This window comes from Nocardia sp. NPDC004654 (assembly GCF_040609595.1).
Classification (GTDB): Bacteria; Actinomycetota; Actinomycetes; order Mycobacteriales; family Mycobacteriaceae; genus Nocardia.
In genome coordinates this window covers 229,203-286,873 of sequence record NZ_JBEXKI010000003.1, presented here as the reverse complement: position 1 = coordinate 286,873, position 57,671 = coordinate 229,203, and the positions used below count along the sequence as shown (strand labels likewise).

Below are 57,671 nucleotides of genomic sequence, written 5' to 3'. Positions count from 1 at the left end.
TGCCACGTCGACCGGAGTCATGCCTGGCACGCCGCGCCCTTCGACCGTCTGCGCGCCGCAGCCGGAGGTCATGCTGGCGAGGACGACGAGAGCCGCGGCCGCGCAAGGCAGTGTCCGGAATCCCGAAGCGGGGCGCGGCACAGTTCTCCCTTCGATCGAATACCTGCGGCGGCAGTCGGTTTCACACGGAAATGTCGAGTCGGCGTGGCGTCGTCCACATCGGATGCGGTCCGCAGCCGCGATCACAAACTGTTGGCCAGCAACGCGTACTGCGCCGCGACCTTCTGACGCACGTCGGGCTCCTTGTCGCTGGTCACCACGCCGACGTAGCGCTTGTACGGCACGTAGCAGCGGTACTTGTACTCCCGCTCCGGGTCGCCTTTGCTGTTGAGCTGCAGGCATTTCGCGCCGGGGACGTCGTTGGGGGCGTTGGCCGGGTCGAACTGATCGCCCGCGGTCTCGATCAGGCCGGTGACGAGTTTTTGGGCGGCGTCGCTGTCACGGGTGCGGGTCACCGAACTGGCGTCCACGATGGCGATCTTGTCGACGCCGGTGTCCTGGATGAGGCGCTCGGTGACAGCCTGGTCGTCGGAGGAGTGGATGCCGTGGTTGCCGCTGTAGATGGCGAAGGAGACCGGATCGGGGGAGTGCCCGCCGCGGTCGGCGACGGCGACGCGGGCGAGTAGACCGTCCGGGTCGACCTTCAGGGTGTCGAGCTGGGCGACCGGGGTCGGCTGGAACTTGTCCAGCGCGGGCACCTGGGCGGCGAACGTCTTATCCGCCCAGTTCACCAGGTCGGTGCTGTCGGCGCGGGGCCGCTGCACGTACAGCGAGATGACGAATTCGCGATGGGCGAGGAAGGCGCCGATGCTGGGAACGCCTGGGCGCCAATGGAGGTAGGCGTCGGGATATTTGGTGGAGCCGAGCCTGCGGTTCTGATCGGAGACGCCGATGTCGGCGTCCTCGAGTTCGCGGGCGGCGAGCTTGGCGCTGGCCTCGTCCGGAAAGCGGAACACGACGTTGGTGATCGCGGTGGCGTCGGTGGCGGGTCGGGTCTGGCCGGGCGGATCGGCCTTGTCGGAACCGCTTGCGGCGAAGCCGGTCACCATCTTCCGGTTGTCCAGCACCGGCTTGGAGACGTTGGCGACGAAGTCGAGGGCCGCCTCGGTGTCGGTGAGCACGGTGCTGCCGCGGCCGAAGACGAGCGACGGATCGATCCGCACGGTCGGCACCACGGCTTCGGACATGCGCATACCCTCCAGCAGCGCGCCGTCGCCGTTCGAATCCTGGTCGTACGCATGCTTGTCCACCGGATAGGTGCCGACCTCCAGGTTCCGGACGTCGAGTTCACCGGGTAGCGCGGTGCCCGCCACGCTGCTGCAACCGGTCAACGCACCGGCTACCGCCACACACGCCGCCAAGATCGCGATGCGCGAAGTCCGAACCATGACAGGCCCCTCGTTCCTCCCGTACGTGCCCTTGAAGATAACCGACGAACGCCGGGCAGAGCGACCGATCAGACACCGATTGCAATACGCTGGGTGCCATGGCGACGCCCTTGGACCAGAGCACCGGTGGAGGCCGATACCGGTGAAGGATCGGCAGGTCGAGGTCGTCGCGGGAAACCACGCCGTCGCCCGGGTCGCGGGCGCGGTGCTGGTGGTCGCGCATCGGGGACGGGACAAACCGACCGAGGACTCGCCCGCCGTCATCGCGCTCGAATCGCTCGCGGAACTGGTCAGGGCGGCCATCGAACAACAGCCGGACGGCCCGGGCGCGCTGGTCGCGCGGCAAGCGACGCGCTGGCTCATGAAGCACGCCGAGCAGATCAGCCCGGGCGTGCCGATCGATTTCGGCATCCTTTCCGCGGCGGAGAACGGCGGGGTCGCGATCTTCTTGCACGGCGCGGTGACCGCGGTGCTCGCCGGGGACGGCAGGGACGAGCGGTACCGGGGCAGCGACGCGGCGTTCACCGTCGACCGGGTCGCGCCTGTTCCGGCGCGCGGTGTCGCGTTGTTCATCGATGACGCCAACGGCCGGATTCCGGAAATGCCGCACGAGCGCGGAATCGGCTGGCTGGTAGAGGGAATCGCGCAGGCCGGAGGAGCGGTCGTCTGGTCGGACGGCGCTCGCTCGCGCGCGGTCGCCCGGCCCGAGCCAGCCGAACACCGAGCGCCGCAGCACCGCACGCCCGTCGCGCCGCTGCCGACGGCGCGCATCGATCCGGAGCCGCGTCAGCAACCCCGGCCCGAACCGCATCGGGAGCCGCAACTCACGGCGACGCAGGCGTCGACCTCGATGCTGGACTCGGTTTCCGACCCGCACGAGGCCGACACCCAGGTCGGCGGCACCAACCCGGCCCCGCAGCCCGATCCCGATCTGCAACGCCGCCTCGAGGCCACCGCGAAGGCGACCGCGCTGACCGTGAAGGTGATGGGATTCAAGTGCGCGCGAGCCCATCCCAGCGATCCGCGCGCGGCGTTCTGCACCGTCTGCGGCATGCCGGTGGACCAGACCCAGGCGCTGATCGAGGTGGTCCGTCCGCCGCTGGGCATGCTGATCCTCGACGACGGCATGACCTACATGCTGGCCGCCGACGCGGTGCTCGGCCGCGACCCCGAACACTCCGAGGCCGCGCAGCGCGGTCTCATCCCGCTGAAGGTCGAGGACAACTCCGGCGGAATGTCCCGCGCGCACGCGGAGATTCGGCTGATCAACTGGGACGTGACCGTGGTGGACCGCGGCTCGACCAACGGCACCCGCACCCGGTTGCCCGGTTACCGCGACTGGGTCCGCCTCAATCCCAACCAGCCGATGATCCTGGTGCCCGGCACCGAGGTGATGATCGGCAACCGCGTGCTGCGTTTCGAACCGGCCGCGCCGCCGCCGTTCGGAGGCTGACGCCCAGTGCCGGTCCACCATGTTGGACACCCAATCCGGCCAAAGGTCACCGTCAGTCGCCCCACCGCGATCAAGGTCACCCTCGATCGGTCCACCCTGGGCAACCAGGTCGGGTGAACGAAGGTCAGTCGGTCTGGCGGGGTGAAGGTGGCCTTCGGTCGATTGGCGCCGACCATTCTGGACGCGGCACTACGAGTACCGCGACATGCAGGTGTTCTCGCCGTTGAGCACACCAGCGCGGAAGGCGTCGACCCTGGCGAACCCGCTCGGCACCGTCTTGCCCTGCGCGTCGCTGGCCGCGAGACCGTCGGTGAGCAGGCCCGACACCGCCTCGTCCAGGTCACCCGCGGCGAGGGAGATATCGCCCTGGGTGCGTTGGCGATTCGGGTCGGCGAGCTTGCCGGTGACCACGCCCGCCAGACACGCGGCGCGCAGCCCGGTCTTGGCGCCGACCAGCGATTGGCCGTGACTTTGCTGGACCGCGAGGGTATAGCGCGCGATGAAGACGACGTAGCCGTTGTAGTCGCCGGTGACTTTCAGCGGCAGCGGGTCGTCCTCATCGATATCGGCCGTGCCGCGTTTGGCCAGCTCGGGTATGTCGGTGGCGATGAGATTCTCGGCGGGACAGTAGGAGACGGGCGCGGTGGTGGTGCCGTCGCGGCAGTCGATCCGCGCGCCGTTGTAGTTGTAGGTCGGGCTGTCCTCGATGGGCAGGATCGCGGCGAGCGCCTTGGTGAGCTCGATCAGGCTTTCCTTGTCGATCGGGTATTCGCCGGTGCTGCCGCCCAGCGTCTGCGGCAGGCCGCCGCGGCGCTGGTTGATCTCGTCGATGTCGATGCCCTTGCACGCCTTCGGGCCGTCGGTGAATCCGATCTGCACCGCGGTGACCCGCTCGAAGGCCGAGCCGTGCACGCTTTCCGGATCGTCGGGGTCGGAGTCGCGGATCGCGACGGTCGCGGCGAGCACCGTGTTGAGACCGTCGGAGGTATTGATGGTGAAGTGCTTCGACTTGCCCTCCGCCACGTGACGGATGAACGCGCCCGCGAAGCAGTCGGCCTGCTGCTCCTTGACGATCACCGGATCCTTCGGATCGACGATCTTGGCCTGCGACTGCACGGCGTGCCCGTACTCGTGCGCGAGCACCATCACGACGGCCATCTTGCCGAAAGTTTCCGCCATGGTGGGCAACAGCACCGAGCGGTCCCAGCCGATGGAGTTGTCCAGTCGGCAGAAGGCGGCGTTCACCAGACGGTAGGTCGTCTCCTTGCAGAACTCGGGCGCGTTGTTGCGCGGCGCCTTGGCGCTCCAGGAGATGAGCCGATCGACGGGCGCGAACTCGCCGTCGAACTCCTTGCCGTACTCGGCGCCCCAGTAGGTCTGGATGTCGTCGATGGCGTTGAGCGCCAGGGTGTCGATCTCGCCGCCGTCGCCGCCGGACGCGGTGAGGTCGGTGTCGGGGACGCCGGGACGTGGTCCGCTCGGGCCGCTCGTGGTAGGGAGTCCGGCGACCCGGAACGGGTCGTCGTAGACCGAGACCGCACGGCCGTCCACCTCGCGAGTACAGCCCGCGAGCAGGGCCATCGCGCACAGCACAGCCGTAATGACAGCGGTCGCTTGGAGTTTCGGCAAAGCTCCCCCTAGTCGGCCGGTATATCGTTCTCATCGGTCGCCGGATCGGGACGATAGGCGCGTCGGGGGCACCGCCGATGTCCGGTTGATGGCATAGTATCCGCTGCATGTCTTTACCGGGGGCGCAGACCATCACCGTGCGCCATGATGGAACTGAACGGGTCTTCGATTCGAACCAGCAAATCACCATGGGCCGTGCGCCCGAGGTGACGCTGTTCGTCGACAGCCCGCTGGTGTCGCGAGTGCACGCGACGCTGACCTGGCAGGGGAGCGGCTGGGTTCTCACCGACAACGGCAGTACCAATGGCGTTTTCGTCGACGCGCGCCGACTGAGTCAGCCGGTGTCGATCGACCGCCCGACGCAGGTCAGGCTCGGTGACGCGATCAGCGGTCCGCTGCTGCATCTGCTGCCCGCCGCGGCGCCGGTCCGGCACGCGCGGGCACAGACGCCGCCGCCGTCTTCGCAACCGCAGCAGGCTGTTCGGCAACGGCCTAGCTATCAGCATCCGAACCGTCCGCCGGTCGGGCAGCAAGCGCATCAGCCCGCCCCGTCACATCAACCGACGCCTTCGCATCAACCAGTCGGGGCGCATCACCCGCCCTCGCAGCCGACGCCGCAGCAGCCCAACTTCAGCATGACGACCAAGGCCGACACCTCCGCGCTGCCGCCGCTGCGCGCCAGAGCGTCGACCTCGCCGATCGCCAGGGCCGACCGGATTCCGTCCGCCGGTCTCGCGATCGGCCGCACCACCGACAACCAGATCGTCGTCAACGATCCGCTGGCCTCCCGCAAGCACGCTCGCCTGATCGCGGCCAGCGAGGGCCTCACCATCGAGGATCTCGGCTCGGCGAACGGCACCTTCGTCAACGGCACTCGTCAAGAGCGCACTGTGCTGCGCGAGCGCGACATCGTCACCATCGGCAACGTCGACTTCGTCGTCCAGCAGGGCACTCTGGTGCATCGGCAGAAGCCGGTCGCCGAACAGGGTTTGCACGTGCACGGCGTCGGATTCACCGTCGAGGGCAACAAGCAGCTGCTCGTCGACGTGAACATGCAGGCGGGCCGCGGCACGCTGACCGCGCTCATCGGTCCGTCGGGCGCGGGCAAGTCGACACTGTCGAAGTTGATCGCGGGCACCACCCAACCGTCCGGCGGCGTGGTGACTTTCGAGGGACGCAACCTGCACGCCGAGTACGAGGCGCTGCGTTCCCGTATCGGCATGGTCCCGCAGGACGACGTGCTGCACCGTCAGCTCACGGTGCGCCAGGCGCTCGGCTACGCCGCCGAACTGCGGCTGCCGCCCGACACCACCAAGGCCGACCGCCAGCAGGTGATCGACGGTGTGCTGAAGGAACTTTCGCTCACCGAGCACGCCGACACCAGGGTCGACCGGCTCTCCGGCGGTCAGCGCAAGCGCGCCTCCGTGGCGCTCGAACTGCTCACCGGCCCGTCGCTGCTGATCTTGGACGAGCCGACCTCGGGTCTGGACCCGGCGCTGGACCGGCAGGTCATGGTGATGCTGCGCGAGCTGGCCGACGCCGGGCGTGTGGTCATCGTCGTCACCCACTCGGTGGCCTGCCTGGACATGTGCGATCAGGTGCTGCTGCTGGCTCCGGGCGGCAAGACCGCGTTCTGCGGACATCCGGCCGGGGTGGGCGGGGCCTTGGGCACCAGCGACTGGGCGGAGATCTTCGCCAATGTGGCAGCCAATCCGGACCAGGCCTTCGCCGCCTACCGATCCAGACAGGCGTTCGCTCCGCCGCCGCCACCGCCGCCGCGCTACGGACCCGCGGGCAGCCCGCCGCAGTCGAGTGGGTTCAAGCAGTTCTCGACGTTGGTGCGCAGGCAGATTCGGTTGATCTTCGCGGATCGCGGTTACCTGATCTTCCTGCTGCTGCTGCCGGTCATCCTCGGCGTGCTTTCACTCGTGGTGCCGGGCAAGAACGGTTTCGCGCCCGGCGGGCTGACAACCCTGCCCACCGGTGAGATCGTGCGCGTCGGCGGCGGCGAGACCCAGCAGCTGCTTGTCGTACTCATCCTCGGCGCCTGCTTCATGGGCGCCACGTTGACCGTCCGTGATCTGGTGGGCGAGCGGACGATCTTCTACCGCGAGCGGGCGGTCGGCCTGCTGCCCTCGGCGTATTTGATGGCGAAGATCGCGGTGTTCAGCGTCACCGCGTTCTTGCAGGCGGCGGTGCTGGTCGGCATCACCTTGGCGGGCAAGAACCCGCCGGGCCAGGGTTCGGTGTTCTCCTCGGGCAGCGTCGAGCTGTACATCGATATCGCGCTGACCGCGGTCTGCTGTGTGGTCTTCGGATTGCTGATCTCCAGCTTGGCGAAGTCGAACGAGCAGGTCATGCCGATGCTGGTCGTGATGATCATGGTGCAGCTCGTGATGGCGGGTGGACTCATCCCGGTCACCGACCGTGTGGTGCTGGAGCAGGTTTCATGGTTGTTCCCCTCGCGTTGGGGTTACGCCGCGGGCGCGTCGACCGTCGACATCCTCGAGATCTTCGCCAACGCCCAGCAAGACAACCTGTGGAAGCATTCGGCAGGCATTTGGTTCCTCGACGTGACGCTGTTGCTGGTCATCACCGGTGTTCTCGCGGTCATCACCTGGCAGCGGCTACGACTGAAGAAGTCCGCGCCGTGATCACCTACTCGAACCGCCACGACCTGGGGTCGGCTGGGATCGCGCGCATCTCGCTCGCGCAGCAGGCACACTTATGACTGTGACGGTGCGAGTAGGGGCAGTGCATCTCGGTTGGGATGTGGTGTCCGTGGCAGCGGGCGGCGGGCGAACTCCGATCCGGCCGGTGCAGGTGGAGGGTACGTACACGCCGCCGGCGTATCTGCTGGCCGATTCGTCCGGTCGGTTGCACACCGCCGGTGTCGACCGGCAGCGTCCCGACCTCGGGATGGCCATCGCCGACGTGCGCGACATCCTCGGTCACCCGCAGATCGTGGTGGCCGGGGCGACTTGGCCCGCGGAGATGGTCTTCCGCGCCAGGATGTACAACCCGCTCGCCGCCATCGGCAAGTACCTGCGCGGCAAGCCGGACGTGGTGGCGCTGCCCTTTCCGGACGGCTGGCCGGACGAGAAGGTCGAGGTCTACGCCGAGCTCGTCGAGACGCTCGACGTGGTGGTCGAACCGCTGCCGGAGAGTGTCGCGCTCTCGGGGTACGTGCGCGCGCTCGGTTTGGTGCGCGCGCCCGACAAGCGCAACCCGCGTGGTGTCGGCGCGACCGGCGTCTACTCCGACGGCCGCACGATGCTGGTCGTCGCGGTGCACGGTGACGACGAGCAGCCCACCGAATCGGTCGACGTGCCGGTCACCAGCGACGCCATGCGCGACGCGCGCTCGGCCGACAATGTGGTGATCGAGGTCATGGCCGCGGCCCGATCCATCGGCGCGGACACGTCGACGGTGCTGCTGAGCGGCAATGTCTGCTTCAACGAGGCGTTGCGGTTCGCATTCCAGAATCACCTGGGTCACCGGTTGCATGTCGCCGATCATCCGATGCACGCGTTGGTGCTGGGTGCCACTCACCTGCTGGTCACGGACAGTGCGGAGGAGGAGCCGGAGCAGGGCGGTCGGCATGTGGAGCCGCGGAGCGAGTATCCGCCGCATGCTCAGCATCCTGGGCAGTGGCAGGCCGATGCGGGTCAGCGGCCTGTCGAACCACCTGTGCAACCGGCTCAGCGGCCGGTCGAATCGGCGCAACGTCCACCGGAAACGGTTCAGCGGCCCGATCTCGGTCCGCAGGCTCCGTCGGGATCGCCCGTGGTCACCTACGGCCCCGGTTACCCGACGGTGCCGCCGAACGCCGAACCCGCGCCCAGCGAGGAGCCGACGACGCGCGTAACCCGCGAGGATCTGGCGCGTGGTCTTCCGCCGAACCTCGCGGAGTTGGGCAGCAGGTTCACCAGGCCGCCAGGCCAGCACGGCGACGATCAGCGGAACGCCGCCCTTGGTCACCGGGCTCCCGACTCGCTGCCGCCCGGTCCGCGGTCGCCTTATCCGCCGCCGAACCAGCAGGGTTCCTGGCAGGCGCCCTCGTCCGAGTTCGAGGACGACGACGAGGACGGCAAGGGCCGCAAAGGCAAGATCTGGGGCAAGATGAAAGGCAACCTGTTCGGCGCGCACGCCATCGCCGGCGCGGTAGCGCTGGCCGTGGTCGCCATGCCCGCCGAGGGTGACCGGATCGAGCTCACCGGCGCCGCCGAGCCGGCCCGTTCGGTGGTCGACGAGGTCGTCCCCGTGGCCTGCGGTCTGACGCCGCACGTCGCGCCGGGCGAGCGTAAGCAGGGAATCGCCTCTGTCCGGGAGCCCGCCGCGGTGGATTCGGAATGCGCGCCGCCGAGCATGGACACGCTGCGGTACGTGGTGCCCGGCCCGCCGGGCGCGATCGACCCGGGGGCCCCGGTCGAGATCTGACCGGATTCGGGGACCTCGATACCTTCCTGGTATCGTTCTGCGTTGGCGTGTGGGCGATCGGAGGATTCCCTGTGGATCACCGGTTCGCACACCGAGGCCCGGGTCTCAACCGGCCGCCGGGGTCACCTCGACCGCACGCTTTTGGCTGGCAACACCGACTACAGACAGGGAAGCACTGTGCCTACGTACAGCCCCAAGGCGGGTGACGTGACCCGTAAGTGGTACGTCATCGACGCCACTGACGTAGTGCTCGGCCGTCTTGCCGTCCAGGCAGCGAATCTGCTGCGTGGCAAGAACAAGCCGACCTACGCGCCGAACTTCGATGGTGGCGATTTCGTCATCATCATCAACGCGGACAAGATTGCCATCTCCGGCAACAAGCGCACCGACAAGCTCATCCACCACCACTCCGGGCACCCGGGCGGCCTCAAGTCGCGCACTGTCGGTCAGGTGTTGGAGACCCGTCCGGAGCGTCTCGTGGAGAAGGCCGTCAAGGGCATGATCCCGAAGAACAAGCTGGGCAACGCGATCGCGGGCAAGCTCAAGGTCTACGCGGGCCCGACCCATCCGCACGCCGCTCAGCAGCCCGTTCCGTTCGAGATCAAGCAGGTGGCCCAGTGACCGCTCCCGAGGAATTCAACGAGGACTTCGCCGAAGAGGCCGCCGTCGAGGTCGTGGAGGAGGACTACGGCTACGACGCCGAGCCCGCCGCCTACGCCCCGGTCGTCATCGATCGCCCGGTGCAGACCGTCGGCCGCCGCAAGGAAGCCGTCGTCCGCGTCCGGCTGCTGCCCGGCTCCGGCAACTTCGTGCTCAACGGCCGCACCATCGAGGACTACTTCCCGAACAAGGTGCACCAGCAGCTGGTCAAGTCGCCGCTGGTGACCGTCGAGCGCACCGAGTCCTTCGACGTGCACGCCCGCCTGGTCGGCGGCGGCCCGTCGGGTCAGGCAGGCGCCCTGCGTCTGGCCATCGCCCGCGCGCTGATCGAGGTCACCCCCGAGGACCGTCCCGCCCTCAAGCGTGCCGGCTTCCTGACCCGTGACCCGCGTGCCACCGAGCGCAAGAAGTACGGTCTGAAGAAGGCGCGTAAGGCGCCTCAGTACTCGAAGCGCTGATTTTGGCTTCGTCGATCACCGCCATCCGGCACCCTGGGGGTGCCGGGGGCGGTATGGTCGGCGCGGCAGCTGTACGAGAGCAGGCTTCCAGCACCGCTGGTCGCCTGCTCTCGCTGTATTGAGTCGCGGCGTTCGCGGGCCCTGCGGTTGCTCAGGCCGACGCCTGCGGGCCAACGCGCATGTCGCGAAACCACCGATGAGGGGCGAGGTATGGGACGTTTGTTCGGCACCGACGGTGTCCGCGGGCTTGCCAACGGATCGCTGAGTCCGGAACTGGCACTGCGAGTTTCCGGAGCGGCGGCGCAGGTGCTCGGCCGCGGCAAGAAGCGCGCGCTCGCGGTGGTAGGCCGCGACCCGAGGGCATCCGGCGAGATGCTGGAGGCCGCCGTGACCGCCGGACTGACCGCGGCTGGCGTGAACGTGCTCTCGGTGGGTGTGCTGCCGACGCCCGCCGTCGCCTACCTCACCGGTCTCTACGACGCGTGCCTCGGCGTGATGATCTCCGCCTCGCACAATCCCATGCCGGACAACGGAATCAAGATCTTCGCCGCGGGCGGTCACAAGCTCGACGACGCCGTCGAGGACCGGATCGAGGCACTGCTCGCCGAGGACGCCACGCAGCGTCCGACCGGTGCGGACATCGGTCGAGTGCTGAACGCCTCCGGCGCGCGCGACCACGGCCTGGTCATCCCGGATCAGTACAGCCTCGAAGGCACCCACGAGCGGTACGTCGAGCATCTGGTCGAGGGCACCGGGCAGGACCTGAGCGGACTCACCGTGGTGGTCGACTGCGCGCACGGCGCCGCGGCCGAGGTCGGTCCTGCCGCGTACCGCGAGGCGGGCGCGACGGTGATCGCCATCAACGCCGAACCCGACGGCCTCAACATCAACGACGGCTGCGGTTCGACCCACCTCGAGCAGGTGCAGCGCGCGGTGCGCGAGCACGGTGCCGACCTCGGACTCGCCCACGACGGCGACGCCGACCGCTGCCTCGCCGTGGACGCCGACGGCAACATCGTCGACGGTGACGCGATCCTCGCGATCCTCGCCCTGGCCATGAAGGACGCGGGCGAGCTCGCGAAGGACACGCTGGTCGCCACCGTCATGAGCAACCTCGGCCTGCACATCGCCATGCGCGAGGCCGGAATCGCCTTGCGTACCACCGCCGTCGGCGACCGCTACGTGCTGGAGGAACTACGCCGCGGCGGCTACAGCCTCGGCGGCGAGCAGTCCGGCCATGTGGTCTTCCCGAAGTTCGGCACGACCGGCGACGGCATCCTCACCGGCCTGCGCCTGATGGCGCGGATAGCCCAGACCGGCCGCACCCTCGCCGACCTCGCCAGCGTCCTCGAGACGGTGCCGCAGGTGCTGGTGAACGTGCCGGTGAACGACAAGGCTGCGGTCGCCGCCGCGCCGGAAGTGCGCGATGCCGTGTCGGAAGCCGAGCGTGTGCTGGGGGATTCCGGGCGAGTTCTGTTGCGTCCCAGCGGTACCGAGCAATTGGTTCGGGTGATGGTGGAGGCGACCGATTTGGTGCAGGCGAAGCAGCTTGCGGATGATCTGGCGAAGCGGGTTGCTTCGGTTTAGGTTCGGCTGGTTGGTTGGCTTGCATCGCTCGGCCTTCCAGTAGTGGCGTGGCGGCTGCTGGCTGGTGTACCGAGAGCTTCGCAGGCTGGTCACGTGCTTGGGGCTTGGCAGTGACAGCCGCAAGCTGGTCTCCTCAGGGCGGGTAAGACTCTGGCGCGGGCTAGGTTTCGTGGTTGCGTTGGGTGACGTGATCTCGGGGTTCGCTGATTCGAATTGGTCTGCCTGCCATGGTTTACCGTGAGCGGTGCTGGGCGCGTGGTGTCGGGAGAATGCCCGACCAACCCCGAGCCCGGACCCCACGAACAGCTGAGTCATACCACCGACCCTCGACGCGGTAGCAGTCCCTGCACGCACTGACCGGCGAGTTGTCCACAGGCGCAGAGTTGTCCACCGCCCAACCATTTCCCCAGGTCACCAAATCCAGCCTCCCACGCGGTCAGCCCAAAGTGGTCCCATGCGACCGGGACTGACGGAAGTTCGAGACAAGCAATTCGGCGCCTTCACCGCCTGGCAGGCCTTGTGCGAGTACACCCGCGCCGAAATGCGCACTCGCGTCGACCGCGGCGACTGGGTGCGCGTGTTCCACGGCGTCTACCGCGAATCCGCGACATCGCCGACCCCTCAACTGCGAGTAGAGGCCGCGCGACTATCGATCGGAGCCCAGTCGCTGGCCGCCGCGTACGAGACAGCCGCGGAGCTGCATGGATTCGCGGTGACCGAGAGCAGTGCAACCCATGTGCTCGGCGCCCACCGATCCCGAACCTCGCGCCTGGTGGTGCACAGCGATCGGACAGAGCCGGGGGACTTGGAACTGATCAACGGCATCGTGGCCACGAACGCGATCCGAACCGCCGTCGACGTCGCGCGTACCACCGACCGACTCGACACACTGGCGACGTTGGACTCCGCACTGCGCCTCGGACTCTCCCGTACGGCCTTGCTCGCGGAGAGCGAACGCCACCGGGGCCGCCGCGGCTACGTGCAGGCAGTGGAGCTGATCGAGATCGCGGACGGTCGCGCGGAGTCGCCGATGGAGTCGCGGACACGGCTGCGCTGTATCGACGCCGGACTGCCGCGCCCCGAGCCGCAGGTCCAGGTGTCTACCAGGAATGGGCTACGGCGACTCGATCTCGGGTGGCCCGAGTGGCGCATCGGCTTGGAGTACGACAGCGCCACAGGGCATTCCGGCGAAGCCGCGGCAGCACGCGACGACCTGCGGCACAACCGGCTCTCGGCGGACGGTTGGACCGTCTACTACGCGACCGCGACCGACGTGTACCTGCGACCGGAGAACTTCATCGAGCCCATCCGATGCGCGATGCGGGGGCGGTGAGCAATGGGTATCCAACTCCCCACAGCGCGGACAGGCCGGTCAGTCCTCGATGAGTTTGCCGTTGTCCATATGCCAACGCCGCGTCGCACGAACCGAATCCAGCATCCGTCGATCGTGTGTAACCAGCAGCATTGTGCCGGTGAAGGATTCGACGGCCTGCTCCAACTGCTCGATCGCGGGCAGGTCGAGGTGGTTCGTCGGCTCGTCCAGCACCAGCAGATTCACTCCGCGCGCCTGCAAAAGCGCCAGCGCCGCACGCGTGCGCTCGCCGGGCGAGAGCGTGTCACAAGCACGCAGCACGTGCGGCCCGCGCAGCCCGAACTTCGCCAGCAGCGTGCGCACCTCGGCATCCGGCCAGTCCGGCATCTGCGCGCCGAAAGTGTCCGCGAGGGAGGCGGTCCCACGGAAGAGTCCGCGCGCCTGATCGACCTCCCCGATCTCGACACCGGAGCCGAGCGTCGCGGTCCCGGAGTCGGGCTGGATCTTGCCGAGCAGCAGCGCGAGCAGCGTGGACTTGCCGGAACCGTTCGCACCGGTCAGCACGATCCGATCGGCCCAGTCGACCTGGGTCGTCACCGGCCCGAGGGTGAAATCGCCTCGGGTGACCGTCGCGTTGGAGACCGTGGCGACCACCGACCCGCTGCGCGGCGCCGCGGCGATGGACATTCGCAGCTCCCACTCCTTGCGCGGCTCATCGACGACATCCAGCCGCTCGATGCGGCGCTGCGTCTGGCGGGCTTTGGCCGCCTGCTTCTCGGTCGATTCCGCACGCATCTTGCGGCCTGCCTTGTCGGAATCCAGCTTCTTCGGGTCGCGGGCCTTGCGGCGGGCGTTGCGCACGCCGTGCTCGAGCCAGTTGCGCTGCATCTGCGCCCGCGCCTCCAGTCCCGCTTTGGTATCGGCGTACTCCTCGTACGCGTCCCTGGCGTGCTGCCGCGCGATCGCCCGTTCGGCGAGGTACGACTCGTAGCTGCCGTCGTAGACGCCCACCTGCTGCTGCGCCAGATCGAGTTCGACGATCCGGTTCACCGTGCGCGCCAGGAACTCTCGATCGTGGCTGATCACCATCAGCGGTACCCGCACGCCGGTGACGAACTGCTCGAGCCGAGCGAGTCCGTCCAGGTCCAGATCGTTGGTCGGCTCGTCGAGCAGCAGAATGTCGAAGCGGGACAACAGGACCGATGCCAGACCGGCACGGGCCGCCTGACCACCGGAAAGACCCGTCATCGGCGTGTCCAACCCCGTTGCGAGGCTCTCGGTGAGGCCGAGCTCGGCGGCGACCTCCTCCGCCCGCTGATCGAGATCCGCCCCGCCGAGCGCGAGCCAGCGTTCCAGCGCGGGCGTGTAGTCGTCCGCACCGCCCTCGGCCAGCCGTTCCGCGGCGGAGTCCATCGCATGCTGCGCCGCCGTGACCCCCGTGCGGCGGCCGAGGAACTCCAAGACCGTTTCGCCGGGGATCCGCTCCGGCTCCTGCGCGAGGTAGCCGACCGTCGCGTCCGGCGGGCTGAGCGTGATCGAGCCGGTGGGCGTCGCCCGGTCGGCGAGCATGCGCAGCAACGTCGACTTGCCCGCGCCGTTGACGCCGACCAAGCCGATCACGTCACCCGGAGCGAGCGTCAGGTCCAGATCGTCGAACAGGGTGCGTTCGCCGTGTCCGGCGGAGAGTCCGCGCGCATGCAAAGTGGTGCTCACAGGGAGAAGTCTGCCGTCTTCCCGTCGGCCCGCCGCACGCGGGCGCACTCGAAACTGCGCCGCCGGAGACCGGGCGAACCGGATCCGCGCCCGCGCTCGGGGTTTCACCCTGAGTCGTCGCGCGAAGAAATCAGGGTCCCGATGGGTCGACGGACCGATGTGCGCGAGCGCCCGCACGCGGAGAGTGGATGGCACAGCGATCGACACCAGAGAGGGAAATCCGATGACCGCACCCGCCCGCCGCCTCACCCGCACCTCCCACGACAAGTGGATCGCTGGAGTCTGCGGCGGCATCGCACAGTACTTCGGCTGGAACGCCGGCATCGTCCGGCTGCTGTTCGTCCTGTCCTGCCTGCTGCCCGGCCCGCAGTTCATCCTGTACCTCGTTCTGTGGCTGGTGATTCCGAAAAAGTGACCACCGCGACCGGGTCGGGGGCTGCGCCAGGGACTCGTGGATGACAGGATGGAGTGATTCCGCGCGCCTGCCGGAGTTCCGCACCATCGCACGAGTCCCGTCCGAGGAGGAGCCATGATCACGTCCGGCGAGTTCCCGGGCATGGATCTACCCGACATCGACGCGTCCACCCCCTTGGACGGCCTCGGGGCTGTCGAACTGAACCAGCCCACCCAGGACATCAACGCCGACGGCATCCTGGACTCGATCACCACACAGGGCGACGACGCCATGCAGGTCTGGACCGACTACGACCACGACGGCTTCGCCGACCACGTCACCGTCGTCGAAAAAGATGGCGACTACGCCGCCTGGGAGTTCCACCGCCACCCCGACGGCTCCTCCGAATGGGTCCGCACCGACCAGGGGAAGATCGGTTAGTTTCCGGTGGAACCGAAACCGCCTCGGCCGCGTCCAATTACGTGATCGAGTAGTTTGGCGATCGAACTGCCGTCATCCGCAAGTCCCCCGCGGATGATCGGCGGTGTCGGTGGTGTTGCGCATTCCTGCGCGGAAGGATGTTCGGTGGCGGGTTTCTCCAGGTGGACGTCGAGGTCCTCGGCAAGACAGTGCAGTCGTTACGCGGTGCGGAGCAAGTGCTCAACGACGCTGCTTTCGAACTGATGTTGACAGCGGATCACCCTCGGGCGGCGCCGAGGGCATCGAGCCTGCTGACGTGCGCCGAAAGCCGACTGACCGCCCTGCGTCCCACGGTCGCGGATCCGACCATGGGACCTGATCTCCTCTGCAGCCGGGAGGTCGAGGCGGAGCGCGGTGCAGTAGCGATGTCAGGCCCAGTGGCATTAGATTTTGCGTCTACATCCGCCCTGACGGAACCACGTGGGACGTACGTGCGTCCAAGGAGATGAGGCCAGCGTACGGTCGCCCGTGTCGATCCGCGCCTAGGTGGCCGGTGACAACGGAAGGGGGTCTCGATGACGACCGATGGCCAGGTAGGGGGCTCGACGAGACTCGACTCGATATACCTTGTGAACGGGGCGATTTCGTTGCTGGACCTGAGTTTCTGTCGGTGCAGTCCGCTATCGAATGCACCAGCTTGCCGACGCTGCTACGGCCGAACCGTGATAGGGCGGCGTGCTAGCTCACGCACGATCGAAGGGAAGTCGTTTTGACTACAACTCCACAGACAGCAACGGGCAGCGTTGTCGTTGATCCAGGCGCACTGCAAGCAATGGCGGGTAAGTTGCGACTGTCCGCAGCGACGATAGGTAACAACGTCAAGGCAGTAACGAAGAACGACTTCGGTCCCGATCAGGCTGGTCGGGAATACCGAACGCAGGGCACAGATATCCATGATGGCCTTGTGCGAGTTGCAAAATGGCTTGCCAACTGGCAGCAAGCGGCCGAGGGCACTGCGGATGCGATGGGTCAGAGTGCAGTAAGCTATATGATTACCGATGATGCGCGAGCCACCGAGTTGGCCAGGTTTACAAAATGATATCTTCTGATCTGGAAACGTTTACATCGGTTCGCGTGATTATCGTGGCGAAGGAGGCTGATACTCGTGGTTTACACGACCAGCGTTGACAGCTTCGACGTGAACAAGATCCTCGATGATGGTGCCAGTGGGCTCCTGTATTTCGAGAAATATCTTCAGTTGTGCCTGGAGGCCGTGAAAACGACTGGTCCGACGTATGAGGCAATGGCGGCGAAGTACGACATGCAACGCGGCATGGATCTCGAAGCGCTTCGCCGTGTATCGGCGGGACTCAAGGATGCCCTCGAAGCCGCAGATTCGGAATGGGAATTACAGAATTCCCAGTTGCAGATTCTTCCCTCCGTCTGGCAGGGAGGCGCAGCTAATGCGGCGATAACCATGATGGGCGACCAGGTGAAACGGGCCGACGAGGACCGCGGTCAGGTTCGCTTCGCTCTCAGTGCGATTGACGCGGCGGTTCTCAGCATCAGGTCGGTCATCGTGACGAAGGCGAAGACCGTCGACTCGTTTTGGGATGATGCGAACCAGGGGAGAATCGACGGGAAGACTCCGAGCGACGTATACGACATTGTCCAAGCCGCGAGAAGTGGTGCTAGTGAGGACTGGGGGACCAATCCATTCGACAGCGATCAGCGGATCGACCATCTCCGGCGAATCTTTCCCGGAGTATCCGATGACGACATGCCTCGCAAATGCTGGGAATGGGTACGCGAGATCTTCTACCCCGATGTCAAGAAGAAGGTCGATCTCTTCGACGGTGCGTGCAACAAGGCGCACCAGTCGATAGCGACGCTGTACGGAGCGATAACCACCGCCCTCGCGAAATTGGATGACGACCCGTATCCTCGCCCAGCCGTTCCGACGAGTCCGGGAAACAACCCTGGTCCGGCACCTGGCCCTAGCACGCCGGGGCCGAGCACACCGGGGCCGAGCACGCCAGGACCTTCCACTACGCCCGCCACGACGACTGACCCCTCTACTACGACAACGCCATTCACTACGTCGCTCGAGAGCCTTACTGGACTCGCCAGCACACTGACTTCATTGGCGAGCACCGCCGCGCAGTCGATCAGTGAAGGGCTCAGTGCGTTGGCCGAGCCGATCAAAGAGGGAATCGATGGTGCGCTCGGAAACATCCTGGAAGCGGAGGATGCCAAGGAGGAACCGCAGGACGCCGAGGAGGGCGACGGAAAGCCCGGCGACAAGGCAGCGGAATTCGATCTTGCTGGCAAGCATTTGAAGTTCGAGATGGGCTCCGACGGTCAGCTCAAACTTGTCGTGACGGATGACGACGGGACGCTGAAGGAGTTCACCGTGAAAATTGATGAGAACGGCGCCCCCGTCATCTCGATGAACGGGTCCGGACCAGAGGATGACCAGCGGTCGGGCGGCGAGGAAAGCGATCCCGACGCTGAGCCTTCGACAGGTGCGGTCGATGATCAAGCACATGCCCCCGATCCCGGATCGGCACCCGGAGAAGGACCAGGCCAGCCGGTGGTTGCGCCAGGAAAACCGCCAACTGGCAAGCGTGAAGAGGATGGTGAGCATCATCCTGGGATCGCACGGGTTGATCCACCAGAGGAGCCGTTCGATAGCGGGGCGCAATTGGCAGAGGCAGGTCCGCTGTGAGTCTGATCGACGATATCGAGCAGATCGCCGAACAGTACCGGCGTGAAATGCAGTCGACGCAGGATGAACTCGACGAATGGAACCGGAGTATCGAGGAGCGCGGTAGGGAACTCGTCGAACGGTGGGAGCGTGAAGCCGTCGACGTCGAAGAGAAGGAAGAGGCGGACGCCGAAGCCAGGGCTGAGCAGGAACGCCTCGCGGCGGAGGCGCGGGAGCAACGGGAGGCGATCGCGCGCTCGATTGCGGCACGCAAGGCCAAGGATGTAGTCACGCCGATCGATGAGGATGACGACCCCGAGTCCGAGTACTACCGGCGCAAGAGCTGGTTGATCTGAGCGAATAGGTAGAGGTGGACGGGTTTCCGCGCGTGCCGAGTTCCTGCGGCGGAAACCGTCCCGGGCGGTCCACATCGCCGTGTGGTTCCGATAGCATGGCGCGGCGGTGTGAGAATGACGAAGGGGGCGGCACGTGACCGACCTGCGGGCCGGTGAGGTGTTCGCCGGGTATGAGATCGAACGGGTGCTCGGCAAGGGCGGGATGGGCACCGTGTATCTCGCCAAACATCCGCGTCTTCCGAGGAAGACGGCGTTGAAACTGCTGAACTCGGAAATGTTCGGCGACAAGGAGATTCGGGCACGGTTCGAGCGCGAGGCGGATCTGATCGCACGGCTCGAGCATCCGAACATCGTCGCTGTATACGACCGCGGCGTCGAGGATCGCAATCTGTGGATCTCGATGCAATTCATCGCCGGAACCGATGTGGCGACGCTGGGTGCGATCGAACCGGCGCTTGCGGTTCGTGTCATCACCGAAGCCGCTGCGGCACTGGACTATGCGCATCGACAAGGGGTGCTGCATCGGGACATCAAGCCGGCGAACATCCTGCTCGGCGATCCCGAGCCTGGGCAACCGCCGCGGGTCTTCCTGGCGGACTTCGGCATTGCGAGGTTGCGCGACGAGCAGCATGGGTTGACTCAAACGGGGACCTTCACCGCAACGCTTGCCTTCGCTTCGCCGGAGCAGCTGACCGGAGCTCCGCTCGATCACCGGTGCGACCAATACTCATTGGCCTGCACGTTGTTCGCACTGTTGACGGGGACGGCGCCCTACGATTCGACCAATCCCGTCTCGGTGATTCGGTCGCATCTGTCGGATCCGCCGCCACCCATCAGCGCGCGGCGATACGGGCTGCCACCAGCGCTCGACACGGTGTTGGCGCAGGCGCTGGCGAAACGGCCCGAAGCCCGATACGCCAGCTGCGGTGAGTTCGCGGCAGCGGTCGCGCGTGTTTTGCAGACCGGTCGGCCTGTTACCGCTCCACATCAAGTCAGCGCACCAGTCGGGGGTGGGTGGCAACCGCCGAATCAGGCTCGCCTGCAGCCGATTGCACAAGGATTCCCGGCGGGCCAGGGCGGGATGCCACCGGCGAACCCGCCTTATCCGGCGCCGCCATTCTCGCCCGCTCCTCCGCATATCCCGACGCCGTACGGTCCGAACGCCGGGAGTCGTCCAGCCGGGACTGGTCGGCCATCCGGAAAACTGCTCGCGGCGCTGGGCGTCGGGCTCACGGTACTGCTGGTCGGGGTTGTTGGTGTCGTCGCGTTCGCCGCAAAGGCCAGCGACTCATCGCCTCGATCCTGGGCTGGCCTCACGACCGTTGCCTGGCCCGAGAAAGAACAAAAGATCGTCGCCGATTTTCCGAAGTTGCTCCCCGGCGGCAAAGGCACTACCGCGACGGGGTGGCGAGGCGTGTGGTGCACGTTCTCGGATGGCCTCGATCGCAGGGGTTTCCGGTGCCTCGGCGGAGATGCCGACGCCGCGGACCTCACTCTCTACGACTACAAGACTGCCGACGCGGTGCGCGAGAAGCTCGACTCGTTCGCCGCTGACGGTGAGGGGCCCGCGGCTGCTCAATGGTCACGGAAACCGCATGCCGGGTGTGCATCGGATCCTCTGGTTTTCCTGCCGCCGCCAGGGTCCATGTCGACCATCACCGAGGGCGACGTGTTCACTACTTTCCCGGACGACCCGCGGCTGTCCAGATACTTGATCGGTATCGACCGGACGGGCTACAACGCCCAGCAGCTCCTCGACCACTGGTGGGTGGACGCGCCGCTCTGCGGGTGAGGCGCCTACTTGCGCAGCAGCTGGGTGAGGGTGCCGACAGAGAGTTTTGGCCGTTCCTCTTCCTGCGGGGCGTTCGGGTCGACGAGTTGGGTGTGGGGGATGGCGGCTTCCGGGTCGGCGAAGGGCTTGTAGGTCTTGTCGCCGAGGACGTGGTAGTTGAGGTAGCCGACGAGGAGGGCGCGGGTGGTGCGCGATGTCTTGGCTTCGTGCTTGCCCGCGCCGAGGGCGGCGAGGGCGCGCCGGCCCTCGATGATGCCGTTGTGGGAGGCGCCGTCGACGGTGCGCAGGAGCGCTTCGCCGCCCCAGGCCGCGGTGAGGGGGAAGGCGTTGGAGCTGACGGAGGAGACGTCGGTGGCACCGGCAACGATGAGCGCGGGGATGTCGAGGTCGGGGGCGAGGGTCTCCGCGGAGGGGGCGGTCGGCGCGGGGTAGAGGGCGGCGAGCGCGGCGACCCGGCGCTGAGCGGCGGCGATGACGGCGGCCCCCGCTCCCATGCCGTGCCCGACCAGGGCGAGCTTGTCGGGGTGCACGCTGACCTCGCCGTCGCCGAGGCGCACGCCGGTGCAGATGTCGAGCGCGGTGAGCAAGTCGGTCGCCAGGCCGAGATGTGACGGAATCGGCCCGCGCTCGGTGTCGGGGGCGGCGACGACGTAACCCCAGGACGCGAGGTGTTGGAGCAGTTCACGGTAGTTGGCGACGCCGGTGAGCCAGCCGTGTCCGAAGGCGACGGCGGGCAGGCCGAGCCCGCTTTCGGGCGTATAGACCACCCCCGGCTGGCCCGCGATGGCCAGGTTCCCCCGCAGCACCCGGTGCGGGCCGCGGCTGGTCAGGGTGCTCAGTAGCGATTTCACAGACGCCGACACGACGTGAACGTTATCCGATAAGTACTCTGGTGAGCCATGTGCGGAATCGTTGGCTACGTCGGGTACCGGGACGCGCTCGGCGTCGTCGTTGACGCATTGCGCCGCATGGAATATCGCGGGTACGACTCCGCGGGCGTCGCAATCCTGGACGGAGCGGGCGCTCTCGCGGTCGAGCGCAAAGCGGGCAGGCTGGCCAATCTGGAGGCCGAGCTCGCCGAAACCGGGGTCGCCGGCTTCGCTGGCACCACCGGCATGGGACACACCCGGTGGGCGACGCACGGCGCGCCGACCGACCGCAACGCGCACCCGCACCGCGACATCTCCGGCAAGGTCGCGGTGGTGCACAACGGCATCATCGAGAATTTCGCGCCGTTGCGGCGCGAGCTGGAGAACGCGGGCGTCGAGCTGCTCAGCGACACCGACACCGAGGTCGCGGTGCACCTGGTGGCCCGCGCCTACGCCGACGGGCCGACCGCCGGTGACTTCCCGGCCAGCGCGCTGGCCGTGCTGCGCCGCCTGGAGGGCGCGTTCACGCTGGTCTTCACCCACGCCGACCACCCGGACGTGATCGTGGCGGCGCGCCGTAGCACCCCGCTGGTCGTCGGCGTCGGCAAGGGCGAGATGTTCATCGCCTCGGACGTCACCGCGTTCATCGAGCACACCCGCGAGGCGGTAGAGCTCGGTCAGGACCAGGCCGTGGTGATCACCGCGGACAGCTACAAGGTCACCGACTTCTCCGGCGCCGAGGACGGGGTGCGCACCCGCCCGTTCACCATCGACTGGGATCTGGCGGCCGCCGAGAAAGGCGGCCACGATTACTTCATGCTCAAGGAAATCGAGGAGCAGCCGACCGCGGTCGCCGACACCTTGATCGGGCACTTCACCACCGACGAGTCCGGCGGCCGGATCGTGCTCGACGAGCAGCGCCTCGCCGATCAGGAACTGCGCGAGTTCGACAAGGTCTTCGTGGTGGCGTGCGGCAGCTCGTATCACGCGGGTCTGCTGGCCAAGTACGCGATCGAGCATTGGACGCGCCTGCCCGTCGAGGTGGAGCTGGCCAGCGAGTTCCGCTACCGCGACCCGGTCCTGGACCGGTCGACGTTGGTCGTGGCGATCTCGCAGTCGGGTGAGACCGCCGACACGCTGGAGGCGGTGCGGCACGCCAAGGAGCAGAAGGCGCGCGTGCTCGCGATCTGCAACACCAACGGCGCGCAGATCCCGCGCGAGTCCGACGCGGTGCTCTACACCCGCACCGGACCCGAGATCGGCGTCGCCTCCACCAAGGCGTTCCTGGCGCAGGTGGCCGCGAACTACCTGGTGGGTCTGGCGCTGGCGCAGGCCCGCGGCACCAAGTACCCCGACGAGGTGGCGCGCGAATTCCGCGAGCTGGAGGCGATGCCGAAGCTGGTCGAGCGGGTGCTGGAGACGGCGCCGCAGGTGCGCGCGATCGCCAGGGAACTGGCGCACGTGCCGACCGTGCTGTTCCTCGGCCGCCACGTGGGATACCCGGTGGCGCTGGAGGGCGCGCTCAAGCTCAAGGAGCTCGCGTACATGCACGCCGAGGGCTTCGCGGCGGGCGAGCTCAAGCACGGCCCGATCGCGTTGATCGAGGACGGACTGCCGGTGATCGTGGTGATGCCCTCGCCGAAGGGCCGCGCGGTGCTGCACTCCAAGCTGCTCAGCAATATCCGCGAGATCCAGGCGCGCGGCGCGCGGACGATCGTGATCGCGGAGGAGGGCGACGACACGGTGCGCCCGTTCGCCGACGATCTCATCGAAATCCCGTCGGCCCCAACGCTTTTCCAGCCACTGCTCTCGACCGTCCCGCTACAGATCTTCGCCGCCGAGGTGGCGCAGGAGCGCGGTTACGACGTCGACAAGCCGCGGAACCTGGCGAAATCGGTGACGGTCGAGTAGGTCTCGAAAGTGCTGCTCGGCCAGGCCCGGACCCACTTACGACGCGGCGCTGTCCAGCGCGCTCAAGCAGGCGGCGGCCGAACCGGAACTTGCGCCGCTCGTCGCGGTCGTCGAGGCGTTGAACACGTCCGCGCGCGGTGCGCGAATGCGGGAGTACCGGCCGGTGTGACCGGACCTACTGGACGGTGACCGTGCCGCGCATCTCCGGGTGGAGGGTGCACAGGTAGCGGTAGGTGCCGGGCTGGGTGAAGGTGTAGCTCCACTCGCCGTTGTCGAAGATCGGGCTGTTGATGCCCATGGCCTTGTCTCCGATGCCCTGCACCGAGTGTGGCGCCTTGTCGGAGAACTTCCACCGGACGGTGTCGCCAACGCCGACCGTGACGTTCTCGGGCGAGAACTTCATGTCGTCCACGTCGACGGTGACGCTGGCGGCCTTGCGCTCGCCGGTCGGTGTCGCTGTGATCGACGTGGCCTGCGCGGTGCCGTTCCCCTCGGATGCGGACTCGTCGGAGCCGCAGCCGGCCAGCGACAGCGTCGCGGCCACCGCGAACGCGGTGACGATCGGAGCGGACTTGGCGCGGCTAACCATCGGCATGATGTTCGAGCTTAGTGGCAGAGCCGGAGGCCGGAGCGGTCGGGAACGCCTGTCCGGCGGGCAGGGCAGAACCGCCGGGACTGTGGCACGGCGGATTTCGGTGCGCGAGAAGGTAGTGTCCGGGCGGGTGGCCAGCCCGAAGCAACCAGTGGAGGCGCCGATGTCCGTTCTACGCGGCTATTTCACCGCCGACGAAGTGCGCGCGGCCGAGGCCGAACTGTTCACCAGGGTGCCCGAGGGGATCCCGATGCAGCGTGCGGCGCACGGCCTGGCGACGATCGTCGCGGGCGAGCTGCGCGCGCGGACCGGGGGCATCGCGGGGCGGGCGGTGACGCTGCTGGTCGGCTCCGGCGACAACGGCGGCGATGCCCTGTGGGCGGGTGCGAAATTGCGGCGACGGGGCGTGGAAGTGACGGCGGTGCTGCTCGATCCGGCCCGCGCGCACGCGAAAGGCCTTGCCGCGCTGCGTGCGTCGGGCGGGCGGGTACGCGAGGAAGTCGGCGCGCCCGATCTGGTGGTGGACGGCATCGTCGGTATCTCCGGGCGCGGTCCGCTGCGGCCGCGTGCCGCGGAAATCGTCGCGGGGGTGCGCGTTCCCATCGTGGCGGCGGATCTGCCGAGCGGCGTCGATCCGGATACCGGGGCGGTGGCGGGGCCCGCGGTGCGTGCTGCGGTGACGGTCGCGTTCGGTGCGTACAAGCCGGTGCACGCACTGGCGGCGCCGTGGTGCGGACGAATCGAATTGGTGCCCATCGGTTTAGAGCTTCCCGACCCTGAACTCGCCGCGCTCGAACCGGCGGAGATCGGTGCGCGGTGGCCGGTGCCGGAGTCGACCGACGACAAGTACACCCAGGGCGTCACCGGTATCTGCGCGGGCAGCGGGACCTATCCCGGTGCGGCCGTCTTGTGCACGGGCGGTGCGGTAGCGGCCACCTCGGGCATGGTGCGATACGCGGGTACCGGTGCATCGCAAGTGCTTACACATTTCCCGGAAGTGATTGCGGCGCAGAGCGTTTCCGACACCGGCCGGGTGCAGTCCTGGGTGTTCGGTCCAGGTGCGGGCACGGACGCGGACGCGCGCGAACGACTCGAGCAGATCCTCGCCACCGACCTGCCCACGGTGGTGGACGCCGACGGGCTGACCTTGCTCGCCGCCGCCCCCGACCTGGTGCGCGCCCGGACCGCGCCGACGGTGCTGACGCCGCACGCGGGGGAATTCGCTCGGCTGACCGGGCAGGAAGTGGGTCCGAACCGGGTCGGCGCGGTGCGCGAGCTCGCCGAGAAATGGCAGGTCACCGTGCTGCTCAAGGGTCGAGCAACCCTGGTTGCCGCCCCGGGCCGCCCGGTGCTCGTCAACGAGGCGGGCGGATCCTGGGCCGCCACGGCGGGCGCGGGCGACGTCCTCTCCGGTGTCATCGGCGCCCTTCTCGCCGCGGGCCGCGACCCCGCCTGGTCCGCCGCTGCCGCCGCCCGCGCCCACGCTTTGGCCGCCAACCTCGCCGCCCACGAGAACCACCCCACCGCCGCCCCCACCTCGGCGACTCCACTCCTCGGCCACCTTCGCGCGGCGATTCGCACGTTGCGTTCGTTGAGTGACTGAAGTTGTTCGAGACAGCGTCCTGTCATATGGCGGTTGAAACCGCCGCGGCAACCACCATTTCACTCCGTCTCGATTTCGCCCTGCCTCCTTGCGTCTCTTGGACGCAACCACAGCCGGTGGAGTGGGCTGGAAGCTGCGCCAACCCACCTGACTGCGGGAGGTAAGGGGTGCGGCACTCGTCGTGCCCAGCACCGCTTCGGGGAATCGACCAGCTCGCGCCGAATCGAACGGCCGCCGAACCCGGCGCCCGTCGGCCATGCATCTCGCTCATCCGTCCAGCTCGCGGGAACTCCGAACCGCTCGCCGATTGCCGGGGAGTGGCTGGCGGCGTTAGCCGGGTTGACGAGGGTCGACCCCATCGCCTTGGACGCCATCGTTTCACTTCGACAACCACTTCTACCCCACCTCAACGCCCACCGATCCCACGTCCGGTCCTCACCGATCACCCCTTGACAAACCGCGATGACCTGCGGAATCGGTACTCCCTGACAGTGCCGACACCTGGAATGGCAGGATCGGCTGTTGTGAGTGCGCAAGTGGAGACCGTCGTCGATCTCGATGCCATTGCCCACAATGTGCGGGTTCTGCGGGAGTACGCCGGGGACGCGGCGGTGATGGTGGTGGTGAAGGCCGACGGCTACAACCACGGCGCGGTGGAGGTCGCGCGGGCCGCGTTGGCGGCGGGGGCTCGGGAGCTCGGGACGACCACGATTCCGGAGGCGCTGGACTTGCGCGCGGCCGGGATCGACGCGCCGATTCTCTGCTGGCTCAACAACTCCGGCTCCGACTACGCCGCCGCGATCGCCGCCGACATCGAGATCGGCGTCTCCTCGCTCGCGCATCTGCGTTCGGTCGAGGCAGCGGCGCGGCGGATCGGCCAGACCGCGACGGTCACCCTCAAGGTCGACACCGGCTTGAACCGCAACGGCATCGCCCCGGACGAATACCCGAAGGTGCTCGCCGCACTGCGGGACTTGGTCGCGGAAGGCGTCGTGCGCTTCCGCGCGATCTTCTCGCACCTGGCGCACGCCGACGAGCCCGACCACCCGTTCCTCGACGTGCAGCGCGACCGGTTCATCGAGGCCATCGCCGACGCCGAGCGACACGGCCTGACGCCCGAGGTCACGCACCTGGCCAACTCCGCTGCCGCGGTCACCCGCCCCGACCTGGCCTTCGACATGGTGCGCCCCGGCATCGCGGTGTACGGCCTGAGCCCGGTCCCGGAGATGGGCGATTTCGGCCTGCGCCCCGCGATGACGTTCCAGGCCAGGGTCGCTCTGGTGAAACGGGTGGCGGCGGGCGAGGGCGTCTCGTACGGGCACCAGTGGATCGCGCCGCGCGACACCACCGTCGCCCTCGTCCCCGCCGGATACGCCGACGGCGTATTCCGTCCGCTGAGCGGCCGCTTCGACGTGTGGCTCGGCGGCGCGCGGCGCCCCAACGTCGGGCGCGTGTGCATGGATCAGTTCGTCGTCGACCTGGGCGACAACGCCGCGGGCGTGGCCGAGGGCGACACCGCGATCATGTTCGGCGCAGACCCTGACCAGCCCGTCGCCCAGGACTGGGCCGACGTGCTCGGCACGATCCACTACGAGATCGTCTGCTCGCCGCGCGGACGGGTGGCGCGGCGGCACATCGGAGCTTGCCCGTGCTGATGCCGTGTGCTGGACTCGTCGGCGTGCGTTCCGCCGACAGATGAGGGGTTCTCGATGCGAGCGCGACGACCGAAAGCACTGCGGGGCAACAACAATCACCCGAACATCTGGCGCGGCGGAATGGCGACCGCCGGCATGGTCGGCGCGCTCGCCGGTGCGCACGCGCTGCGCCGCGCGGGCGCACGGGTGCTCTGGCCCGCGCGTCGCGACGAATACCGCGACGAGAACTTCGCGCTCATTGCCGAAGACCGGGCGGGTGCGGTCGTCACCGAAGACGGTGTCCGGCTCGCCACCCGCGAGTGCGGTCCGGTCGACGCGCCGCTGACCGTCGTCTTCGTGCACGGCTTCTGCAACAGCATGGAGTCCTTCCACTTCCAGCGGCGTGATCTGGAAAAGCGCTGGGGCGCAGAGGTTCGACTCGTCTTCTTCGACCTGCGCGGGCACGGACGCTCCGGCACGCCGACCACCGAGAGCTGCACCGTCGCGCAGCTAGGTCGCGACGTCGCCGCGGTCATCGAGGCGACCGCGCCCACCGGACCGGTCGCGCTCGTCGGGCATTCGCTCGGCGGCATGGCCGTGCTCGCGGCGGCGGCGCAGTTCCGCGAGCTGTTCGCGCGACGGGTGGTCGCGATCGCACTGCTCTCCACCGCGGCGGCCGAGGTCACCGCGGCGGGCATCACCCAGCTGCTGCGCAATCCGGCGATCGACGGCTTCCGGCTCGCCGTGCACACCGCGCCCGCGCTGGTCCAGGCCGGTCGATCGACGGTGCGGCACCTGATCACGCCGATCCTGCACGTGAGCTCGTTCCACGGTCCGGTCAGCCCGACGCTGTCCAGATTCACCACGCTGATGATCGACGACACCCCGGTGGAGACGATCGTCAAGTTCCTGAAAGCGATTGAACTGCACGACGAGTCGGCCGCCCTGCCGACGCTGGCCGGGCTTCCCGCGCTGGTGCTCGGCGGCGTGCACGACCTGGTGATCCCGTTCCGCAACTCGCGCGCCCTCGCCCGCGAACTGCCGAACAGCGAACTGATCCGCCTCGCCGAGGCCGCCCACATGCCGCACCTGCAATTCCCCGACACCGTCAACGACGCGCTACACCGGCTGCTGGTGCGCGCCGGGTTCTTCCGCGCCGAGGAGGGCGACGAGGCTTCGGCTGGGTGAAGCTTGCCGCGCCGGGTCCTTCAGCGTGGGGGAGGCCGTCGCGGCGTCGGCGGGGCGATCGGCGGACGCGAACCTGGCTCGCCGAGGAGGCGATGAAGCGTCGGCGGGTGAGCGTCGATCGCGAAGCTGCTCGCGGCCGATCCCGACCGCGCCGGTACGCTCGACCCGATCAACGGCAGGGTGAGAAGGAGGTCGGCGGTGACGCAGCAACGGCGAACGCTGCCGACCGTGGAGGACACCGAGGCGCTCGGCCGCGAACTGGCCGCCGGACTCGGCGCGGGTGATCTCGTGGTGCTCGACGGTCCGCTCGGCGCGGGCAAGACCGCCTTGACGCGCGGCATCGCCGAGGGCCTCGGCGTGCAAGGCCGAGTGAGCTCGCCCACCTTCATCATCGCCAGGCAGCACCGGGCGGGTCGGCGCGAAGGTGCGGCGCCGGTGCCGATGGTGCACGTCGACGCCTACCGGCTCGGCGGCGATCTGGACGAACTCGACGCGCTCGACCTCGACACCGATCTGCACGAGGCGGTGGTCGTGGTGGAGTGGGGCCTCGGGGTCGTCGAGCACCTCGCCGAGCGGCATCTTCGCGTCCTGCTGACCAGAGAACCGGAATCCGATGTGCGAACCGCGGTCTGGGAGTGGGTCGAGTAGACGCAGGTCACAGTGGGGCTGCCACCGGATCGGCCTGCGGATTTAGCTACTCGGTAGCTCCGCGCCGCGGCGAGGTACCACCCGGTATCGTTGGGCCAATCATGCTTGTACTAGCTGTCGACACCGCGACACCCGCCGTTACAGCGGGATTGGTGGAACTGGAGCAGGCCGCGCCCGATGCGGTCACCGCGACCGAGCTGCGCACCATCGCCTCGCGGGTCCGGGTCGATGCCCGCGCCCACGCCGAGGTGCTGACCCCGCAGATCCTCGAATGCCTCTCCGAGGCAGGCCGTTCCAGGACAGATATCGCCGCGGTCGTCGCCGGTGTCGGACCCGGTCCGTTCACCGGCTTGCGGGTCGGCATGGCGACCGCGGCCGCCTTCGGTGACGCGCTCGGCATCCCGGTGTACGGCGTGTGCAGTCTGGACGCGATCGCCTCGGACGCGTTCGCCCAGGGCGAGTTCGCCGCCGACGGCGAGCTGCTCGTGGTGACCGACGCGCGCAGGCGCGAGGTGTACTGGGCGCGCTACCGCGCCGGCATCCGGGTCGCGGGGCCGGATGTGGTCAAGCCCGCCGCGCTCGACCACGGCTCGGCCACGGTGATCGCGGGCTCCGCCTCGCACGTCGATCTGTTCGACCTGCCGGTGCTTCCGGTCGAGACGCCCTCGCCCGCGGGCTTGGTGCGCGTCGCCGCCGCCGAGCTGCTCGCGCGCGCCGTGCCGGAACCGCTGGTGCCGCTCTACCTGCGCAGGCCGGACGCGGTCGAGAACGCGTATCGCACCCTCGATCGGACGGGAGCGTGATGGTGGACGACGAAGTACGCGCCCACGCCTTCCACATCGAGCCGATGAACGCGGCCGACATCGAGCGCTGTGTCGAGCTCGAGCAGCTGCTGTTCCCGGAGGACGATCCGTGGCATGCGGTCGCCTTCCGCTCGGAACTGGCCGGGTCGCACAACCGCTACATCACCGCCCGCGCCGAGGACGGCCGGATGGTGGGCTACGCGGGCGTGGCGCTGCTCGGTGATGCCGAACACCCCGAGGCCGAGGTGCACACCATCGGCGTCGACCCGAGCTATCACCGGGCCGGCATCGGCACGCTGCTGCTGGAGGCGCTGCTCGCGGAGGCGGGCAAGCGCGGCGGACCGGTCTTCCTCGAGGTGCGCACCGACAACGCGCCCGCCATCGCGCTCTACGCCAAGCACGGCTTTCACATCATCGGTCTGCGCAAGAACTACTACCACCCCAGCGGCGCCGACGCCTACACCATGCGCAGGCCGGAACTGACCGCGCTCCCGCTTCCCGACGAGGTGTTGTCGTGATCGTCATGGGCATCGAGTCCTCCTGCGACGAAACGGGAGTCGGCATCGTCCGCCGCGCTCCCGACGGCAGCTGCGAGCTGCTCGCCGACGAGGTCGCCTCCAGCGTCGACCAGCACGCGCGCTTCGGCGGCGTGGTACCGGAGATCGCCTCGCGCGCGCACCTGGAGGCGATCGTGCCCGCCATGCGCCGGGCGCTTTCCGCGGCGGGCATCGCCAAGCCCGACGCGATCGCGGTCACCATCGGCCCCGGCCTGGCGGGTGCCCTGCTGGTGGGCGTCGCGGCCGCGAAAGCGTATGCGGCGGCGTGGGATGTGCCGTTCTACGCGCTGAATCACCTCGGCGGCCACGTCGCGGTGGACACGCTGGAGCACGGGCCGATGCCGCCGTGCGTCGCGCTGCTCGTGTCCGGCGGACATACCCACCTGCTGCACGTCACCGATCTGGCCGAGCCGATCGTCGAACTCGGCAGCACGGTCGACGACGCGGCGGGGGAGGCCTTCGACAAGGTGGCCAGGCTGCTCGGTCTCGGCTTCCCCGGCGGACCCGCGCTGGACGCGGCCGCGGCCAGCGGCGATCCGAAGGCGATCGCGTTCCCGCGCGGCATGACCGGGCCGCGCGACCCGCGCTACGACTTCTCCTTCTCCGGTCTGAAGACCGCCGTCGCCCGCCACGTGGAGTCCGCGCAGCGCGCCGGCGTCGCGACCGAGGACCTGCCGATTCCGGATATCGCCGCGTCCTTCCAGGAGGCGGTCGCCGACGTGCTGACCATGAAGGCCATCCGCGCGGCCGAGGACGTCGGTGTCGGCACCCTGGTGCTCGGCGGCGGGGCCACCGCCAACTCGCGAATCCGCTCGCTGGCCGAAGAGCGCTGCGCGGCGGCTGGTTTGACGCTGCGGGTGCCGAAACCGCGGTTGTGCACCGACAACGGCGTGATGATCGCCGCCCTCGGCGCGCACGTCATCGCGGGCGGAGCGAAACCCTCGTCGCTCACGGTCGCCACCGACCCGGGCCTGCCGGTCTCGGTCAGCCAGATCGCCTGAGGCCGATCGCCTTCCGCTGGCGGCTGTCCTACCCCGTCTCAGTTGCGCGGAGCGAACTCGAGTTCCAGCAGCGGTAGTGCGGTCACCGTGCCCTGCCGGGCGGAGCCCGAATTGGAGCGGGGCATCGGGTACGGGATGCGGGTCTGTGCGGGCGCCTGGGGCGGGGCGCTCGCCGGCGGCGAGGGGAATGGGATCTGCGTCTGCGCGGGCGTCTGCGACGGGTCGCCCGTGGGCGGCGGTGGGCTGGTCGACGGCCCGTATTCCTCGCGGTTCTGCTGCGTGGGCACCGAGGAACCGCCGGGCGGATTCAGCAGCGGGCCCAGCAGTTCCGGGAACGGGATGGGCGGCAGGTTCGGGTCCGGACGCAGCGTCGGCTGGACCGACGGGATCGGCGCCGCCGTCGGTGTGGGTGTCGGCGACGGCGTGGACACGGCACCGGTGCGGGTCGACGACAGACCGGCGTCCTCGGTGACCGGCGGCGTCGCGCCGGTGGTCCGGCTGACCGGCTCGCGGGCGCCGGAGGTGTCGGTCCCCGCGCCGGTCTGCGGCGCGACCGTGACGGGCGCGGTGGGCACCAGGGCACTGCTCGTCGTGCCCGCGGGGGAGACCTCCTCGTCCGACGTCGGCGCGAAGGTCTTGAAGCCGTAGCCGATTACGAGGCCGACCACCACGATGGCTCCGGCGAGCGTGCCGATGACCTTGGTGAAGGTGCCCGCCGGCGCGTCGCCGCCGAGCGCGGCAACCGGGAAGCCGGACGGCTGTGCGGCATCGGCCACCAGCGCCGCGCCCTTGGCGATCACCGCCTCCGGATCGTCGACGGTGAGCACCGGCACGTCCAGCTCGCGTTCGAGTGTCTGCAGGACCGCGGGGATGTTCGCGCCGCCGCCGATCACCGCCACCGCCTGCGGTGACTTCGGCGCTCGCGCGAACACCGCCGCGGTGAACAGGGCGATGTCGCGCAGCAGATCGCCGATGAGTTCCTCGAAATCGGCCCTGGTCAGCTTGAGCGGGCGGCCCGCGACGTGGTCGATGGTGACCGCGGCCGTCACCGAGAGATGTTCCTTCGCGGCACGACCCCGGTTGGTCAGCATGCCGCGGTTCGGCCTGGTGCCGCGCCGGGCGTAGTGCACGTCGAGCAGGTGGTGGTAGATCAGGTCGTCGATCGCGTTGCCGCTGATCGCGTGAATGCGTTCGGAGCTCAGGACGTTGCCGTCGGCCTGCTCGGCGACGGTGACGCTCAGACCCGTCGCGCCGAGATCGACGATGGCGACCGTCTCGTAGCGGTCCAGCAGGCCGGTGTGGCGCAGGAAGGTGAGCGCGGCGGTGCCCTCCGGCACCAGCTTCAGCTCGCGCTGTTTGCCGGTGGCCGAACGGATCACCTGCGCCTGCTCCTTGCTGCGGTAGGCGACGGCGACGCTGGTCGGCGGCTTGCCCGCCGCCGCTTCCATACCCGTCGCGCCGGTGCCCGCGAAGCGGACGCCGACCGGCTGCGTGGGCCACGCGATGTCGTGTGGCGCTTGCTGAGTCGGCAGCTGGGTGGTCATCAGGTCGATCGAGGACGCGACGAGATCGCCGATGTCGGAATGGGCCGCGTCGGCGGAAACGACTCGGTAGTCGAAACTTTGGGCGCCGTTCGACGCCGTGGCGACCAGCGCCGAGCACACGACCTCGTTCCCGGCGGAGATGCCGAGGGACGTTCGCATGTTCACCTCCCTTCGAGCGGATGGTCATCGTGTCGCCGACCATCTCGAATGGACTTCCGGACCGTCGCCTTGTCGGCGAACGATCCGGACTCGGGATCCGGCCGGACCGCCGTCCGGGTGGGTCGCGGGAACCGGCTTGGGATCACGTGTGGACTTGCCCTCTGGTGAAGCTTTGTGGCGCAACGGAATCTGTGACGCTGTGCTACGTGCGAAGCTGTGCTACCTGTGACGCAGTACTACCTGTGACGCTGTGCTGGTTCTTTCGTGACGCTCGATGCCCCCCGCGGACGCCGGTTCGTGATGAACATGGCGGACCGAGGAACGACCGTCGCTAATACTGTCACAATCCGTTATCCGAACGTTACAGATTTCGCGAACCAATGGAAAGTCCCGAGGCCGTGGGGTGGCGAACCCTGGTCAGTGCAAAGTCGAACGTCCGGGCGTGTCGGAAAACGCCGACGCGCATTGGCACCGCCCGGCCTTGAGCGCTGGCACTCTCGTGTATAGAGTGCTAGTGGCACTGGTGAACACGGTCGGCCGGGCAAGCGTCCACCCTACGCGTTCGCCGGATGTCAGCAGTTGTGACTACTGAGCAGGGGTCCCGGCACCCGCGACGACGGGGCTATGCGCAGGGTCAGCACCGTGACCGAACCGATGGTCCGGGACAACAGTTCCGGACGACCGTAAATCCCCTGAAAGTGGAGGGCTCAACGTGGCGAGCGTGAACATCAAGCCGCTCGAGGACAAGATCCTCGTCCAGGCCAACGAGGCCGAGACGACGACGGCCTCCGGCCTGGTCATCCCGGACACGGCGAAGGAGAAGCCGCAGGAAGGCACCGTCGTCGCCGTCGGCCCCGGCCGCTGGGACGACGAGGGCGAGAAGCGCATCCCGCTGGATGTCCAGGAGGGTGACGTCGTCATCTACAGCAAGTACGGCGGCACCGAGATCAAGTACCAGGGCGAGGAGTACCTGATCCTGTCCGCGCGCGACGTGCTGGCTGTCGTCAGCAAGTGACCGCGCTCGGCGTGATCCGGATCGGATCGCGCTTCCCGGCCACGCCCGGGATCGAGTCGTAACGACGTTGCCCCGGTACCCCTCCCAGCGGGGCCGGGGCAACGTCGTTTCAGCCCACCGGGCGGCGACAGCACGGCCCCACCGGACCGAGCCCGTCGCCCAGGCATCCAAGGAAAAGGACTTATGGCAAAGCAGATCGAGTTCGACGAGAAGGCTCGCCGGGCTCTGGAACGCGGCGTCGACAAGCTCGCCGACGCGGTGAAGGTCACCCTCGGTCCGCGCGGTCGCCACGTGGTGCTCGCGAAGGCCTTCGGTGGCCCGACCGTCACCAACGACGGCGTCACCATCGCGCGCGACATCGACCTCGAGGATCCGTTCGAGAACCTGGGCGCGCAGCTGGTCAAGAGCGTCGCGACCAAGACCAACGACGTGGCGGGCGACGGCACCACCACCGCGACCGTGCTGGCCCAGGCGCTGGTGCGCGCCGGCCTGAAGAACGTCGCCGCCGGCGCCAACCCGATCGCCGTCGGCGCGGGCATCGCCAAGGCCGCCGACGCGGTCTCCGAGGCGCTGCTCGCCGCGGCGACCCCGGTCTCCGGCGAGAAGGCCATCGCGCAGGTCGCCACCGTGTCCTCGCGCGACGAGCAGCTCGGCGAGATGGTCGGCAAGGCGCTCACCACCGTCGGCAAGGACGGCGTCGTCACCGTCGAGGAGTCCTCGACGCTGGAGACCGAGCTCGTCGTCACCGAGGGCGTGCAGTTCGACAAGGGCTACCTCTCGCCCTACTTCGTCACCGACGCCGACACCCAGCAGGCCGTCCTGGAGGACGCGCTGGTGCTGCTGCACCGCGAGAAGATCAGCTCGCTGCCGGACTTCCTTCCGCTGCTGGAGAAGATCGCCGAGAGCGGCAAGGCCGTGCTGATCATCGCCGAGGACGTCGAGGGCGAGGCGCTGTCCACCCTGGTGGTCAACTCCATCCGCAAGACCCTCAAGGCCGTCGCGGTGAAGGCGCCGTTCTTCGGTGACCGTCGCAAGGCGTTCCTGGACGACCTCGCCGTGGTCACCGCGGGCACGGTCATCAACCCGGACCTGGGCGTCAACCTGCGCGAGGCGGGTCTGGAACTGCTCGGCAAGGCCCGGCGCGTGGTCGTCACCAAGGACGACACCACGATCATCGACGGCGCGGGCACCGCGGAGGACATCGCGGCCCGCAGCGCGCAGCTGCGCCGCGAGATCGAGGCCACCGACTCCGACTGGGACCGCGAGAAGCTCGAGGAGCGCCTTGCCAAGCTGGCGGGCGGCGTCGCGGTGATCAAGGTCGGCGCGGCCACCGAGACCGCGCTCAAGGAGCGCAAGTACCGCGTCGAGGACGCGGTGAGCGCGGCCAAGGCCGCGGTCGAGGAGGGCATCGTCCCCGGCGGCGGCACCGCGCTGGTTCAGGCGGGCGCCAAGCTCGTCGAGCTGCGCGACTCGCTGTCCGGTGACGAGGCTGTCGGCGTCGAGGTGGTGCGCAAGGCGCTGCAGGCGCCGCTGTACTGGATCGCCACCAACGCGGGCCTGGACGGCGCCGTGGTGGTCAGCAAGGTCGCCGAGGGCAAGGAAGGCTTCAACGCCGCCACCCTCACCTACGGTGATCTGCTCACCGACGGTGTCGTCGACCCGGTGAAGGTGACCCGTTCCGCGGTCGTCAACGCGGCGTCGGTCGCGCGCATGGTGCTCACCACCGAGAGCGCCGTGGTCGACAAGCCCGCCGAAGAGGCGCACGACCACGGTCACCACGGTCACGCGCACTGACGCGACGAGCGTGCGAAAGGCCCCCGGATGCGAGCGTCCGGGGGCCTTTTCGGCGTTCGGGGATGAGCGGCTCGACGGGACGCGTGATGGCGAGACCGGAGCCGAGTGGACGATTCGCGTTGGACCGCCCGGAGAAACCGGGACTGGCGAACGAGGACGACGACTGGGGCGCGGCAACGCCCGTACCGGGCGGCGCGCCGAGAGTGATCGGCTAGGGCTCGATGGCACCGCAACCTCGAGCCTGCGGTGCGGCGCGCGAGGTCGCCGAAGCGAGAATCGGCCGCGCGGTGGGACGCGCGAGCCGCAGTGGTGAATCGTCGCTCAGGAGGCGACCGGGGGTTGCTCAGCGGCGATGGCCGCGAGCAACCGACCCCGGAGCGCGGCGGGCGGCGCGGTGGCCGTTACCGCCGCGAGCGCGGTCAAAGCGTCTTTGGCCTGTTGCACCTCTGCGAGGAACTCGGCGCGTAGCACCGGGTCCTCGCCGTCGAGCAATTCCTGAACCGCGTGATGGTCTTCGTCGTCGATCGATCCGAGCGCGACGGTGTGCGCGAGATCGATCTGGGCTTCGTTCATCTCACGTCACCCCCAAACTTTTCTTCAGTCGTGTCAATCCATCCCGAATCCGGGACTTAACGGTCGGTAACCCTACGCCGAGATAGGTGGCCACCTCCGCGTACGTCCGGCCGCCGTAGTAGGCCAGCGAGATGGCTTCTCGCTGAGTTTCCGTGAGGCCGGTGAGTCCTTCGAGGACCGCCTGCTGTTCGAGCCTGCGCTCGACCTCTTCGATCACCTCGTCGAACTCGTTGCCGAGAACCCTTATCCCGTAGGCGACTTCCCGCTGGGTATGGGCCTGCTCGGCGCGGACCCGGTCGACCGCGCGCCGATGGGCGAGCGTCATCAACCACGTCACCGCCGACCCCTTCGCGGGGTCGAAGCTGGCTGCGGTACGCCAGAGCTGGAGATACACCTCTTGCGTGGTCTCCTCCGCGTACCCCGGATCGTGCAGCACCCGGAGCACCAGACCGAACACGCGCGCGCACGTCCGGTCGTACAGTTCGGCGAAAGCTTCCTGATCGGACTGACCGCAACGGTGCAGGAGAGCGGCTAGTTCGATGCTTTCGGCTGCGCGTGCCGACACCGCAGAATCCACACTCGGTGGGAAGGCTTCTCTTCGGAACGAGTCGCCCTCTGCGGCTGGCGGCCGCGTTGTCACAACGCTCCATTCTGTGTCATCGGTCACTACCGTAGCGTGCCGCTATCGCCTCCTTCCAGTGGGGTGCCAGCAAACCGCAAGTAGCTCAGCTACTTTGCGGTGAACTCCCAAACGCCGGGCGAATTCAGATGTGACACGCCAACAGCTACCGCTCGCCACCGGGCCGACAGCCGTGCGGCTTCTGCCTCGCCGCGACCGCGGGTGCAGCGGTGGTGACCGCCTGATGCCGCGCGTCAGCGTCGGTCCCGAACTGCGACGACGGTGTGCCGACGCGGTCCGGCCGGTGATCGTGCATCTGGTGTTTCAGTGGCCGGTTATTTGCTAGGCATTCGGCGCGCCGCGCGATGCGGATGGGTCGCGGATTCGCGTTGTGGCTGTCGGGTGACGGCTGGTCGTTGCTCAGACGGCCATGCGGCGGCGGTTGCGCCGCGCGTGCATCTCGCGCTCGGTCTCCGACATGCCGCCCCAGATGCCATACGGCTCGCTGACTTTCAGTGCGTGGCTGCGGCACTGCATGAGCACCGGGCAGGCGCGGCAGATCTCCTTGGCTCGCATCTCGCGTGCGGTGCGGGCGCGCCCGCGTTCGCCGTCGGGATGGAAGAACACGGCGGAGTCCACGCCTCGGCAGGAACCTCGCATCTGCCAGTCCCAGACGTCGGCGTTCGGTCCGGGGAGGTGGGTCGGCATGGGCATGGTGAACTCCTCGTAATGCGAGCTCGTCGGCGTTGTCGAGCAGTTTGTCTGCAACAGTTGCGGAACGCATGCGATCGGCGGGTCCCGCGGTCGCCCGGCCGGTCGCTGCAATTTCGCGCGGCGCCGTCCGTGGCGATGAGCTACGTTAGGGGCAGCCGCGAAATTACGTCAATAGTTCGACGCACCGGTTTTCCAAATCCGCAATGGCGAGATTTAACCTACCCGCTGTTTACTTTTAACGGGGGTTCCGGTGATACTGTTCGGTTGGCCAGTACGTGGCTGGCCCGCCGCTGTCCGAGGTATGTGACTGTTTCCGCAGGTAGTCTGTCTTTTTTGGGAAAACTCACAGGTTACTGGTCCCATGGGGGACAGATAACCGCCGTGATGGTGGCCACCGTACGGGTGGTTGCCGAGGGTCGCTCAGATGGCGGAAACGGGGCGTAGAGGTTAATTGCGCGAAACGCGCGTGAATTTGCGTCGCGGATGATCGCGCAATGCCGACGCGAGATTTACCTGATGGAAACATGGGCCACGTACCAGAAATGCTGACAAGTTGCCAGGGGTGCGGACGCACTTTTACTACGCGCCGTCGTCGGTCGCGCTCGGTATAGAGTTCGCCCGTGTTCGCGCCAGTTCCGACGGTGGATGTCCGATATGAAGTCCTCGCTATGGGAGCCTTCGGGCCTCGTCCCGGCCTCGCCGCTGCCGAGTTGCCGGATGCCCCGGATGCCCTGAGTTCGTGGCACCGGGCGGTGATTCTCGGGGGGCAGGGGCGCTATGCCGCGGCACGCGCGGAACTGACCGCGGTGCGGCGGCGGACGACCGATCCGGTCTTGCTCTCACTCGCCGCGAGCACCGCGGGCTCGCTACTGCGCCAACTCGGCTGGCATGTCGCGGCTTCGGGCCCGGACGGCAGAGCCGTCGCGCTGGCGTTACCAGGCGGCGCACTCCAACCCGCCCCGCCGATCGGTTCCGCGCCGGACCGAACGGACGCGGTCTGCGACGCGCTCACCGGCTTGGCCGCCGACGCGCTCGGGGCGGGCCGCCTCGCGCTGGCGCGGCGGCTGCTCGACCGGAGCCGCGCCGCCCTCGATCCGGACGGCCTGCGATGGCGGGCCTGGATCCGCTGGCACTGGGTCAGCGCCGAGACGGCGTTGGCGTCCGGCGCGGCCGGCGCGGCGCTGCCGCACACGCGCGAAGCTCTGGCTCTCGCCGAGGCCGCGCCCTCGGTGCGGCACCGCGTCAAGTCCCGTCTCCTCGTGGCCGCCGCGACGGCCGCTTCGGGTGACTTGGAACACTCTCGCGCGCTGGCCGACACGGTCGCGGCCGAGTGCCGCGAGCACGATCTGCTTCCGTTGCGCTGGGCGTGCGCGATGCTGCGTTCCGGGCTCTCGGATCCGGAGGCCACGCGCGAGGCCGAATGGTGTGCCGCCGGAATAGTCCGTCGTGGCGGGCGTTTTCGGCCACCGGGCGCCGCGTAGCTGTCGGCGCGGCGTTGTCGAGACAAGTGACCATGTTGCTCGGTTCCGCGCTGCCTATCGCTATTGTTAGATCCGTTCCGCCGCTTCAGCGGAAGCACAGGTCATCGGGCCGGTGCCACTTGTAACGCCAGGAATATCTCTGACGATGACGCACACGGGCGAAGAGTTGGACCTCGCCGTCGCTGCCGCAGCGCAGGGCGACAGATCCGCTTTAGCTCAGGTACTAGAGCTGATCCGCCCGCTGGTTGTCCGGTACTGCCGCGCGCGTATCGGCGCGGCGGAGCGTGGACAGCTCTCCGCGGACGACGTTGCGCAGGAGGTATGTCTGGCCGTGATGACAGCCTTGCCCAGATATCAAGACCAGGGCAGGCCCTTCATGGCCTTCGTATACGGAATCGCTTCGCACAAGGTCGCCGACGCACACCGCAACGCCGCCCGTAACAAGGCGGAGGCGATGGCCGAAGTACCAGATGTCATATCCACCGACCAAGGACCGGAGCAGCGCGCTCTCGAATCGGAAACCAGCAGGCAGATGAACCGTCTGCTCGCGACGCTTCCGGAGAAGCATCGAGAGATCCTGATCCTGCGATTGGTCATGGGTTTGTCAGCGGAAGAAACCGCGGTCGCCGTGGGCAGTACGGCGGGCGCGATACGGGTGGCCCAGCACAGGGCACTCGCGAAACTGAAGTCACAAGTGGCGAGGGCAGGTGAAATGTATGGCTAGGGATGGCGAGCGCGGTCGGGGTGACTGGAAGGCGCGACGTGGATCGCGAAACAGCGGTCCCTACGCCGGGGGGACTGGTGACACCGGACCGGTGGACATCGCAGCGGTACGCCGCGACGATGCTCTGATCGACGCCATCGCCAGCGATGGACCGGTACAGACCGATAGTGCGGAGGAGTTTCAGCTCGCCGCGCTGCTCGCGGATTGGCGCGCGGAACTCGTTTCGCCGCCGCTACCGGGAGATCCGGATCTGGACGCGGTCGTAGCCGCGGTCAACCAGGAGATCGGCGCGCGCAAGGTTCGAGTCGGCGCAGTCAACCGTGGCCGTCTTCGGCTTGTCGGTCCGATCACGGGTGCCGCGGCCGCATTGGCACTGGTCTTCGGCGGTGTGACGGCGTTCTCCTACAGCGCCGAACCCGGCGATCCGCTCTGGCGGGTCAAGGAGGTCGTGTTCAGCGAGCAGGCCCAGACCACCGTGGTGCAGCGCGCGGGCAACGAGCTGGACCAGGCCGAGCGTGCACTGGCCCAGAACAACCCGGCGCAGGCGAAGGCACTGCTGGAGCGGGCGTCGGTGAACGTGGACCAGGTCAGCGATTCCGGCAAGAAGCAGGATCTGCAGTCCGAGTGGCAACGGCTGCTCACGCAGCTCCGCGGCCTCTCTCCGGAGGCGGCGGCCGCGCTCGAGGAGGCGGTCACGTCGACTCAGCCACGGCCGAGCGGCACCACCGATTCCACTCCCACGACGACGCAGCCCGCGCAGCAGCAGACCACCATCACCAACCAGATGGTGCCGCCGGTCACTGCGACGACTCCGCCGACCACCGTGGCCGTGGAGCCGAGCCTGCCGCCGACACAGCCCACCAGGCCGACGACACAGCAGCCGCCGGTGACCACCGTGCCGAACAACACGACGCCCGTCGAGGAGCCGCCGACGCAGGCGCCGCCCACCACGCAGGTGCCGACGACGGTTGTCGTGCCGAGCGTGGATGTCGGCGAACCGACTCAGCCTGCGACGCGGTCGCCGATCTTGGAGGACGGGCCGGGTACGGTCATCGTTCCCAGCGTGCCCGGGGGCATCACCCCGAGCAACTGAGCTCGAACGTAAGCGAATTCACCATCGAACGGTGACCCCTCGGTTGTCGGACGGATCGCCGGTAGTCATTACTTGTGGGCGGGGTGTCGAACGACACCCTGAAAAGATCGCGCGCACGTTCGGGCGTGTCGCGATGAACCACGCGAATATTGGCGCGTCGAACGATTGCCGACCGGCGGGTCGGCTTTCGTCGTTTCAGGGTGTGTGGGAACCGAGGTCAGCTGTCGAAGCCGTCGAACCCGTCGCCGTGGAAGGCTTCGTTCATCGACGCGTCCGCGTAGCCCCGGCAGTAATCCCAGGTGACGTACGCCTCGGGCGTCGGATCGTAGGCCGGCTCGTGCGGCCGCACCGTGCCGTCGACCAGCAACTGAAGCAGGTTGGCGCGCAACATGTCCCAGTCGTGGTAATGGTCCTGTCGGCAGTCCTCGCAGCTGACGACCAGCCCGCGGATTCCGCGGTGTGCCAGTAGCGCTTCGTAGACCGCGAGGTCGGCGAGATCCTCCTCGACCGCAAGGCGCTCGTGGGGATCCAGCGGTTCGCCGGGCTCGATGGCGTCGAGCGCGGCGGACGGGTCGGAGGGGTCTCCGGCGAACGGATCCGGCGGCAAGCCAGGTGGTAGATGGTCGCGCACACACCCACGGTACGCAGAACAGGGTGGTCTTCGCCAGCTATGTAGGGTGCCAGTTTCGCCATCGCGGCGTACCTCCGGCTGTGCGGTCCGTCGACGGACTCGCTTCGGCGGCGCCATTGGGCAGTTCATCGACGAGTTTGCGGGACAGATACCATGGGTGTCAGGCGCCGGACAGTTCTCGACACGCTGACCTCGCCGCCACCGTCCATCCCATCAGTTGTGCGCGACGCCGGTCCGTCCGGCGTCTCTCGCTTTCGACGTCCAGGAGGGGTCGATCCGAATGAGTAATCCCGTACCGGGCGAACGGCTCGCGGTCCGCCCCCCTACGGGTGGCGACGACCCGAACAAGATCGCCATGCTCGGCCTCACGTTCGACGACGTGCTGCTGCTGCCCGCCGCATCGGATCTGATACCCAGCTCGGTGGAGACCTCGAGTCAGCTCACCAGGGAGATCCGGCTGCGCACCCCGCTCGTGAGCTCGGCCATGGACACCGTCACCGAGGCGCGGATGGCCATCGCGATGGCGCGCGCCGGTGGCATGGGCGTCCTGCACCGCAACCTCTCGGCCGCCGATCAGGCCGCGCAGGTGGAGACGGTCAAGCGTTCCGAGGCGGGCATGGTGACCGATCCGGTGACCTGTCGCCCGTCCGACACGCTGGCCGAGGTCGACGCCATGTGCGCCCGCTTCCGCATCTCCGGTCTTCCGGTGGTGGACGAGACCGGTTCGCTCGTCGGCATCATCACCAACCGCGACATGCGTTTCGAGGTCGACCAGAACCGCCGCGTCGCGGACGTGATGACCAAGGCCCCGCTGATCACCGCTCAGGAGGGCGTCACCGCGGAGGCCGCGCTCGGCCTGCTGCGCCGCCACAAGGTGGAGAAGCTGCCGATCGTGGACGGCAACGGCCGCCTGCGCGGTCTCATCACCGTCAAGGACTTCGTCAAGACCGACCAGTACCCGAACGCCACCAAGGACCGCGACGGCCGCCTGCTCGTGGGCGCCGCGGTGGGTGTCGGCGAGGACGCCTGGTCGCGCGCCATGACGCTGGCCGACGCGGGCGTCGACGTGCTGATCGTCGACACCGCGCACGGACACCAGGTGCAGGTGCTGCAGATGGTCGCCAAGGTCAAGGCCGAGGTCGGCGACCGCATCCAGGTGGTCGGCGGCAACGTCGCCACCCGTGCGGGCGCGGCCGCGCTGGTCGAGGCGGGCGCGGACGCGGTCAAGGTGGGCGTGGGCCCCGGCTCGATCTGCACCACCCGCGTGGTCGCCGGTGTCGGCGCGCCGCAGATCACCGCGATCCTGGAGGCCGTGGCCGCGTGCAAGCCGCACGGCGTTCCGGTCATCGCTGACGGCGGCATCCAGTTCTCCGGCGACATCGCCAAGGCCATCGCCGCGGGCGCGTCCACCGTGATGCTCGGCTCGCTCCTCGCGGGCACCGCCGAGTCGCCCGGTGAGCTGATCCTGGTGGGCGGCAAGCAGTTCAAGAGCTACCGAGGCATGGGCTCGCTGGGCGCCATGCAGGGCCGCGGCCAGGCCAAGTCCTTCTCCAAGGACCGCTACTTCCAGGACGACGTGCTCGCCGAGGACAAGCTGGTGCCCGAGGGCATCGAGGGCCGCGTGCCCTTCCGCGGTCCGGTCAACCAGGTGATCCACCAGCTCGTCGGCGGTCTGCGGGCGGGCATGGGATACACCGGCGCGCAGTCCATCGCCGAGCTGCAGGAAGCGCAGTTCGTGCAGATCACCGCGGCGGGTCTGAAGGAAAGCCACCCGCACGACATCACGATGACCGTCGAGGCGCCGAACTACACCGGTCGCAGCTGACGTAACCGGGTGCGGTCGGATCCGACAGCGTCGGTCCGGGTCGCACCCGGCGACCGGTCGCCGGGTGATCCCGCGGTATGAGGTGGTCCGACATATGAGCGCCGCCCCTGCGCGGGTCGCCCACTCGGCAAGTCCGAACAAACCACGCTTGCCGTGCCGAATTGGTGCGCTGCGCTGGACGCGATTGCGCTCGCTCTGGACGAACCGTGCATGATTAACCTGTTCGCGAGTCGAAGCGACTTGGACCGGTCGCTCCCTCCCGACCACCTCGAGGGCGAGTCTTACGAGCCCGTTCGCGGCCGTCTCGCTTCCGAGCGGTCGAAGCGCATGCGACGCAGTCGCGAGTCTCGACCGCTCGGAAGCGAGACATAAAGGCCGCGAACACGCGCGCCCCGGCGCGCCAAAGACACGGCCGCGAACACGCGCGCCCCGGCGCGCCAAAGACACGGCCGCGAACACGCGCGCGTCAGCGCGCCAATCAACACCGAAAGGACAGACAAGTGCGCGACATGGTCGAGATCGGCATGGGCCGGACGGCCCGGCGTACCTACGAACTGGACGATGTCGACATCGTTCCCTCGCGGCGTACCCGCTCGTCGAAGCAGGTGTCGCTGGCCTGGCAGCTCGACGCCTACCGGTTCGAGATTCCGTTCCTCGCGCATCCGACCGACGCCCTGGTGTCGCCGAAGTTCGCCATCGAACTCGGCCGTCGCGGCGGGCTCGGCGTGATCAACGGCGAGGGCCTGTGGGCCAGGCACGCCGATGTCGAGGCGAAGATCGATCAGCTGCTGGAGCTGGTCGGCAAGGGCGGCTACGAGCGCGCCGTCGGCATGTTGCAGGAACTGCACGCCGCGCCGATGCAGCCGGATCTGCTCGCGGCCGCGGTGGCCGAGGTGCGCGCGGCGGGCGTGACCGTCGCCGTGCGGGTCAGCCCGCAGAACGCCCGCGCGCTGACGCCGGCCCTGTTGCAGGCGGGCATCGACCTGCTCGTCGTGCACGGCACCATCATCTCCGCCGAGCACGTCGGTGACGGCGAGCCGCTGAACATGAAGACCTTCATCGCCGAGCTGGACGTGCCCGTGGTCGCGGGCGGCGTCAGCGATCACCGCACCGCGCTGCACCTGATGCGTACCGGCGCCGCTGGCGTGATCGTCGGCTACGGCTCCTACCCGGGCGCCACCACCACCGGCGAAGTGCTCGGCATCGGGGTGCCGATGGCCACCGCAATCGCCGACGCCGCCGCCGCGCGCCGCGACTACCTGGACGAGACCGGCGGCCGCTACGTGCACGTCATCGCCGACGGCGACATCGCGACCTCCGGTCAGCTGGCCAAGGCGATCGCCTGTGGCGCCGATGCCGCCATGCTCGGGGTGCCGCTCGCGCTGGCCGCCGAGGCGCCCGGCCGCGGGTGGTACTGGCCGTCGGCCGCCGCGCACCCGTCGGTGCCGCGCGGTTCGCTGCTCCACGTGGACGATCCGTGGGATCTGGGCGGCGAGTCCACCGAGCAGGTGCGGCCGAGCTTGGAGCGCGTGCTGTTCGGCCCGTCGGACGACCCGTTCGGCTCGCTGAACCTCGTCGGCGGTCTGCGCCGCTCGATGGCGAAGGCCGGGTACTCGGACCTCAAGGAGTTCCAGAAGGTCGGACTCAGCGTTCGCGCCTGAGGTTTCGTTCTTCGAGCCCGCGCCCACCTGGATGGGCGCGGGCTTCTCGTGAACGTTGCCGCCCTTCCGCGTTGTCGATCGATGGCAGCAGCGCGACCGAAGTCCTCGCAGCGCGGCCGGTTCGCCGATAGCGGCGCACGGCCGGAGACACGCCTTCGCGCGTCGTCGTCAGTACACGCCCGTGGGCATGACTTGTTCGCGGAGGAACTGGCGGATCGTGTGGTTCACCGGTTCCGGGTGCGTCATGGTGACCGCGAGCCGGGCGCCCGCGATCTCCACGAAGGTCGCCGCCGCCAGACCCTCGGCCAATCGTTTGGCGCGGTCGTGCGGGATGCCGCTGTCGGTGGCGTGGATGACCAGTGCGGGACAGGTGATTTCGGGCAGCCGGTCGAGCACCGATTCCCTGGCGAGCAGGCAGCCCGCGGCGACCTCGATGTCGTGCCGGTCGCGGCCGAGCCAGCGTTTGGTCCAGATCGCCCGGTACCAGTCGTCGTCGCCGATCAGCCAGGTGGCGAGCCGATGGACCGCATGCTCCCTGCTGTCGTCGTCGTACCACTCGTCGAGGAAGCGCTGGGTGGCCGTGGACTGCTCGGGTGTCGGTCCGTGCGCCTCGGTGCTGATGAGGATGAGTCCCGCGATCCGCTCGGGCGCGATCAGCGCGGCGCGCAGCGCGGTGAAGCCGCCCTGCGCGGTGCCGCCGACCACCGCGCGTTCGGCGCCGAGCTGATCGAGCACGGTCAGCGCGTCACGCGCCGCGGTCCAGTAGGTGAAGGGTAGGCCCTGATCTTTCGTGCGTCCGTGGCCGCGGGCATCCCAGGAGACGATCCGGAATTCCGGCGCGAGCGCAGCCACCTGGGAAGCGAACATGGTGCGGTCCATGAGGAATTCGTGCGCTAGCAACACCACCGGACCGTCCCCGCCGCTGTCCTCGTAGTGGATGTCGGCGTCTATCGCACGGGCGAAGGGCACCGCAAGAGGATAACGAGCCGAGGCGGGGTCGACGCGGGATTCGGGCCGCCCGCTTCGAGATAGCCGGGGGACGCCGGGAGCGCCCGGTGCCCGCGGAGACAACGTGCCTGCACAGGGGCATGCCCGTTGGTTCGGGCGCGCACCCGGCTCACTAGACTGTGGCCGTGGCAGAATCCCAGAGACCGGTCCTCGTCGTCGACTTCGGTGCCCAATACGCTCAGCTGATCGCCCGGCGGGTGCGCGAGGCGAGTGTGTACTCCGAGGTGATTCCGCATACCACCACCGTCGAGGAGATCGCGGACAAGAACCCGCTCGCGGTGATTCTGTCCGGCGGTCCGGCGAGTGTGTACACCGAGGGCGCGCCGCAGCTGGATCCCCGGCTGTTCGATCTGGAGCTGCCGGTCTTCGGCATCTGCTACGGCTTTCAGGCGATGGCCCAGGCGCTGGGCGGCACGGTCGCGCACACCGGCACCCGCGAGTACGGCCGCACCGAGCTGAACATCGACGGCGGTCTGCTGCACGGCGGCCTGCCCACCATCCAGCCGGTGTGGATGAGCCACGGCGACGCGGTCACCGACGCGCCGGAGGGCTTCGAGGTCACCGGCACCACCGCGGGTGCCCCGGTCGCCGCGTTCGAGGACCGGGCCCGTCGCCTGGCGGGCGTGCAGTATCACCCCGAAGTGCTGCATTCGCCGCACGGCCAGCAGGTGCTCAGCCGCTTCCTGCACGAACTCGCGGGCATTCCGGCCGCTTGGACGCCCGCCAATATCGCCGACGCGCTGATCGAGCAGGTCCGCGAGCAGGTCGGCGACGGACACGCGATCTGCGGTCTGTCCGGCGGCGTGGACAGCGCGGTCGCGGCCGCGCTCGTGCAGCGCGCCATCGGCGACCGGCTGACCTGTGTCTTCGTCGATCACGGCCTGCTGCGCTCCGGCGAACGCGAGCAGGTGCAGCAGGATTTCGTCGCCGCGACCGGCGCCAAGCTGGTGACCGTCGACGCGGTGGACAAGTTCCTCGGCGAGCTGAAGGGCGTCACCGATCCCGAGGAGAAGCGCAAGATCATCGGCCGCGAATTCATCCGCTCCTTCGAGGACGCGGTGAGCGAGGTCGTCGCCGAACACGGCGCCGAGGACGGCGAGACGCCCAAGGTCGAGTTCCTGGTGCAGGGCACCCTGTACCCGGACGTGGTGGAGTCGGGCGGCGGCAGCGGCACGGCGAACATCAAGTCGCACCACAATGTCGGCGGTCTGCCGGAGGACCTGGAGTTCGATCTGGTCGAGCCGCTGCGGCTGCTGTTCAAGGACGAGGTCCGCGCGGTCGGCCGCGAGCTCGGCCTGCCCGAGGAAATCGTTGCCCGCCAGCCCTTCCCGGGGCCGGGCCTGGCCATTCGCATCGTCGGCGAGGTCACCGGTGATCGTCTCGATACGCTGCGGCAGGCCGACGCCATCGCCCGCGAGGAGCTCACCGCCGCCGGGCTGGACCGTCAGATCTGGCAGTGCCCGGTGGTGTTGCTGGCCGATGTCCGCAGCGTCGGCGTGCAGGGCGACGGCCGCACCTACGGTCACCCGATCGTGCTGCGTCCGGTCTCCAGCGAGGACGCCATGACGGCCGACTGGACCCGCCTGCCCTACGAGGTGTTGGAGCGCATCTCGACCCGCATCACCAACGAGGTCGCCGAGGTCAACCGCGTCGTCCTCGATGTCACCAGCAAGCCGCCGGGCACCATCGAGTGGGAGTGATCCCGAGAACGACGGCCCCCGCACACGGTGTGCGGGGGCCGTCGTTTTCCGGGGATTCAGTCTGTCTTGGCGCGGCTCCAGCCGTGGCCAAGGACGACGTGGCCGAGTAGCGAGCCGCCACCGATGTAGGTTCTGGCCGGAGTGATCGGCACCACCCGCGCGACGGGCGTGCCCTGGTGCGGCGCCGGATCCGTCGCGTCGTCGTCGAATTGGTCTCGCGCCATGGGGTTCTCCTGTCTGACCATCGCGCTAGCGGCGCTTGCGCGGGGAGATGACGAGCAGGACGCCGACGACGATGGCGGCGACGACGACGATCCAGCCGAAGGAGATCGCGCCGCTGGCCGTCGCGGCGGGGCCGATGAAGCCCCAGACGCTCACCGCGAGGGCGAGCAGGCCGACGATCAGCAGGGAAGCCGACGGTCCGCGTCCCTCGGTCGTGCCGTTGGGTTGGGTCTGCTCAGCCACGCTGCACCTCCACGCTGCCCATCTGGATGTCCACGTTCAGGTCGAGCACCGGGGCGCCCGGGGTGTTCGGTCCGGTGATGCCCTCCGGACACTGGTTGTCGCCCATGTTGACGGTGCAGTCGGTGCGGAGGGTCATGCCCTCGGGCACCAGGATGCGGACCTCGCCCATCTGCACGCCGACGTTCACGGCCCGGTTCTCGGTCAGGTTCAGCGACCGCAGGTCGAGGGTGCCCGCGCCCATCGAGATCTTGTAGTCCGGTTGCAGCTCGGCCATCGTCGCGGGGGTCCAGACGTGGTCGCCCATGGCGCCCCGGTCGAATTCGATGGGACCGATCATCGAGGCGAGCAGGACGAAACCGGCGAGCGGAGCGGTGACAACCAGCAGGCCGTAGCCGCGCCGCAGGAACGCGCCGAGCACCAAGCCGAGGCCGATCACGGCGAGGGCGACGGCGGCGATGCGGCCGGGGGTCATCCATTCCGCGCCCGCGGCGGCGATCGCGCCCGCACCCGCCGCGGCCAGGATGGCCAGGCCGAGCACGACCGGGGTCAGCCGGGATCGGGGACGCTTCGGCGGTGGTGCGACTACGGCGCGGGCGGGCGTCGGTTCGGGCAGGTCCCAGGCCAGCGGCGCGACGCCGAGCGGATCCCAAGAGGGCGGGGTCACGCCGGGGAAGGCGGCGGGAGTCGGGTGTGATGGTGCGCGGGCGGGCAGGTCCGCGGGAGTCTTCGGGTTGGCGGGTGCCTTCGGTTCGGCGAGGGTCTTCGGCTCACCGCCGGTCTTCTCGAGCGAGATCGGCGTGGCGTCCTCGGTGCCCGGCTGCGGTGACGAGGTCCGCGCTTCGAGCACTTCGGTTTTCGCGTCGATCACCTCGGTGGGTCGGTCGACGTCCTTGTCCAGCACGGTTTCCGCCTCCGTCTCGCGCGGCGCGTCGGGAACGTACGCGTCCGGCAGCTTGGTGTACGGGCTGTACACCGGCCCGACGTCCGGGACCGGGTAGCCGGGCGCGCGCAGCGGCCCGGTGGGGAAGGCCGCCCCAGGGTAACCGGTCGCGAAGAGGCCGTCGGCGTAGCCGCCATCGACCATGCTGGTGCCCGGCGGCGGCTGCGGGCAGCGCATGAACAGCATCCACCAGCCCGCCAGCATCAGAGCCAGGCTGATCATCCCGGAACCGGCCAGTCCGACGCCGATCGGACCGACCGTGGTGACCGCGATGGCCAGCGCCACGACCAGCACCACGGTCTTCGTGTGCGACTGCGAGCTTTGCCCCTTGCCGAACAGCGATTCGGCGGCCGAGGACTGGTCCCCGGACTCGTTCAGCAGCAGCCAGGCGAGCAGGTACAGCACGATGCCCGCGCCGCCGAACAGGGTGGACACCACGAACGCGACCCGCACCAGCACCGGGTCGACGTTGTAGCGCTGCCCGAACCCGGCCGCGACGCCCGCGACCGGGCCCTGGCGCGGCAACCGGACGGGCCGCGTCTGCCACATCTGTTGCAGCTGATCGCCGAAGGTTGTTCTCGTCATGCTTCCCATGGTGCGGCTGACCAGCGGCGCGGCGCATCGGGGGGAACCCTGAAAAAACAACCTGATCCTGGTGGATCAGGGCGCTCACATCGTGAACGGATCCCCGAACACCGCACCCTCCGCGGTCACGTCCGCCGTTTCCACGGTGATGATCGCGTAGGCCTGCACGGTCAGCGGGCCCGCGCAGTCCTCGACGTGGACGCGCCGGTCCCGGCTGAACACGTACCCCGTGCTGCCCGGCAGCAGTTCCTTCTCGCCGACGGGCACGTCGACGACCTTGCCCGGAGTGATCGAGAGATCGACGCCGATCCCCGCGCTCAGATACGGTCCGACGCTGACGTCCACCCCGGGCAGCAGCGACTCCGGCGACAAACCCAGGTGCGCGCTCGCGTCCGCGTCGATGCCGACCTCCGCCCCGAGGTCGAGTTTCGCCTTCAGATCGACGGCGCAGGCGACGAAGTATCCGGTCTTCAGATGGCCCGTCCCGTCCGAGACCTGGCCGTAGAAGGTGTTGTCCAGGAAGACGTCTCGATTGGTCGGCATTCCGTTCAACGACCCCACCGGCCGGGCGGCGTGTTCGCTGTGGCCCACCGTGAATTCCAGCCCACCCGGGGCGGAGTACGTCTTTTCATGCGGTGCGAGATCGACCGCCGCCGCCTGCGGTGCGAGCCCCGCGAGGGCACCCATCGCGATCGCGACAGCGGCCAGCCCAGACTTCCCATTCATGCGGGTATCCCCCTCGTTCCACACCCGGGCTCCCTACCCGGGGCGACCACGGACTGCCCCCGTGGTCGCTTTCAGCATGGTCGGGGTTGCTGAAGGAATACTTGGAAAGTTCCTGTAGGAGAGTCTGATTCAGGAACAGGGGGGTTGGTAGGGGAGTTGGGGGAGGTGGCGTTGCCAGAGGTCTTCGGTGAGTAGGGAGCCGGTGACGTCGCAGATTCGGTCGATGGAGTGGGAGACGTCGAGATCCCAGACGCGGAGGCCGCCGCCGGAGATGACGAGGTGGTTGCCGTGGGGGAGGAATTGGGCGGTCCAGTCGTCATCGTCTTCGCGCAGCGGTATCAGCGGGTCTCCGAACTGTTGCGGTTGGGCGCGATCTGTAAAGTCCCACAAAGTGATTCGCCCGTCTTCTCCGGTGACAACGGCGCGGCGGGAATCCGGTGAGAAGGAGATCCGGTAGAGGGAGAGGCTGTCCGCGACGACCGGCGCGCTGATCGGTCGGATTCGGTTGCGGTCACCGATGTCCCACATTTGCATCATCTGGTTGTTCAAAACGGTCATCGTGCGGCCATCGGGGGCGAACACGATCCTGTTGACGCTGCCGGCTATCTCGGGAAGTTCGTCACCGAGTGGGACTGGGCGCAGGGGGTCGGAGAAGTCCCACAACGTGACGGGCTGCCGGAGGTTGCCGTCCCGCACGTGCGTGCGGACCGCGAGTATCTTGCCGTCGCCGCTGAATTCGATGTCTTGCGCGTTCGTGAGCGGTATCTTCTCGCCGAGTGGCGCGGGATGTCCGGGATCCTCGAGACTCCATACTCTCAGCGAGTCGTCGTGCGACGTCACGGCGATCCGCCAATCCGGACGGATGGCGACGTAGTCGGCGCCCGCCAGACTCGTACTCCAGTCGTCCCGAACACGCACGTTCGCTGGATCGGATATGTCGTACATCGTGGACGGGCTACCGTACGAAGCGGTCACGAGAGTCGCACCGTCGGGGCTCACCGCAGATGCGTACAGGTCACCGGAGCGATGCGCAAAGCGACCGAGTGGCCGCCATCGTAACGGGTCTCGCGTGTCCCAGATCTCGGTAGTCCCCGTTTGCGTGGTGAGGACGGCGCGGTGTCCTGCCGCATCGAACAGCGGGGACGGCACCTTCTCCGACGTGCCGGGCACCAGGGCGGGTGGCAGCGACCAGACACGCAGGTTGCCATCCCGCCCGCCCGCGGTGAGGGTCCGCCCGTCTGGACCGAAGGCGAGGCTGGTGGGACCGCTCCGGCAGGGCGTCGCCACGCCGTTCGCATACTGGCAAGTCGTAGGGCTCGTGGTCAGCGGCTCGTCGATGAGTGCGGGCCGGGCTGGATCCGCCACATTCCACAGCGCAGTTTGCTCCGAGGTGGCGACCGCGAGTATCGCGCCATCGGGACTGAAAGCTACCGACCACAACGCGGATTCGGTGACTGCCGTCGGTGCGCCGAGCGGCATAGGAGGGGCGTCCAATTCGATTCGCCATAGCTGTATCGTTCCGCGGTTCACCTGCCAGTCCGGCCGTAGTGACCCGTCCCCACCGCCGGTGGCCAGAATTCGGCCGTCGGAGCTGAAATCCATGTGGGCCATCGCAGTCAAGGTTTCGACCGGCAGCCCCAGCGGCACGGCGTGATCTGGACTGTCGACCTTCCATAATTGAATTCGCCCTGTGGGCGTGGCCGAAAGTTGTTTGTTCGTCAGCACACCCAGCACTGGTTCTGTTGGACTGAACCGCACATCGGAGCTGACGGCCTTCTCGGCGGGCAATATCGCGCCGACGCGAGGCTGGCCGGGATCGGTGACATTCCACAGCGTGACGGCACCGACGTGTGTCGTAGCGAGGATATTGCCGTCCGCGCTGAAGCTCATGTCTACGTATCCCATAGCGGCCCTCGGCAACTCGGCCAGCACCCGCGGTGCTTCGGGCTCGGTGATGTCCCAGAGTCGTAGATCCCCACTGCCGCTGGTGGCCATGACGCGAAGATTCGCGCTGAACACCGCTTTCCGAATCTCGGCGGGGAGTTGCACCAGTTTCCGTGGATGTTGTGGATTGCTGTTGTCCCACAGGTACGCGATGCCCTCGTCGTCGACCGTTGCCAGGAGAGCACCTCCTGGTTGCCGCGTCACCTTGAAGTAGCCGCTCGTATGAGTGGGGACGGTGGTGGCCAACGGCTGATCCTGTGTGCTGAGCAGATGGGTCCACACCGTCGTGTCGCCGGGCCGCATGCGCTCTGCGACGAGGTAGAGCTGGGCGGAGAGGGAGGGGTCGATACTGCGCAGCCGCTCGGCCTCCCTCATGACGGCCGCGAAATTCTTCTCCTCGCGTTGCCGCTCCCCGAATTTTGTCTGGGTATAGGCGGTGAGGCCGAGCACCAACAACACCACCCCCGCCAGCGCGAGGCCGAGCCGGGTGAGCGTGGTGCGTCGGCGGGATTTGCCGCGTGATGTGCGCGAGGCGTGCAGGAAATCGCGCACGATTCCGTCCGATGCCGTCACATGCTCGAGTGCGGCCTCGAGCCGGGACCCTCGGTACAGCAGCGCCGGGTCTCGGTTCATCGAATCCCATTCGACCGCATCGGCTTCCATCCGCTGCCGGACCAGGTATCCGACCCGGTTCTCATCGATCCAGGCGCGCAACCTGGGCCAGGCGTCGAGCACGATCTCGTGGGTGAGGAACACCGAGTCGGCGTCGAGCGTGACGAGCCGTGTGCGGACGAGCAATTCCAGTGCGGCGGCGGCCGAGCGCGGGTCGGCGCTGCGATGTTGGAGCGCGGGGCGCGCCGCGATGCGCCGAGTGTCGCGGGAGTCGCGCGCCACGGTGACGAGTCCGAGCAGGACGTCCTTCGCGGCCGACTGCTGCGGATCGGACAGTTCGCTCCACGCCTGTTCCGCGGTGGCGGCGACGGACCCGACGACGCCGCCCGCCGCGCGGTAGCCCGCGATGGTCAGTTTGCGTCCCTCCCGGTGCTGCCACGTGGCGGCCATGACGTGGGAGAGCAGCGGCAGGGCTCCGGGGTCGTAGCTTTGGCGGGAGTGATGGTCACCGAGGCCGCATAGTTCGGTGATGACGAGTTCGTCTAATCCGGCTTCGAGTTTCAGTCCGGCGCGTTCGGCAGGGCCGGTGATGGCCTCGGCCAGTTCCTCGACGCGCATGGGGCCTAGCAGGTAGCTGCGCTTCTCGAGCGACTCTTGCAGGACTGGGTAGTCGAGGCAGCGGGCGTAGAAGTCGGCGCGCAGGGCGAGCACGACGGCGATGGGATCGGTCTGCGTGGCGTACCGCTCGAGAGTCGCCAGGAACTCGTCGCGCTCCTGTTCGTCGGCGCAGACGGTGAAGAGTTCTTCGAACTGGTCGACTATCAGCAGGCGCGGTTTACCGGTCGGCCAGTTCACCGAGGCGGCGTAGGCACGGTCCAAGCCCGATACATTCGACGAATCGGCGTCTGCGGAGCTCTCGCCCTGCGCGCCAGTGTGTTTCGCTGAATCAATCCGTGCGGCGTCCTTATGCGGCGCGCCAAGGGCTTTCGTCAACACGGTCATTGGGCGCGCACCGGGCGTCACTGTGACGATGTGCCAGTTGCCTTGTCCCCGTGCCAGTTCAGACGTTAGACCCGCCGCCAGCAACGAAGACTTACCGGCTCCCGACGCGCCGATCAGCGTGACGATCCCGCCCCCATCTCGCACGGTGCCCCGTACCAGTTCGGTGAGTTCTTCGGTCGCCCGCTTGCGGCCGAAGAAGATGTCGCTGTCGGTGTTTCGATAAGACTGCAGGCCGAGGTATGGGCACGCGGTGTCGTCGGCGTCGTCGGGCGTCCAGGAGTTCGACGCGGTCCACAGCCGCTTCCACTCCTGCGGGTCCGCGAGCTTCGCGGGCAGTGAAGCACCGCGCTTCTTGGCGAGATCGATGAGCGTCAGCACCACCGGCAGCAGGGATTCGAAGCGGGCGGGTACATTTCGGCCCGCCTTCCAGTCGCTGATCCGCTGGGCGGACGCGGGGTTGGCCTGGGCGGCGGCCCGCATGCGGTTCTCCGCCTGGGCGGCGACCCGGCGCAGCGTCGGGTTTCCGGCAGCGGCATAGAGGTCGGCAAAACGTTCGGCGAAAACAGCTCGTGGTGAACGAGTTTCCCCCCGCGGCGCGCCCCCTGTCACGCGTGCCCACGGAATCGTTTGGGCGGTACGAACACAGGAACAATGTACCGGGCCGGGCCGCCGCTCACCTCCACGACAGAGGCGGTGCGCCGCATCGCGCACCGCCTTCCACCTCGACCTCACAGGAAGATCGGATCGCCGTAGACCGCTTCGCGCCCGCTGACCTCCGGCGATTCCGCCTCGACGATCGTGTACGAGCGGATGGTCAGCGGACCGCCGCAATCCTGCACCGAGACGTGGAAATCGCGGCTCACGAGGTAACCGGTGCCGCCGGGCGGCAGTTCCTTGGTACCGACCTCGAAAGGCTGGACCTTGCCCGGCGTGATCGACAGGTCGATGCTCGCGCCGATGTGCAGGTCGGGTCCGAGGCTCGCGTCCACGCTCGACGAGGCCGAGTCGCCGCTGCTGGAGCCGCCGATCTGGAATCCCGCGTCGAAGCCGATCGCGGCGCCGAGATCGATGCCGACGGTCAGGTCGACAGCGCAGGCGACCAGGTATCCGGCCTTCAAGCTGCCGGTTCCGCCCGCCTCGACCCGACCGTAGAACGTGTCGTCGAGGAACACCTCCCGGTTGGTCGGCATGCCGTTCAGCGGAGCGATCGGGTGGAAGGCCTGATTGGAGTGCCCGACGGTGAACCGGAATCCGTTCGGCCCCTCGACCGTCTTCTCGTGCGGCGCCATCGGTGCCGCCCCGGCGAACGGACTCCCCGTCAGGACCATGCAGACCACCAGGACGGCGGCCGCGAATATCGACGCGAATACCGATACGTACTTCATGTGTTCCTCCCCGAAGAAGCTGCTATCCCCGCCGAAATGCGGGTGATTCCGGCGGTGATCGGGTCGTTGGCGACCCAACGGAAAGGTATGGGGCGGTGGGCCCCCCAACCCAGCGCTGCGAGTGGTCGGTGAACGGGAAAGCCCTGGTCACGGCGTCGGCGCGGGATTTCCGGACCGGCGAGGAGGGCGAGGCGGGGCGGTGCCTTTGGCTGAGCTCGACGGCCGGGCGACGAACCGGCGGATGATTGAATCTCCGCAGCTCAATGAGCTTGTTTATCCGGTCCGGACAGGATTGTGCGCCCGGATCTGCTCGGTGAGAACGGAAAGTCGGGGTTTCGGTGGCGGGACCCGGGGGGAATCGGGCGAAACCGGTGGCGCTCCGTTTCCCACAGCTCGAGGGGGTGGGTTCGCCTGGGCCGTGACCCCTCGGGGAGGAGGGCAAGATCAGGGTGATTCCTGATGGCCGGGGATGGGGGAGCGTGCCAGTATCGAAGGCATGCACCCCACCGGTCCCGCGTTCGACGCTGCCCGCGGCGCTCCCGCGCCGGGCTTCGGGGCCGCGCCGGGGTTCGACGCCGTCCGCGGCTACGGTCCGGGGCGCGTCGGTTCCGCCCCGGTGCTCGATCTCGGCAGGCATCCGCAGCTGCGGCTGGTGCGCCGGTCGGGCGGTCGGATCGTCGGCGGTGTGGCGGGTGGTCTCGCCGATCACCTCGGGCTCGACGTGTTCAAGGTGCGGATGGCGTTCGTGCTGCTCTCCGCGCTGGCAGGGGCGGGCATCGTCGCTTACGGCCTGCTGTGGATCTTCACACCGAGCGGCGCCGACTCGGCCAAACCGAGTGGCACCGAGCGACGCCAGGCGATCGGTCTCGCGCTACTCGGGCTCGGTCTCTCGGTAGCGGTCTCGTGGCTGATGAACGGCACCGTCGCGGCGAAGGTGATCGTGCCGATCGTCGTCGTCGCGGTCGGCGCCGCGCTGGTCTGGCGCGAATACGACACCGACGGCCCGCGCTCGTTGCTCGGTCTGCCCGCGCATCCCTCGGTGGTCACTTGGGCGCGGGTCGTCGCGGGCGCCACCATGGTGGTGCTCGGGCTCGGCGTCGTGGTGCTGGCCAGGATCGACTTGAGCGCGCTCGGTTCCGCGCTGATCGCGGTGGCGGTCACCCTGATCGGCGCCGGTCTGCTCACCGTCCCGCTGTGGCTGCGCATGATGCGCGCGCTGAACACCGAGCGCGCGGCCCGCATCCGCAACGAGGAACGCGAGGAGATCGCCTCGCACCTGCACGATTCCGTCTTGCAGACGCTGGCCCTCATCCAGCGCCAAGCGCACGACCCGCAGGAGGTGGCGCGGCTGGCGCGCAGCCAGGAGCGGGAGCTGCGCAAGTGGCTGTTCGAGGATTCCGGTCCCGCGCAGTCGAGCCTGGCCGCGGCGCTGCGCACCATCGCGGGCGAGGTGGAGGACCAGCACGGCGTCAAGGTGACCCCCGTGACGGTCGGCGACGTCTCGATGGATCTCGACGACTCTGGAAACGGTCTGCCCAAGGAACATTTCACCGCGCTGCTCGGCGCGAGCAGGGAGGCGATGGTGAACGCCGCCAAGCACGCGGGCGTGCCGACCATCGACCTGTTCGCCGAGGTGGAACCGCACCAGGTGAGCGTCTTCGTGCGCGACCGCGGCACGGGGTTCGACGTCGCCGCGGTGCCGCAGGACCGGCAGGGTCTCGCCAAATCCATCCGCGGCCGGGTCGAACGGCGCGGCGGCCAAGTGGAGATCCTGTCCACGCCCGGGCGCGGTACTGAGGTGCGGATCTTCATGCCGCGCAGCGATTCCGGTGCGCCCGAGGGGGCCGAGCCGGATACCGCTCCCGGTGCGACCGGTGATCAGCCGACCGAGCGCATCCGGCAGTCGGTGCGGTCGGGAAAGTAGTGGTGAAGGGTTCGCGCGCCCTCGCGCTCTGGAATAGCTCGCGCCGTCCCCGGTTCGCCGGGAGCTGAGTTCAGCGGCGGACACGCCGTCGCGGGTCCGCTTGTGGTACCGATGAGATGCGGGCGGCCTGCGGGTCGGCGCAGTCAGGGTGGGTTGCTCCACCGAAGGGTGAGGAGAAGCAGGTGAGCGTGCGGGTCTTTCTCGTCGACGATCACGCCGTGTTCCGTTCGGGTGTGCGCGCGGAGCTGAGCCGGGAGGCCGATATGGAGGTGGTCGGCGAGGCGGGCGGCGTGGCCGAGGCCATCGCGGGGATCAAGTCCACCCGCCCGGACGTGGTGCTGCTCGACGTGCACATGCCCGACGGCGGCGGCG

49 protein-coding genes (2 of these 49 cut by a window edge) are annotated in these 57,671 nt (G+C 68.4%); 31 read left to right on the top strand and 18 right to left on the bottom strand.

Annotation, left to right across the window (positions count from 1 at the left end):
- Positions 1 to 72: the beginning of a hypothetical protein gene (locus tag ABZV58_RS11575; RefSeq protein WP_355000087.1), read on the bottom strand. The gene continues 1,101 nt to the left of window position 1, outside the view; the window shows 72 of its 1,173 coding nt (coding positions 1-72); it begins with the start codon at positions 70 to 72; the stop codon falls past the left edge of the window.
- 170 nt (positions 73 to 242) lie between these two features.
- The gene (locus ABZV58_RS11570; protein ID WP_355000086.1) at positions 243 to 1,448 is read right to left on the bottom strand and encodes a hypothetical protein; all 1,206 of its coding nucleotides are present in this window, start codon (positions 1,446 to 1,448) and stop codon (positions 243 to 245) included.
- Positions 1,449 to 1,590: 142 nt separating this feature from the next.
- Here ABZV58_RS11570 and ABZV58_RS11565 point away from each other — a divergent pair, with 142 nt between their 5' ends.
- Positions 1,591 to 2,901: an FHA domain-containing protein gene (locus tag ABZV58_RS11565; RefSeq protein ID WP_355000085.1), complete on the top strand. Its 1,311-nt coding sequence runs from the start codon at positions 1,591 to 1,593 to the stop codon at positions 2,899 to 2,901.
- 189 nt (positions 2,902 to 3,090) lie between these two features.
- Here ABZV58_RS11565 and ABZV58_RS11560 read toward each other — a convergent pair whose 3' ends face one another.
- Positions 3,091 to 4,482 carry a metallopeptidase gene (locus ABZV58_RS11560; protein ID WP_355000537.1) on the bottom strand — a complete coding sequence of 464 codons (1,392 nt, stop codon included), beginning with the start codon at positions 4,480 to 4,482 and terminating at the stop codon, positions 3,091 to 3,093.
- 155 nt (positions 4,483 to 4,637) lie between these two features.
- Between ABZV58_RS11560 and ABZV58_RS11555 the strand changes: the two genes are divergently transcribed.
- The 6 genes from ABZV58_RS11555 (at position 4,638) to ABZV58_RS11530 (ending at position 13,008) form a co-directional block, all read left to right on the top strand.
- Complete coding sequence (locus ABZV58_RS11555; RefSeq protein ID WP_355000084.1) at positions 4,638 to 7,184, top strand: FHA domain-containing protein; 2,547 nt, start codon at positions 4,638 to 4,640, stop codon at positions 7,182 to 7,184.
- 73 nt (positions 7,185 to 7,257) lie between these two features.
- Complete coding sequence (locus ABZV58_RS11550) at positions 7,258 to 8,970, top strand: hypothetical protein (RefSeq protein ID WP_355000083.1); 1,713 nt, start codon at positions 7,258 to 7,260, stop codon at positions 8,968 to 8,970.
- Between the two features lie 177 nt (positions 8,971 to 9,147).
- The gene (gene rplM, locus ABZV58_RS11545; RefSeq protein ID WP_067833240.1) at positions 9,148 to 9,591 is read left to right on the top strand and encodes a 50S ribosomal protein L13; all 444 of its coding nucleotides are present in this window, start codon (positions 9,148 to 9,150) and stop codon (positions 9,589 to 9,591) included.
- Positions 9,588 to 10,088, top strand: coding sequence for a 30S ribosomal protein S9 (rpsI, locus tag ABZV58_RS11540; RefSeq protein WP_084482930.1), 501 nt, complete (start codon positions 9,588 to 9,590; stop codon positions 10,086 to 10,088). Before rplM ends, rpsI begins: the two co-directional genes overlap by 4 nt.
- A 210-nt stretch (positions 10,089 to 10,298) precedes the next feature.
- Complete coding sequence (glmM, locus tag ABZV58_RS11535; protein WP_355000082.1) at positions 10,299 to 11,675, top strand: phosphoglucosamine mutase; 1,377 nt, start codon at positions 10,299 to 10,301, stop codon at positions 11,673 to 11,675.
- 454 nt (positions 11,676 to 12,129) lie between these two features.
- Entirely contained in the window at positions 12,130 to 13,008 is an 879-nt protein-coding gene (locus ABZV58_RS11530; RefSeq protein ID WP_355000081.1) for a hypothetical protein, read from the top strand.
- A gap of 39 nt (positions 13,009 to 13,047) precedes the next feature.
- Here the strand turns inward: ABZV58_RS11530 and ABZV58_RS11525 are convergent, their stop codons facing one another.
- Positions 13,048 to 14,700 carry an ABC-F family ATP-binding cassette domain-containing protein gene (locus ABZV58_RS11525; RefSeq protein WP_355000080.1) on the bottom strand — a complete coding sequence of 551 codons (1,653 nt, stop codon included), beginning with the start codon at positions 14,698 to 14,700 and terminating at the stop codon, positions 13,048 to 13,050.
- A 223-nt stretch (positions 14,701 to 14,923) separates the two neighbouring features.
- Between ABZV58_RS11525 and ABZV58_RS11520 the strand changes: the two genes are divergently transcribed.
- The 6 genes from ABZV58_RS11520 to ABZV58_RS11495 all read left to right on the top strand — a co-directional run bounded on the left by ABZV58_RS11520 (position 14,924) and on the right by ABZV58_RS11495 (position 20,369).
- Positions 14,924 to 15,115, top strand: a complete 192-nt coding sequence (locus ABZV58_RS11520) for a PspC domain-containing protein (RefSeq protein WP_067784968.1) — start codon at positions 14,924 to 14,926, stop codon at positions 15,113 to 15,115.
- 114 nt (positions 15,116 to 15,229) lie between these two features.
- Positions 15,230 to 15,535 (top strand): DUF6802 family protein, encoded by a 306-nt coding sequence (locus tag ABZV58_RS11515; RefSeq protein ID WP_355000079.1) that lies wholly within the window; start codon positions 15,230 to 15,232, stop codon positions 15,533 to 15,535.
- A gap of 748 nt (positions 15,536 to 16,283) precedes the next feature.
- Positions 16,284 to 16,613, top strand: coding sequence for a hypothetical protein (locus ABZV58_RS11510; RefSeq protein ID WP_355000078.1), 330 nt, complete (start codon positions 16,284 to 16,286; stop codon positions 16,611 to 16,613).
- 66 nt (positions 16,614 to 16,679) lie between these two features.
- Positions 16,680 to 18,242, top strand: a complete 1,563-nt coding sequence (locus ABZV58_RS11505) for a hypothetical protein (protein WP_355000077.1) — start codon at positions 16,680 to 16,682, stop codon at positions 18,240 to 18,242.
- A complete protein-coding gene (locus ABZV58_RS11500) occupies positions 18,239 to 18,577 on the top strand; it encodes a hypothetical protein (protein ID WP_355000076.1) in 339 nt (112 codons plus the stop codon). Before ABZV58_RS11505 ends, ABZV58_RS11500 begins: the two co-directional genes overlap by 4 nt.
- A 133-nt stretch (positions 18,578 to 18,710) precedes the next feature.
- Entirely contained in the window at positions 18,711 to 20,369 is a 1,659-nt protein-coding gene (locus tag ABZV58_RS11495) for a serine/threonine-protein kinase (protein WP_355000075.1), read from the top strand.
- A gap of 5 nt (positions 20,370 to 20,374) precedes the next feature.
- On the opposite strand, the gene ABZV58_RS11490 is transcribed toward ABZV58_RS11495, so the two are convergent.
- The gene (locus ABZV58_RS11490) at positions 20,375 to 21,232 is read right to left on the bottom strand and encodes a dienelactone hydrolase family protein (RefSeq protein WP_355000074.1); all 858 of its coding nucleotides are present in this window, start codon (positions 21,230 to 21,232) and stop codon (positions 20,375 to 20,377) included.
- Between the two features lie 36 nt (positions 21,233 to 21,268).
- Between ABZV58_RS11490 and glmS the strand changes: the two genes are divergently transcribed.
- Positions 21,269 to 23,149: a glutamine--fructose-6-phosphate transaminase (isomerizing) gene (glmS, locus tag ABZV58_RS11485; protein ID WP_355000073.1), complete on the top strand. Its 1,881-nt coding sequence runs from the start codon at positions 21,269 to 21,271 to the stop codon at positions 23,147 to 23,149.
- A 175-nt stretch (positions 23,150 to 23,324) separates the two neighbouring features.
- Here glmS and ABZV58_RS11480 read toward each other — a convergent pair whose 3' ends face one another.
- Positions 23,325 to 23,744 carry a cupredoxin family copper-binding protein gene (locus ABZV58_RS11480; RefSeq protein ID WP_355000072.1) on the bottom strand — a complete coding sequence of 140 codons (420 nt, stop codon included), beginning with the start codon at positions 23,742 to 23,744 and terminating at the stop codon, positions 23,325 to 23,327.
- Positions 23,745 to 23,904: 160 nt separating this feature from the next.
- On the opposite strand from ABZV58_RS11480, the gene ABZV58_RS11475 reads away from it, so the two are divergent.
- The 7 genes from ABZV58_RS11475 to tsaD all read left to right on the top strand — a co-directional run bounded on the left by ABZV58_RS11475 (position 23,905) and on the right by tsaD (position 31,175).
- Entirely contained in the window at positions 23,905 to 25,344 is a 1,440-nt protein-coding gene (locus ABZV58_RS11475; RefSeq protein ID WP_355000071.1) for an NAD(P)H-hydrate dehydratase, read from the top strand.
- A gap of 506 nt (positions 25,345 to 25,850) precedes the next feature.
- Entirely contained in the window at positions 25,851 to 26,999 is a 1,149-nt protein-coding gene (alr, locus tag ABZV58_RS11470; RefSeq protein WP_355000070.1) for an alanine racemase, read from the top strand.
- Positions 27,000 to 27,053: 54 nt separating this feature from the next.
- Complete coding sequence (locus tag ABZV58_RS11465; RefSeq protein ID WP_355000069.1) at positions 27,054 to 28,166, top strand: alpha/beta hydrolase; 1,113 nt, start codon at positions 27,054 to 27,056, stop codon at positions 28,164 to 28,166.
- Between the two features lie 180 nt (positions 28,167 to 28,346).
- Complete coding sequence (tsaE, locus tag ABZV58_RS11460) at positions 28,347 to 28,814, top strand: tRNA (adenosine(37)-N6)-threonylcarbamoyltransferase complex ATPase subunit type 1 TsaE (RefSeq protein ID WP_355000068.1); 468 nt, start codon at positions 28,347 to 28,349, stop codon at positions 28,812 to 28,814.
- Positions 28,815 to 28,915: 101 nt separating this feature from the next.
- Complete coding sequence (tsaB, locus tag ABZV58_RS11455; protein WP_355000067.1) at positions 28,916 to 29,617, top strand: tRNA (adenosine(37)-N6)-threonylcarbamoyltransferase complex dimerization subunit type 1 TsaB; 702 nt, start codon at positions 28,916 to 28,918, stop codon at positions 29,615 to 29,617.
- Positions 29,617 to 30,135: a ribosomal protein S18-alanine N-acetyltransferase gene (gene rimI / locus ABZV58_RS11450; RefSeq protein WP_355000066.1), complete on the top strand. Its 519-nt coding sequence runs from the start codon at positions 29,617 to 29,619 to the stop codon at positions 30,133 to 30,135. Before tsaB ends, rimI begins: the two co-directional genes overlap by 1 nt.
- Positions 30,132 to 31,175, top strand: a complete 1,044-nt coding sequence (tsaD, locus tag ABZV58_RS11445) for a tRNA (adenosine(37)-N6)-threonylcarbamoyltransferase complex transferase subunit TsaD (protein ID WP_355000065.1) — start codon at positions 30,132 to 30,134, stop codon at positions 31,173 to 31,175. The genes rimI and tsaD overlap by 4 nt, the downstream gene beginning before the upstream one ends.
- Positions 31,176 to 31,213: 38 nt before the next feature.
- On the opposite strand, the gene ABZV58_RS11440 is transcribed toward tsaD, so the two are convergent.
- Positions 31,214 to 32,878 (bottom strand): Hsp70 family protein, encoded by a 1,665-nt coding sequence (locus ABZV58_RS11440; protein ID WP_355000064.1) that lies wholly within the window; start codon positions 32,876 to 32,878, stop codon positions 31,214 to 31,216.
- A 712-nt stretch (positions 32,879 to 33,590) separates the two neighbouring features.
- Between ABZV58_RS11440 and groES the strand changes: the two genes are divergently transcribed.
- Positions 33,591 to 33,893, top strand: a complete 303-nt coding sequence (gene groES, locus ABZV58_RS11435; protein WP_067784927.1) for a co-chaperone GroES — start codon at positions 33,591 to 33,593, stop codon at positions 33,891 to 33,893.
- Between the two features lie 183 nt (positions 33,894 to 34,076).
- Positions 34,077 to 35,687 (top strand): chaperonin GroEL, encoded by a 1,611-nt coding sequence (gene groL, locus ABZV58_RS11430; protein ID WP_355000063.1) that lies wholly within the window; start codon positions 34,077 to 34,079, stop codon positions 35,685 to 35,687.
- 321 nt (positions 35,688 to 36,008) lie between these two features.
- Here groL and ABZV58_RS11425 read toward each other — a convergent pair whose 3' ends face one another.
- The 3 genes from ABZV58_RS11425 to ABZV58_RS11415 all read right to left on the bottom strand — a co-directional run bounded on the left by ABZV58_RS11425 (position 36,009) and on the right by ABZV58_RS11415 (position 37,593).
- On the bottom strand, positions 36,009 to 36,260 hold the full coding sequence (locus tag ABZV58_RS11425) for a hypothetical protein (protein WP_355000062.1): 252 nt from the start codon (positions 36,258 to 36,260) through the stop codon (positions 36,009 to 36,011).
- Position 36,261: 1 nt separating this feature from the next.
- Complete coding sequence (locus ABZV58_RS11420; protein WP_253810709.1) at positions 36,262 to 36,837, bottom strand: sigma-70 family RNA polymerase sigma factor; 576 nt, start codon at positions 36,835 to 36,837, stop codon at positions 36,262 to 36,264.
- A 462-nt stretch (positions 36,838 to 37,299) separates the two neighbouring features.
- Positions 37,300 to 37,593, bottom strand: a complete 294-nt coding sequence (locus ABZV58_RS11415; protein ID WP_067784918.1) for a WhiB family transcriptional regulator — start codon at positions 37,591 to 37,593, stop codon at positions 37,300 to 37,302.
- A gap of 668 nt (positions 37,594 to 38,261) precedes the next feature.
- Here ABZV58_RS11415 and ABZV58_RS11410 point away from each other — a divergent pair.
- The 3 genes from ABZV58_RS11410 (at position 38,262) to ABZV58_RS11400 (ending at position 40,891) form a co-directional block, all read left to right on the top strand.
- Entirely contained in the window at positions 38,262 to 39,074 is an 813-nt protein-coding gene (locus tag ABZV58_RS11410; RefSeq protein WP_355000061.1) for a hypothetical protein, read from the top strand.
- Positions 39,075 to 39,219: 145 nt separating this feature from the next.
- The gene (locus ABZV58_RS11405; RefSeq protein WP_067784912.1) at positions 39,220 to 39,798 is read left to right on the top strand and encodes a sigma-70 family RNA polymerase sigma factor; all 579 of its coding nucleotides are present in this window, start codon (positions 39,220 to 39,222) and stop codon (positions 39,796 to 39,798) included.
- Between the two features lie 91 nt (positions 39,799 to 39,889).
- Positions 39,890 to 40,891 (top strand): anti-sigma-D factor RsdA, encoded by a 1,002-nt coding sequence (locus ABZV58_RS11400; RefSeq protein ID WP_355000060.1) that lies wholly within the window; start codon positions 39,890 to 39,892, stop codon positions 40,889 to 40,891.
- A gap of 217 nt (positions 40,892 to 41,108) precedes the next feature.
- Here the strand turns inward: ABZV58_RS11400 and ABZV58_RS11395 are convergent, their stop codons facing one another.
- Positions 41,109 to 41,522, bottom strand: a complete 414-nt coding sequence (locus tag ABZV58_RS11395) for a DUF5319 domain-containing protein (protein WP_011207424.1) — start codon at positions 41,520 to 41,522, stop codon at positions 41,109 to 41,111.
- Positions 41,523 to 41,802: 280 nt separating this feature from the next.
- On the opposite strand from ABZV58_RS11395, the gene guaB reads away from it, so the two are divergent.
- Both guaB and ABZV58_RS11385 read left to right on the top strand, forming a co-directional pair.
- Positions 41,803 to 43,347, top strand: coding sequence for an IMP dehydrogenase (guaB, locus tag ABZV58_RS11390; protein ID WP_355000059.1), 1,545 nt, complete (start codon positions 41,803 to 41,805; stop codon positions 43,345 to 43,347).
- A 500-nt stretch (positions 43,348 to 43,847) separates the two neighbouring features.
- Complete coding sequence (locus tag ABZV58_RS11385) at positions 43,848 to 45,008, top strand: GuaB3 family IMP dehydrogenase-related protein (protein WP_355000058.1); 1,161 nt, start codon at positions 43,848 to 43,850, stop codon at positions 45,006 to 45,008.
- A 168-nt stretch (positions 45,009 to 45,176) separates the two neighbouring features.
- Here ABZV58_RS11385 and ABZV58_RS11380 read toward each other — a convergent pair whose 3' ends face one another.
- Positions 45,177 to 45,977: an alpha/beta hydrolase gene (locus ABZV58_RS11380; RefSeq protein ID WP_355000057.1), complete on the bottom strand. Its 801-nt coding sequence runs from the start codon at positions 45,975 to 45,977 to the stop codon at positions 45,177 to 45,179.
- A gap of 158 nt (positions 45,978 to 46,135) precedes the next feature.
- Between ABZV58_RS11380 and guaA the strand changes: the two genes are divergently transcribed.
- Positions 46,136 to 47,716 (top strand): glutamine-hydrolyzing GMP synthase, encoded by a 1,581-nt coding sequence (gene guaA, locus ABZV58_RS11375; RefSeq protein WP_355000056.1) that lies wholly within the window; start codon positions 46,136 to 46,138, stop codon positions 47,714 to 47,716.
- Between the two features lie 56 nt (positions 47,717 to 47,772).
- Here the strand turns inward: guaA and ABZV58_RS11370 are convergent, their stop codons facing one another.
- The 6 genes from ABZV58_RS11370 to ABZV58_RS11345 form a co-directional block, all read right to left on the bottom strand.
- The gene (locus ABZV58_RS11370) at positions 47,773 to 47,940 is read right to left on the bottom strand and encodes a hypothetical protein (protein WP_355000055.1); all 168 of its coding nucleotides are present in this window, start codon (positions 47,938 to 47,940) and stop codon (positions 47,773 to 47,775) included.
- Positions 47,941 to 47,965: 25 nt separating this feature from the next.
- Complete coding sequence (locus ABZV58_RS11365; RefSeq protein ID WP_355000054.1) at positions 47,966 to 48,181, bottom strand: hypothetical protein; 216 nt, start codon at positions 48,179 to 48,181, stop codon at positions 47,966 to 47,968.
- Positions 48,174 to 49,715: a PspC domain-containing protein gene (locus tag ABZV58_RS11360; RefSeq protein WP_355000053.1), complete on the bottom strand. Its 1,542-nt coding sequence runs from the start codon at positions 49,713 to 49,715 to the stop codon at positions 48,174 to 48,176. Before ABZV58_RS11360 ends, ABZV58_RS11365 begins: the two co-directional genes overlap by 8 nt.
- Positions 49,716 to 49,790: 75 nt before the next feature.
- Positions 49,791 to 50,432 (bottom strand): MspA family porin, encoded by a 642-nt coding sequence (locus ABZV58_RS11355; protein ID WP_355000052.1) that lies wholly within the window; start codon positions 50,430 to 50,432, stop codon positions 49,791 to 49,793.
- 129 nt (positions 50,433 to 50,561) lie between these two features.
- On the bottom strand, positions 50,562 to 54,470 hold the full coding sequence (locus tag ABZV58_RS11350; protein WP_355000051.1) for an AAA family ATPase: 3,909 nt from the start codon (positions 54,468 to 54,470) through the stop codon (positions 50,562 to 50,564).
- 248 nt (positions 54,471 to 54,718) lie between these two features.
- Positions 54,719 to 55,375, bottom strand: coding sequence for an MspA family porin (locus ABZV58_RS11345; protein ID WP_355000050.1), 657 nt, complete (start codon positions 55,373 to 55,375; stop codon positions 54,719 to 54,721).
- A gap of 496 nt (positions 55,376 to 55,871) precedes the next feature.
- Between ABZV58_RS11345 and ABZV58_RS11340 the strand changes: the two genes are divergently transcribed.
- Entirely contained in the window at positions 55,872 to 57,299 is a 1,428-nt protein-coding gene (locus ABZV58_RS11340; RefSeq protein ID WP_355000049.1) for a PspC domain-containing protein, read from the top strand.
- A 188-nt stretch (positions 57,300 to 57,487) separates the two neighbouring features.
- Positions 57,488 to 57,671, top strand: the beginning of a protein-coding gene (locus tag ABZV58_RS11335) for a response regulator transcription factor (protein ID WP_067785130.1). 452 nt of this gene lie beyond the right edge of the window; only the first 184 of its 636 coding nucleotides appear in the window; it begins with the start codon at positions 57,488 to 57,490; its stop codon lies off the right edge, out of view.

What these genes read in the sequence shown, in the direction of transcription:
- ABZV58_RS11570 (WP_355000086.1), bottom strand. Translation starts at nt 1,448, where the DNA reads ATGGTTCGGACTTCGCGCATCGCGATCTTGGCGGCGTGTGTGGCGGTA.
- ABZV58_RS11560 (WP_355000537.1), bottom strand. Translation starts at nt 4,482, where the DNA reads ATGGCCCTGCTCGCGGGCTGTACTCGCGAGGTGGACGGCCGTGCGGTC.
- ABZV58_RS11555 (WP_355000084.1), top strand. Translation starts at nt 4,638, where the DNA reads ATGTCTTTACCGGGGGCGCAGACCATCACCGTGCGCCATGATGGAACT.
- ABZV58_RS11550 (WP_355000083.1), top strand. Translation starts at nt 7,258, where the DNA reads ATGACTGTGACGGTGCGAGTAGGGGCAGTGCATCTCGGTTGGGATGTG.
- glmM (WP_355000082.1), top strand. Translation starts at nt 10,299, where the DNA reads ATGGGACGTTTGTTCGGCACCGACGGTGTCCGCGGGCTTGCCAACGGA.
- ABZV58_RS11530 (WP_355000081.1), top strand. Translation starts at nt 12,130, where the DNA reads ATGCGACCGGGACTGACGGAAGTTCGAGACAAGCAATTCGGCGCCTTC.
- ABZV58_RS11520 (WP_067784968.1), top strand. Translation starts at nt 14,924, where the DNA reads ATGACCGCACCCGCCCGCCGCCTCACCCGCACCTCCCACGACAAGTGG.
- ABZV58_RS11515 (WP_355000079.1), top strand. Translation starts at nt 15,230, where the DNA reads ATGATCACGTCCGGCGAGTTCCCGGGCATGGATCTACCCGACATCGAC.
- glmS (WP_355000073.1), top strand. Translation starts at nt 21,269, where the DNA reads ATGTGCGGAATCGTTGGCTACGTCGGGTACCGGGACGCGCTCGGCGTC.
- ABZV58_RS11480 (WP_355000072.1), bottom strand. Translation starts at nt 23,744, where the DNA reads ATGCCGATGGTTAGCCGCGCCAAGTCCGCTCCGATCGTCACCGCGTTC.
- ABZV58_RS11475 (WP_355000071.1), top strand. Translation starts at nt 23,905, where the DNA reads ATGTCCGTTCTACGCGGCTATTTCACCGCCGACGAAGTGCGCGCGGCC.
- alr (WP_355000070.1), top strand. Translation starts at nt 25,851, where the DNA reads ATGGCAGGATCGGCTGTTGTGAGTGCGCAAGTGGAGACCGTCGTCGAT.
- ABZV58_RS11465 (WP_355000069.1), top strand. Translation starts at nt 27,054, where the DNA reads ATGCGAGCGCGACGACCGAAAGCACTGCGGGGCAACAACAATCACCCG.
- tsaB (WP_355000067.1), top strand. Translation starts at nt 28,916, where the DNA reads ATGCTTGTACTAGCTGTCGACACCGCGACACCCGCCGTTACAGCGGGA.
- rimI (WP_355000066.1), top strand. Translation starts at nt 29,617, where the DNA reads ATGGTGGACGACGAAGTACGCGCCCACGCCTTCCACATCGAGCCGATG.
- ABZV58_RS11440 (WP_355000064.1), bottom strand. Translation starts at nt 32,878, where the DNA reads ATGCGAACGTCCCTCGGCATCTCCGCCGGGAACGAGGTCGTGTGCTCG.
- groL (WP_355000063.1), top strand. Translation starts at nt 34,077, where the DNA reads ATGGCAAAGCAGATCGAGTTCGACGAGAAGGCTCGCCGGGCTCTGGAA.
- ABZV58_RS11425 (WP_355000062.1), bottom strand. Translation starts at nt 36,260, where the DNA reads ATGAACGAAGCCCAGATCGATCTCGCGCACACCGTCGCGCTCGGATCG.
- ABZV58_RS11415 (WP_067784918.1), bottom strand. Translation starts at nt 37,593, where the DNA reads ATGCCCATGCCGACCCACCTCCCCGGACCGAACGCCGACGTCTGGGAC.
- ABZV58_RS11410 (WP_355000061.1), top strand. Translation starts at nt 38,262, where the DNA reads ATGGGAGCCTTCGGGCCTCGTCCCGGCCTCGCCGCTGCCGAGTTGCCG.
- ABZV58_RS11405 (WP_067784912.1), top strand. Translation starts at nt 39,220, where the DNA reads ATGACGCACACGGGCGAAGAGTTGGACCTCGCCGTCGCTGCCGCAGCG.
- guaB (WP_355000059.1), top strand. Translation starts at nt 41,803, where the DNA reads ATGAGTAATCCCGTACCGGGCGAACGGCTCGCGGTCCGCCCCCCTACG.
- ABZV58_RS11370 (WP_355000055.1), bottom strand. Translation starts at nt 47,940, where the DNA reads ATGGCGCGAGACCAATTCGACGACGACGCGACGGATCCGGCGCCGCAC.
- ABZV58_RS11360 (WP_355000053.1), bottom strand. Translation starts at nt 49,715, where the DNA reads ATGGGAAGCATGACGAGAACAACCTTCGGCGATCAGCTGCAACAGATG.
- ABZV58_RS11355 (WP_355000052.1), bottom strand. Translation starts at nt 50,432, where the DNA reads ATGAATGGGAAGTCTGGGCTGGCCGCTGTCGCGATCGCGATGGGTGCC.
- ABZV58_RS11350 (WP_355000051.1), bottom strand. Translation starts at nt 54,470, where the DNA reads ATGCGGGCCGCCGCCCAGGCCAACCCCGCGTCCGCCCAGCGGATCAGC.
- ABZV58_RS11345 (WP_355000050.1), bottom strand. Translation starts at nt 55,375, where the DNA reads ATGAAGTACGTATCGGTATTCGCGTCGATATTCGCGGCCGCCGTCCTG.
- ABZV58_RS11340 (WP_355000049.1), top strand. Translation starts at nt 55,872, where the DNA reads ATGCACCCCACCGGTCCCGCGTTCGACGCTGCCCGCGGCGCTCCCGCG.